We start from the raw sequence: 51,790 nt of genomic DNA on the forward strand, positions 1-51,790 counted from the left end.
TTAGAACGACGCAGGAGCCAAAGTCGAGAGTAAGCGCTGACAATGAACCATAAAACCTGAGCGCAAAGACTATATTCACTTTAATTGATACTGACTGAAGTAATTAACTTCACTTTTATATTAATAGGCTTAAAATAGGTCACTATAAACACTCGCTATTTTTATGGATAAAATATGCCCAATAGTCATCTTCTCGATGCCGATATTTTAATTATAGGCGGCGGCATAGTCGGAGCCGCAACCGCCTTAAAATTAAAACAAACTTATCCTCAGTATTCCGTTATGCTGCTTGAGAAAGAATCACAAGTTGCAAAACATCAAACGGGTCGAAATAGCGGCGTGATCCATGCTGGCGTTTACTACCCCCCTGAAAGCCTAAAAGCACAATTCTGTCGAGCGGGTTTAAAAGCCATAAAAGCGTTTTGCATTGAGCACCATATTAAGTTTGATGAATGTGGGAAATTAATTGTCGCCACGACTGAACTTGAACTAACCCGTTTAGAAGCTCTTGCCACCCGCTGCGCGGAAAACAAGTTACATTACCAGTGGCTGAACACCCAAGAATTACATAAAGCAGAACCCAATATCACCGGCTTAGCGGCCATTTTAATCGAAGAAACGAGCATTGTAGATTATAAAGAAATAACACAATGCATGATGGATGATTTTGTCGATTGGGGGGGAAGCTATTGGCTCGACTGCAAAGTAAATAATATCTATGAAACAAGTCAAGGTGTAGAGCTCGATACCACTCAAGGCCGCTTTAAAACAAAATACCTAATATGTTGCGCGGGTATCATGGCCGATAAGTTAGCCAAACTGGCCGGTATTGAAGTTGATTTTCAGATGTTACCCTTTAGAGGTGAATATTATCGTTTAAATTCACAACATAATAATATAGTTAAACACCTGATTTATCCGGTGCCTGATCCAGAGTTACCCTTCTTAGGGATCCATTTAACAAAAATGATCGATGGCAGTGTTACTGTCGGGCCCAATGCGATTTTAGGTTGGAAACGTGAAGGCTACAATAAATTTAATTTTAGCTGGGCTGACAGTAAAGAAATTATTCAATTCAGTGGGTTTTGGCGAATATTAAAACATAATTATAAACACGCTTTTAATGAATTGATTAATTCATTGAGTAAAAGCCAATATTTACGCCAAGTTAAAAAATATTGTCCAAGCCTAAAAAAATCAGATTTAACCCCCTACCCTGTCGGTATTAGAGCACAAGCTGTCAGCTTTAAAGGTGAATTAATACATGATTTTTTATTTAAAAAAACAACACGTACTTTACATGTTTGTAACGCCCCATCACCAGCGGCTACATCAAGTATGCCAATCGCTGAGCATGTAGTTTCACAACTGGAAGATTTAATTAAAATAAATGAAGAAACTAACATTTAAGGTTTTTTTATATCAAAATTGCATGATAGAATCGCCGAAAATAAAGGGTGGTTTAATATACAAAAAGATAATAAAACACCTATAAAATCACTAACTTTTAACATAGCTAATGTAGTGTTACGAGATACATATAATTAACAAGGAAAAGGAATACAATCATGAAAAAAATAATCAGTGCTTTATTACTACCTTCAGCTTTAATGGCCGGTAGTGCAGTAGCCGCCGATTTAGACTTCAACGACATTAAAAACAAAACATATATCACGGGTGGTGCAGCCAATGTAATGTTTGATAGTGATCGAAATATGGATGATAGTCTTGCACCATTTGGTGGTCTTGGTTTTCAATTCAAACCTAAATGGGCAGCCGAGTTAAATTATTTAATGACCTCTGCTGATGTGCCACATACTAAAGGCTCAACTGAGTTTGATATCGCCTCATTATTAGGTATTTATAACTACAAGCCAGCAGGAACAGATAGTATTCAAGCACGTGCTGGTTTAGCCAAATACAACTTTGGTGGTTGGGATGCGGGTAGCGAAACAGCTTTACGCGTAGGTGTTGGTTACGATAAATACATTAAAGATAACTTAAGTGTAAACGTATTTTTAGACGCATTATACTCATTTGGTGACGGCGAAATTGATGTTATCCCTGGTATTGGTCTTAAATACTACTTTGGTGATGTAACTAAAAAATCAACCCCAGCTAAACCAGCTCCGAAGCCTGTAGCAGCAAAACCGGCTCCGGTTAAGCCAGTTGATACAGACAGAGACGGTATTGAAGATAAATTTGATAACTGTCCTAATACAGCCGCTAACATCAAAGTCGATGCAAAAGGCTGCGAGTTAGATGATGATAAAGATGGTATTGCAAACAGCCAAGATAAGTGTGCTAACACACCAATGGGCGCACAAATTGATGCAATGGGTTGTCGTGTAGTGCTAGAAGCCGCTATTAATGTCAATCTAGATGTTAAATTTGCGAATAACAGCATGGAAGTAGCACCACAGTATCATGAAGATATGGCAACAGTTGCTCAATACATGAAACGCTACCCTGATGCACAAGTAGAAATACAAGGGTATACGGATTCACGTGGTTCTGAAGCTTATAACCAAAAGCTTTCTGAAAAACGTGCTCAAGCCGTTATGCAATATATAATCAACAACTTTAACGTTAAAGGTGAGAACATTTCATCTAAAGGTTACGGCGAATCAAAACCAATTGCAGATAACATGCTTGCAGCCGGTCGTGAACAAAACCGTCGTGTTGTTGCCGTTATTAAATAATAAGTAACGACTCACGTGTAATATCTAAACCGCTCTCATTGAGCGGTTTTTTTTGCCTTATACCAATCCGTAATAATAAGTGCCCACTCAGCGAGCGTTTAAATGCGCTTAAATGAAAGAATAGTGGTGCTCTTTTGAGTTCCAGCAACACAGAGTAAGCGCATTATAACTCGCCTGAAAGGAATGCCCCAGCGGCTTTTGATCTGCGTTATCGGTATTTGAAAGGGAACAACCATTCCTGTACACCGACGCCTTGTTCAAAAACCGCTGGATGCATTCTGAGAGATCACTTATTTATATGAATTGGTATTAAATTTAGCCAAGCGGCCTATTTTTAATTGGCATAAAAAAATCCGAAGATATTCATCTTCGGATTGATTATGGGTGAACGACAAATAAACCGGTATTGGCTATTCGCCTACATCACCTTCAGCTTAAAAAGCCTGATATTAACTTAGCCTAATAACTCGGCAAGTTGTGCACTTACGGCATCTACATTTTGAGTGCCATCAATTTTGAAATATTTAGTTGAATCGTTGCTTGTTGCCATTTTTTGATAAAACTGAACTAATGGCGCTGTTTGCTCGTGATAAACACCTAAACGATGACGAACCGTTTCTTCTTTATCATCTTCACGTACCATTAATGGCTCACCCGTTTCATCATCTTGGCCTTCCACTTTAGGTGGATTATAAACTAAATGATATACACGACCTGAACCGGCGTGAACACGACGTCCTGCCATACGTTCAACAATCACGTCATCAGGCACGTCAAACTCAAGTACAACATCAACATCAATGTTGTTTTCTACCATGGCATCCGCTTGTGGAATAGTCCGTGGAAAGCCATCCAGTAAAAAACCATTTGCACAGTCTTCTTGTGCAATTCGCTCTTTAACAATACCAATAACGATATCGTCAGTGACCAATTGACCTGCATCCATCACTTTTTTAGCGGCTAAGCCCATGCCAGTACCCGCTTTAATAGCGGCTCTTAACATGTCACCTGTTGAAATTTGAGGTATCCCAAATTTCTGCATCAAAAACTGTGCTTGTGTACCTTTACCAGCGCCTGGCGCGCCCAATAAGATAATGCGCATAAAACCCTCTTGTGTAAGATTTGTATTAAAAAATAAACTGCGCACAATTTACACCTTAAGGCCTATTTTTACAAGGTTTCGACGCGATAACCAGCCAAGAGCTTAACCAATTAATTTTGTTTAGATTATAAAACAATCAACCTTAAATTTAAATTTTAAAGGCTCGCAGCCATTATGTTTAATGGCGATGAGTTCATTTTAATAAAAAATGAAAGGGTTGATAATGTTAACAATAATCATAACATTGCAAACGTAAAACATAAAAAACTGACATTAAAAAAGGGAGCATTAAGCTCCCTTTTTTCACATTATATTACGTTCAATTAATAATAAATTTAAGCAATTATTTGCTAAATAGATTTATTGAGAAACACGTAATAATAATTTATTTAGACCGGTTACAAACTGAGATGGATTTTCTAAACTGCCACGCTCAGCTAAAGTCGCTTGTTGTAATAATACATCAACCCATTCTTTGAACGACTCTTCGTCTGCTTCATCCGCAACACGTTTAATTAAAGCATGTTCAGGGTTCACTTCAAAAATGTATTTAGTTTCTGGAGCAGCTTGACCTGCCGCTTCAAGCAATTTAGCCATTTGCGTGTTCATGTCATTTTCATCAGTTGTGATAACAGCAGGCGATTCCGTTAAGCGATGTGAAATTTTCACATCTTTAACTTTGTCACCTAGCGCCGTTTTAGCACGCTCAATAAAGCTAGCAAATTCTTTTTCAGTGGCTTCATGTTCTTTCTTGGTTTCTTCATCATCTAAATCAGATAAATCAATATTAGCTTTAGCAACTGATTGGAATTGCTTACCCGCATATTCACTTAAGTGAGACATCAACCACTCATCAATGCGATCAGACATTAATAAGACTTCGATACCTTTCTTGCGGAATATTTCTAAATGCGGGCTACTTTTAGCCGCATCAAACGTATCAGCCGTAATAAAGAATAGTTTGTCTTGACCTTCTTTCATACGCTCAATGTAAGCGTCTAAACCAACAACTTGCTCATCAGTGTCAGTATTAGTAGAAGCAAAACGTAATAATTTAGCTACTTTTTCTTTATTAGCATCATCTTCAGCTGGACCTTCTTTTAAGACATTACCAAACTCTTTCCAGAAAACTTTATAATCGTCTTCTTTATTTTTAGCCATGCGCTCAAGAAGCTGTAAAACTTTTTTAGTGCTACCAGAACGAATGCTCTGCGTGACTTTATTATCTTGTAAAATCTCACGTGAAACATTTAAAGGTAAATCATTAGAGTCGATTAAGCCTTTAACAAAACGTAAGTAGTTTGGTAAGAATTTTTCAGCATCATCCATAATGAATACACGCTGAACATATAACTTGATACCATTTTTAGTGTCGCGATCCCACATGTTGAACGGAGCACGTTTAGGAATATAAAGTAAGCTAGTGTACTCAGTTTTACCTTCAACTTTACTATGAGTCCACGTTAATGGATCATCAAAGTCATGGGCGATCGTTTTATAGAACTCTTTATAATCTTCTTCTTTAATGTCTGCTTTTTCACAAGTCCAAAGTGCAGTTCCTTTATTGATAGGCTCCCACTTTGCCGGTTCTGCAGCAATTTTTTCACCCTCTGGGCCATCTTGCTCAGGCACTTCATCTTTAAACATTTGAACAGGGATATTAATATGGTCAGAATAACGCGTGATCGTAGAGCGTACTTTCCAATCATCTAAGAATTCAGCTTCATCTTCGCGTAAATGCAAAGTAATTTCAGTACCACGTTGTGGCACATTGATTTCAGCTAAGGTAAAGTCGCCTTCACCTTTTGAAGTCCATTCTACACCTTTGCTAGCATCTACACCGGCCGCGCGTGTTTTAACAACCACTTCTTCAGCAACGATAAAGGCAGAATAAAAACCAACACCAAATTGACCGATTAATTGAGAGTCTTTTGCTTGGTCGCCTGACAACTTATTAAAAAAGTCTGCCGTACCTGATTTAGCGATTGTGCCTAAATTATTAATAACATCGTCTCGAGTCATACCGATGCCGTTATCTGCAATCGTTATTGTTCGAGCTTCTTTGTTGACTGATACACGAACTCTTAAGTCAGCGTCACCTTCAAACAAATCATTATTTTCGAGGGCTTTAAAGCGTAACTTGTCGGCCGCATCAGATGCATTCGAAACTAATTCACGTAAGAATATTTCTTTGTTTGAATATAAAGAATGAATCATTAATTGAAGTAATTGCTTTACTTCAGTTTGAAAACCTAACGTTTCTTTTTGCACAGCTTCTGACATTTAAAACTATCTCCTGGATGCTATGTTGAATTAATTTAGCTTGAAAAAATAAATGGGGATGAAGAATGGGTATTCAAGTGGAAAGTGATAAAAAGTCTGTTTTTTTTTAATTAAACGGTAAATGGTCGAACATTAACCTGTTTATTAATTAAATGTGAGATGCGTTGCTCAGCAATATGAGTATCTCCAGAGCAATAAAATAAAGGGTGCGTAAAGTCAGCTTGCAGAGACAAAATCGATAATGAGTGCAACACGTTTTTAACTTGTTGTGCAACCGCCGCACCAGGTTCAATTATTTGCACAGGGTAATCAAAACACTCAGTAATCAAAGCCGATATAAACGGATAATGTGTGCACGCTAATACTATAATGCTCGGCTTTAATTTGATTAAATCGGTAAGTGTTTCCGATATTTTCTGTTTAATTTGCTCATGAGATATACCAAGCTCAATCATTTCAACCCAGCCTAAACAAGCAATCGGGTACAAGGTGGTTGAAGGGCTTTTATAAGTGTTAATAAGTAATGAGAGACGCTGACTGTTAATTGTATTTTGCGTTGCTAATATAGCCACATTGGCTTTAAATTCACCAAGTAATGCAGGCTTAACAGCCGGTTCGATGCCAATAAAAGGAATGCGGTATTTAACTCTTAATTGCTTTATGACCGCAACCGTTGCGGTATTACAGGCAACAACAATTATTTTAACACCTTGCTCAATCAAAAATTCACTTATTGCGCAGCACCGCTGCCAAAGCATATCCGCCGACTTTTCACCATAGGGTGCATATAATGAATCGGCGATATAAATACAGCTTTCGTTAGGTAACAGGCGGTTAATTTCACTTAAGAGTGATAAACCACCTACACCAGAATCAAATACACCGATAGGATAGGCAGACATTCTATTCTACTGATTATTCATGTTTAGCAAAAAAAGCCAGCATGTCATCTTCAGTCCATATCGTGACCCCTAAGCTTTGCGCTTTAGTTAATTTAGACCCTGCTTTTTCGCCCGCCACTAAACAATCTGTTTTAGCCGATACACTACCCGCGACTTTGGCACCTAAAGATTGCAATTTGGCTTTAGCATCGTTACGCCCTAAATTGTTCAATGTGCCGGTTAATACAAAGGTTTTATCGGCTAATACGAGATCTTCACTCGCGACAGGCTCAATAACGGGCCAGTTAATACCTAATGCCAATAAGTCAGTGATCACCGCTTGATTATGTGCTTCAGCAAAAAACTTGTTCAGGTGCATAGCTACTATATTGCCCACATCGGGTACTTCAAGTAATGATTCTTCTTTTGCTTGCATGATTTTATCGAGCGTTAAAAAATGCAAAGCTAAATTAAGCGCAGTAGCCTCGCCCACTTCGCGAATGCCCAAACCATAAACAAATTTTGCCAATGTTGTGCTTTTCGCTTTTTCTAGCGCTTCAATGAGTTTTGCTGCCGATTTTTGTCCCATTCGATCCATACAGGCCACATCAAAAGCATCTAAACGAAATAAATCAGCTGGTGTTTTCACCATTTTTTTATCAACTAGTGCGTCAATGAGTTTGTCACCTAACCCATCAACGTTAAGTGCCTTGCGTGAAACAAAGTGTTTTAGTGATTCTTTTAATTGAGCTTGGCAAAATAACCCCGCACCACATCGAATAACAGCCTCACCTTCAATTTGTTCTAAATCAGATGAGCAAACCGGACAACACTCAGGAAAACGTATCTCTTTTGCCGTTTCTGGCCGACGATTTAAGACTACAGAAACGATCTGCGGGATAACATCGCCAGCTCGTCGAATAACAACGCTATCGCCGACCTTAACACCTAAACGGTTAATTTCATCGGCATTATGCAAAGTCGCGTTTGAAACAGTAACACCGCCTACAAACACAGGTGCTAAGCGCGCTACAGGCGTTACGGCGCCGGTACGACCCACTTGAAATTCAACCTCTTCTAAAATAGTCATTTCTTCTTGAGCAGGAAATTTATGTGCAATTGCCCATCGCGGTGCTTTGGCGACAAATCCGAGTTTATTTTGCTCGGGCAATGAGTCAATTTTAAAAACAACACCATCGATTTCATAACTTAACGCGTTACGCTTATCGGCTATTCCTTGATAATAAGTTAAACATGCATCAATTCCTTCTACTTTCGCCACTTCGGGATTCATCGGTAAACCAAGCTGCTTTAATTGAACCATGCGACCATAATGTGAATCAGAGAGTAAATTTTCAGCGTCTTCGATATACCCAATTGAATAAGCATAAAAGGCGAGTCCTCTTGCTGCCGTAATTTTTGAATCAAGCTGACGTAAACTACCGGCAGCAGCATTGCGAGGATTGGCGAACATTTTATTACCCGCCGCTTTTTGTGCTTGGTTTAATCGTTCAAAACCATCGGTTGGTAAAAAGACTTCACCTCTTGCTTCTAATACTGATGGGTAATCTTTGTTTAATTCGCCTCTTAATTGCAATGGAATACAGCGAATTGTTTTCACGTTCTCCGTGATATCTTCACCTATTTTGCCATCACCACGCGTTGCAGCTTGTACCAATAAGCCATCTTGATACATTAACGAAACCGCTAAACCATCTAACTTAGGTTCACAACAATAGGTTAGAATTTGCTTATCCATTAACCGTTCAACATTGCGTTTATCAAATGCTTGCATATCACCTGCATTAAATGCGTTATCAAGTGATAACATCGGTAACTTGTGTTCGACTTGCGTAAACGCCTTTAAAGCAACGCCACCGACTTTTTGACTGGGTGAGTTAGGCAATATATACCCAGGGTTAGCAGCTTCTAATTCTTTAAGCGACAGTAAAAGTCTATCGTATTCAGCATCCGGGACGGTGGGTTCATCTAATACATAATATTGATGATTATATTCATTGAGTGTATTAACGAGTTCGGTAATCGATGTTTGAATAGCAAGGGTCATGTATTGTTAAACCAAAAAAAGAAATGACTAAATAATAGACTGATAATTATATTGATAAAAAATGCATGCGAATATCAAGTCTAACGTTTGGGTTATTATAACAATCTGTTAGAATTTATCGCTATAGTTAGCCAGTAAACATGAACTAAATATTTTATGTTTACCTATTTAAATTAATGGGTCAGTTGATCTTCTCGGAGTTTTTATGCCTACTTTTGATATTGTGTCTGAAATAGATGCACCTGAATTACTAAATGCTGTTAACAACAGTAAAAAAGAACTCGCTACACGTTTTGATTTTAAAGGTGTTGAATCAGACATTAAATTAAAAGATTTAGTCGTCACGATTTCAACTGAATCAGAATTTCAAATTGTCCAAATAATGGAAATTCTTGTTAAAAATTTAGTCCGTCGAAATATCGACACACATTCAATGAAACAAGATGAACAAGTTACTCACAGTGGTAAAGTCTTTAGTAAAAATTTCACCTTCGCACAAGGTATTGATCAACCTAACGCAAAAAAAATAATAAAAGTCATTAAAGATAAAAAATTAAAAGTGCAAGCGGCAATCCAAGGTGATCAATTAAGAATTACTGGAAAAAAACGTGATGACTTACAAACCGTGATCGCCACATTAAAAGCAGAATCTCTTGAATTACCACTACAGTTCAATAACTTCCGCGATTAATACTCTTCACGTACACTTAATTTATAACCTAATGAACTTTCGAGTTTAAGTAAGTTCATTATATCCACTTTACCTCCGTTACTATTTACCATTTCATTTATACCAATTCATATAAATAAGTGATCTCTCAGAATGCATCCAGCGGTTTTTGAACAAGGTGTCGGTGTACAGGAATGGTTGTTCCCTTTCAAATACCGATAACGCAGGTCAAAAGCCGCTGGGGCATTCCTTTCAGGCGAGCTTTATTAAATGCGCTTACTCTGTGTTGATCGACCTCAAAAGAGCACCATTATTCTTTCATTTAAGCGCATTTAAACGCTCGCTGAGTGGGCACTTATTATTACGGATTGGTATTATTCAAAGCCCATCATGCGAATGTGATAAAAAGCTTCTATACTTACTATTCAAGATATAGGAGTTTGCAATGGCGTTTTCTTTCCAAAATTCAAGTTTCAAAGATCCTGATACTGGCGTTTATAATCTTAATTATTTTATGGAAATACTTTTTAGAGAATGGCATCGATTAATGCGAGATAACGAGCGCTTGTCATTAGTTTTAATACACCCTTCATATAATTCCAATGAGCATGTAAACGAAGCTAAAGCAGTAGCCAGTATTCTTGACCAATCAACCTATCGTGCCAGTGATTTAGTTTCAAAATTAAATAAAGATGACTTTTTGCTTGGCTTATTTAGCCTAAATAAGCAAGGTACAGATGTTATTGTTGATCGTATTTTACAGCAATCAAATCTATTAAAAGCTAAATACGGTGTAGAAATTTGGGCAAGTGGTATTAATTTATGCCCGAATAGTCAAATTAATTTAGAACGTGTATTTGATGATTTACAAATATTGTTGAATAGCTCAGAAATTAATAATGAACAGCATTATAAAATCCAAGAATATATAGCGCATTAAGTAATTAGGTTAAAGTGAGATGCGTGCGAAGGTGATAAATACAAAAAAGGGCCAATGGCCCTTTTTTTAGATTTTTACGTTTTTGCGTTCTGCAGTATCTTTTATATACCCGAGCCAGCCAGAAGCTGAGCGTCGTGTTGATTTCTCTTTCTTAGCTGCTAATGCAATTTTATATGCATTTTTATAATCGCCGCTATAGAAATGGGCTTCGATTAAAGATAAGCGAATTTTATCAGATTTATCAGAACCTAACTCAACCGCTTTATTATAAGCAACAATTGCTTTCTTATAGTCTTCGTCCATCAACAGTAAATCGCCGATACGCTTATAATAACCAGGATCTTGAGTTTTCTCAGCCGCTAATTGATAGTACTTAGCAGACTTTTTAAACTCTTGAGATTGATGCAAGTAATTAGCTAATGACACTAAATTCTTTTCATCTTTGGCTATTATGCCTTCATTCATGTAGCGTTCTTGAATTAATGCAGCTTGATATGGAATAGCATAAGCAGCATATAATTGGGCAAGTGCAACAAAATGATTAGGCTTCTTCAAATGACCTTGCTTGTGTGCTAAATCAAATGAAGATAACGCTTTTTCGTAATCTTCGTGTAATAAATAAAATTGACCTAACTGTATCCAATAACGACCTTCTTCAGGAAAATGGCTAATGGCTTCAGAAACAACTTCAGCAGCTTCTTTATACATTTTACGTTCGTAATATGAACTCACCTTCATCATATATGGTGCAGGCTTTTGTTTTTTGTATAACGCGATAGCTCTGTCAGCTGGGTCAATAATTTTATCTAATTGCTTTAATTGGTAATACGCTTGAGACATTCTTACGTATATTTCAGGATCTTCTTTACCAGAAAATTCCATCCAATGTTTATAACCAGATAAGGCTTCTTTATGATTACCTTCTTGAAGATTTAGATCCGCAAGTAATTTAATCGCAGCTTCATGCTCATTCGGGTTTAGTACATCTAAGTCAACGGCTTCTTTCAAAAGCTTGATCGCTTTATCAGCTCCACCTTTTTGACCCGCGTACATATTACCTAATAAGCGCTTAACAAAAGCTTGATCAAACTCTTTTTTAGCCTCTATCTCTTCTAACATAGTAATCGCATCATTGATACGCTCTTCAGCGTAGGCATCAAAAGCTGCTTGAACTTTTTTACCAACTGATTGAGACATTACTTGTGTTTTGCGTTTTTCTTTCTTCTCTTCAGCAGCCACACTCGGAAATGATAAACAAATAGCTAAACTCGCTAAACCAATTCCTGTGGTAACAGCTTTAAGTGCACGAGAGAAATTCATAAATACCTCATTAATATCACTTTAAGCGGTTTGGTTTAGTCAAAACTAAACCAAACCTAGGCATAACTAAACGGTTATTAATTTGAACCTTGCATAGTGAAATCAAGCTGAACAGTTAAACCTGTTTGTTTAATGGGTTTACCATCAACAATTTTCGGCTTGTATTTCCATTTGCCTAACGCTTTTTTCGCTTCACGGTCAAAAATACGCTTTGGTTGTGCTTCAATAACGCTAACGTCGATTACATTACCAAGTTCATCTATCGAGAAACTCAGCTTAACCCAACCTTCTTTACCTTCTCTCGCTGCCTGCATAGGGTAGCGAGGTTCGATACGAACGATAGGGGCTGCATCACCGTCTTTCATTAAGTTACCGCCCAAATTACCAAGCCCCGTGTCACCAATACTCGTATCCGGTGTAGAGATATCCATATTTATACCAGTTGCATTTGGATCTGCTACATCTGGCGTAGACTTCTCCGCTTTAGGCGGTTCAGCCGGTGGTGGCGGTGGCGGTGGTGGTGTGCGCTGCCTTTCTTGAAGACCTTCTTTAGGCTGCGACATAACAATGTCGATACGCGCAGTCTTTTCGCTTTCACCTGGACCTTGTTGGTTATTGGCGATTAACTCTGCCATTAACACAAAAAGAGCAAATGTAATCGCGATACCAATGGGTATAGACAGCAACAATCGAACCATATTATTTCTCCGTTGCTACTGTAATTCTTTCAATACCAGCAGCCTTAACTTGGTCCATTACTTTCATAATTAAACCATGTTTAGATTCTTTATCGCCTTGAACAATAACAACATCAGTATTCTGTTCAGCAAGCATTTTTTCAACATTAGCGCGTACACGCTCAATATCGACTTGACGCTTATCCATCCAGATTTCACCTTTGTCATTAATAGCAATAAAGATATTAGCTTTTGGCTCTGCTTTTGAATTATTAGCCTTAGGCTTATCTACTTCAATACCTGCCTCTTTTACAAAAGACGTAGTAACAATGAAGAAAATAAGCATGATAAACACGATATCAAGCATCGGTGTCATATCAATTGCGGCATCTTCTTCTTCGTGATGACGTTTACGTGCCATAACTAAATTCTCTCTCAGTGATGTGGCAAACTATCCACTAATTTTTCAATTTCCACTTTTGCGCGAGCTTCAATTCTCGAGCTAAAGAACACCCCAGAAAGGGCCGCAACCATACCTGCCATTGTAGGTATTGTTGCCATGGAAATACCGGCTGCCATCAAACGTGGGTTACCTGTTCCCGATGTTGCCATCGAGTCGAATACGCTAATCATACCCGTAACAGTCCCAAACAGTCCGATGAGTGGACACAAAGCTACCAAGGTTTTAATCAACAAAATACGTGCTTTTAAGAGTTCAGATGCTTCTGCTATCCAAAAATCACGAATTTTATGTGCATACCATGATGTGGTGTCTTGTCTTGCATCCCAACGTGAAATCAAGTCTTGACGATATTTCGGAAATTCCAATATCAAGAACCAATAACGTTCAATCATCAAGAACCACATAATTGCGAGCACAATGAAGACGATATATAAAACATCGCCCCCAGTTGATATAAATCCCCTGACAGTTTCCCAAATGTCTATGAGGAATAACATCTTATGCTTGCTCCTTCTCCGCATGTGCAGCAACGATACCTGCACTCTGCTCTTCTAAGGTGTGAACAATTGATTTACTACGTGATGCAACGATACTATGAATAAAGATTAATGGTAATGCAGCAATTAGACCCTGAGCCGTTGTTACCAACGCCATCGAGATATTACCAGCCATAATCTTAGGGTCACCCGTACCGAATAATGTGATTGATTGGAAAGTACCAATCATACCGATTACCGTACCAAGTAGACCAAGTAAAGGTGCTATAGCAGCCAAGATTTTAATTATGTTAACACCACGTTCTATACTTGGTGTTTCACGCAAGATAGCTTCGTCTAACTTAAGTTCTAAGTTTTCAACATCAGCATCTTTATTGTCATGATAAACTTTTAAAATACGACCTAATGGGTTGTTAGTTTTAGGCGATGATGTATTTTTAAGCTGAGCTTTCATCTTAGACCCAATAATAAATAGGGTTAAGAAACGCTCTAAAGCAATTAACAAACCAAACGCTAATACACCGGTGATAACGTAACCAGGTACGCCACCTTGATGATAACGCTCTTCTAAAGTCGCTTTTTGCTTAAAGATAGTTAAAATTGCACCACGAGCCGGATCTAAATACATTGGCGTATAGCCAGATGTTAATTTAGTAAACGAACTTGCATCAGCTAATACATGAGCTTCAGGTTGACGAGCTAATGGTTGGATTTTAGGCTGACTAGCATTTTCAGTGTTATATATTAAATATTCACCGTTAGCTAATAAGTTAAACACACCAATACGAGTCACTGTTTCAGTTGTTTCTGTACCATCTAATGCGTAAACTGGCGCATCATATGTTACTACTTTACCTGATTCAGTCATTTCAGTTTGCAATGCAAACCATAACTCTTCTAACTCAACAATATTCGGTAACTCTTTTGCTTCAGCTAAAGTTGCTAAAAGCTTTGTGCGATCCGAAAATTTTGGTTGTGAGCTAACAATTGAAGTTGAAATACGGCCTAATGCTTCACCAGAAGCTTGACGAACAACACCAAACATTTCGCCTAACGTGCCTTTAGCAGACTCTAATTCAGCTTCTTTGTCGGTGATACGTTTTTCATTATCTTGGAAAGTTTGTTGTAAACGCTTTTGGCGCGCTTTCTCAGATTTAAGGTCGGCTTTTGCTTTATTTAGTAATGCTTGCTTTTGATCACGAGCAGCTTTAAATTCAGCTTCACGCTTTGCATTTATTTTAACTTCAGAAACACGATCAGATTTAACCTGATCTAAAAGTTTATCTAATGCCCCATTTGCGCTAGCAGTGAATGACATAGAAGTAAGTGCTAAAGCTGATACAGTTAATAATGTGTTAAACTTTTTCATTATTGTGCACTCTCCGCTGCGAAGATAGGTAACTTGATCAAGTCAGGAGCAACTTGTTTACGAGCCATACGAATTACTTCGCGAATTGGCTTGATATACTCATCACCTAATTTTGACCATACACGTTGGCTATTATCCCAAACCCATACATTTTTAAAATCAAGAGATTGTGCAACAAGTGCTGTACGACCTATATGTGCGATATCGACAGTTTTACCTTCAACATCACCTTGATAAGCAGCGATTAATGTACCGTAATCATTTTCGATTTGATACGCTTCAAGAACCTGACGGTAGCGTTCTGAAGTTGTGATATTAGGATTGGCCATTGCATCACGTATACGCTCTATACGTGCTAAACGGTCTTCAATCTTAAGTGGTACGTCTAGTTCAATGAATTTTTCTAACGAATCAACCATTTTGTACATTAATGGAACAAGACCTTTTTTAGTGTCTTCAATGCCATCAATCTGCTTTTGTTTTGACGCGATATGTAATTCTTGACCATCTACCAATCTTTGAACATGATTATTGTATACACGTAAGTTGTCAGTCTCATCGACGACAGTACGGTATTCAGCTAATAATTCTAAAGATTGTTCGTAAAGACGATCTACTTTTTCTTGTGATTTAACTGCAGCTTTGTGAATCTTATTTTCTTCTTTATGTAGATTCTCAAGCGGGTCAGCTGCTACAGCTGCCGTAAACGACAGCGATAAAGCGCAAGCTACTGCAGATGCAAGTTTTTTACTCTTCATCATCTTAGACACGATTCCCAATGTATAATGATTTTATTTGTAGACTATGTAAACGGCTCGTAAAACATAATCCGGAAACTTTCACAGTTTTATAACTAAAACTATATTGGATGTTCTCCGATTTAGTTTGTTATGTCAACCTAAACTCGGTCACAACCTGCAACTTGCCTGACTTTTAACCAATTTTGGTACACTAAATCAAAATTGAATCAAACATTAGAAGCAACTATAAGATTATGACAATATGCGTCACTCTGCAAAGAAATTTTCGATTAATTTTTACTAAAATAGTCTTTGTTATTAACGAATCACACACATTTTGCTCATATTTAGTGCAAAAAAAAGCGATCGCTTAAAAAACGATCGCTTTTAGTTTTTAAAAACAGGGGTTTTAAAAACTATTTTGGTATGATTTGATTGATTGAGCAGGCAGGTTTACATTTTTGCCATCGTTTCAATACCTAAAATAGTTAAACCTAACTTTAAAGCTTGTTGAGTATTATAGGCAATCATTAAACGTGAAAGCTTACTTTCTTCTGTAACATCGTCTTTTAATATCGGACAAGCTTCATAAAAACTCATAAATCCACTGGCTAATTCATATAAATATTGACATAAAATATGTGGGTAAGCTTCTTTGGTTACCATATCGAGAGTGTCTTCAAACTGTGCAAGTTTAGTTAATAATGCTTTTTCTTGTGGCTCACCGATAATAATTTGCGCCGAGACTGCATTGATATCAATCCCAGATTTATCTAAAATTGATTGCACACGCGTATAAGCATATTGAAGATAAGGCGCGGTTGCCCCTTCAAAGCTCAACATTGTTTTCCAACTAAAAATATAATCACTGGTTCGGTGTTTAGAAAGGTCAGCGAACTTAACCGCCCCTATTCCCACTTTACGGGCAATTTCTTCTCTCTCTTGCTCATCAAGATCAGTATCACGCTGAGCCAGTAAATCAGCAGCACGAACAACGGCTTCATCTAGTAGCTCAACAAGTTTAACGGTTCCGCCCGCTCTTGTTTTAAACGGTTTACCGTCTTCACCCATCATCGTACCAAATGGATGATGTTCTAATGATATCTCTGGCGTCGCAAGACTCGATTTTTTACCTATCGTAAAGACTTGTTGCATGTGCAACGATTGGCGTGCATCAATGAAATATAAACAGCGATCGGCGGCTAATTCATGACTACGATATTCAATGGCTGCTAAATCAGTTGTTGCGTATAAATAGCCACCACCTGATTTTTGCACGATAACAGGCATTGGGTTGCCTTCTTTATCAGCCATCTCATCTAAAAATACAACTTGTGCACCCTGTGATTCAACGGCTAAACCTAATTTTTGCAGTTTTTCAATAACAATAGGTAATGCATCATTATATGCACTCTCTGGCTTAATATCATCGCGGGTCAATGTTACATTTAATTTGTTATAAACATCTTCGCTGTGTTGTACTGAGATTTCGATAAACTGTTGCCATAATTCAGTACAACGCGCATCTCCGCCTTGTAATTTAACAACATAGTCACGTGCTCGTTCAGCAAAATCGGCTTCATCATCAAATCGTTTTTTGGCGTCGCGATAAAAACCTTCTAAATCAGCTAGAGCGGTACCATCAATATTACCACCAGACATGATGTCTTCTAGATGAGCGATTAACATGCCAAACTGCGTTCCCCAATCACCCATGTGATTCTGACGAATCACTTTGTGACCTTGGAACTCGAGCGCACGAGCGATTGCATCGCCAATAATTGATGAACGTAAATGACCTACATGCATTTCTTTCGCTAAGTTAGGCGATGAATAATCCACTACACAGGTTTCTGGTTTTTCAGCCATTGAAATACCCACACGTGGATCATTAACGCTAGCTTGAGACAGGGTTTCTAACCATTTTGTGCTTAAGAAAATATTAATGAAACCAGGGCCGGCTATTTCTGTTTTATCTGCAATGTCTTGCATATCAAGCTCGGCTAACACTTTAGTCGCTAATTCTCTTGGATTTGTTTTTAACGCTTTAGCCGCGCCTAATACGCCATTAGCTTGATAATCGCCAAATTGCGGTTTGTTACTTAACGCAACGTGTGGGGCATGTTCAGAAGGAATACCCGCTGCAATCATAGCCGCTTGTACTTTTTCAGATAAATATTGTTTAATTTTCATTTAATAAGCCTGCAATTAATGTTCGCGTGTTTTTAAGAACGTGATTTCGGGGTAACGTTCTATCGCCAAGTTCAAGTTAACCATGGTTGGTGCAATATAAGTTAAACTGTCACTGCCATCTAAAGCTAAGTTCACTTCTGCTTTACGTCTAAAGTCTTCGAGTTTACGTGCATCGTCACATTCAACCCAACGGGCAGTTGAAACACTAATCGCTTCATAAAGTGCATCTACGTTGTATTCACTCTTCAAACGGTGAACAACCACATCAAATTGCAGCACACCAACAGCCCCAACAATCAGGTCATTATTAGTTAAAGGTCTAAATACTTGTACTGCGCCTTCTTCTGAAAGTTGAACTAAGCCTTTTAATAGCTGTTTCTGTTTAAGTGGATCTCTCAATCGAATGCGGCGGAATAATTCAGGAGCGAAATTAGGGATGCCACTAAAGCTCATCTTTTCACCCGATGTAAAACTATCACCAATACGTATCGAACCATGATTATGCAAACCAATAATATCGCCAGGGTAAGCTTCTTCTACGGCCTCACGATCACCGGCTAGAAAAGTCAATGCGTCAGATATGCGAATATCTTTACCGGTTCGCACTTGATTCATTTTCATGCCTTTTTCATATTTGCCAGAACAAATACGTAAAAAAGCGATCCTATCGCGATGTTTTGGATCCATATTCGCTTGTATTTTAAAAACAAACCCAGAGAATTTATCTTCATTCGAATTAACAATTCGTGTATCGGTCGCTCTGGGTTGTGGGGTTGGTGCCCAATCTACAAGACCATCAAGCATATGATCGACACCAAAGTTACCAAGTGCTGTACCAAAGAATACCGGAGTCAGTTGACCAGATAAAAATAGCTCTAAATCAAACTCATGAGATGCGCCTTGCACAAGCTCCATAATTTCGCGCAACTCGGTTGCATAATCCCCTAAAACCTCATCGGCTTCTGGGTTATTAATGCCTTTAATAATCTGTTTATCCGCGATGGTATGGCCCATACTCGGTTGAAAAATAATATACTCATCTCGAAGTAAATGATAAACACCTTTAAATTCTTTACCCATACCAATCGGCCATGTAATAGGTGAGCAAGCAATGTTTAATACACTTTCAACCTCATCCATTAATTCAATGGGATCTCTGGTCTCCCGATCGAGTTTATTCATGAAGGTTACAATTGGCGTATCACGTAAGCGAGTAACTTCCATGAGTTTAATGGTTCTATCTTCTACACCTTTAGCAGAATCAATAACCATTAAACACGAATCTACCGCAGTTAATGTACGATATGTATCTTCTGAGAAATCTTCATGACCCGGCGTATCCAGTAAATTAACAAGGCAATCAGCGTAAGGAAATTGCATGACTGACGTGGTTACAGAAATACCACGTTCTTTTTCCATTTCCATCCAATCAGACTTAGCATGTTGACCTGATTTTTTACCTTTAACCGTACCCGCTTTTTGTATAGCTTGCCCGAACAATAATACCTTTTCGGTTATGGTCGTTTTACCCGCATCAGGGTGAGAAATAATCGCGAATGTTCTTCGCTTGTTCACTTCATGAACAAAAGGGCTAGTTGACATATATATAATCTATTTTGTGCCCTTGATTAATTAGAAAATATAATCAAAAGCCGATTAACAAAAAATTGTCGCGATTATACAGATAATCGACGGCTAAACCAATGAGAGTATATATAAGTTACTGCAATATCACGTGCAGCCCTGTTACCCCAAATAAACAAAAACAATTGCATCACACTTTTGATTCAAAATTCATTAAAAAATATTTAAAACAACGAAAAAAGATAAAAACAAAAGTAATAGTCAATTTGACTTTAAATTTAATTAAGGTAAATTGTTTGTTAAAGATATATAACAACCTAGGTTAATTTGTATTTAACTTATAAAGCATCAGGCTGTTATTTAAATTATCATCAATTAATGGAAGTTAAATTATGTCCGTCAATGATTCAAAGTTAACCGTTAAAGAAAAAATTGGTTATGGTTTAGGCGATACAGCAAGTAATATTGTTTTTCAAGTTGTGGCCAACTTTATGCTAATTTTTTATACCGACGTGTTCGGTATATCAGCCGCTGCCGCAGGCACACTGATGCTAGTCGTGCGTTTATTTGATGGTTTTACCGACCCCGTAATGGGAGGGGTAGCCGATAGAACACGCAGTAAATGGGGTTCGTATCGCCCATATCTTTTATTTATGGCTATTCCATACGGGGTTTTAGCCGTCGTCGCTTTTACGGTACCGGACTTCACAGACAACGGTAAATTAATATACGCTTATATAACCTATGCGTTACTCATGCTGCTTTATACTTCAATTAATATTCCGTACTCTGCATTAGGTGGAGTCATGACCAATAATCCAAAAGAACGAGCGTCTTTACAATCGTTTAGATTTGCCATGGCGATGGCAGGCATGGTCATCGTCGTTGCTATATTACCCCAATTGGTTACGTGGTTTGGCCAAGGCGATCAAGCTAAAGGCTATCAATATGCGATGAGCGTATTAGCGGTACTCGCCGTCGTGTGTTTTCTATTATGTTTTAAACTAACCAAAGAAAAGCCATCAACTGAGCCATTGCAAAATAGTTCAAGTATGTTGTCTGATTTCGGCTCATTATTTAAAAATGATCAATGGGTTTTAATAACGGCCATTAGTGTTGCCCTGCTCGCTTTAATCGCTTTACGCGGTGCAATAACACCTCACTATGTTAAATACTTCTTAGGTGACGAGTCATTAACCGCCAGCTTTATGACTTTAGGTGGAATAGCCTCTGCTGCGGGAGCCGTTGCAACCATATTTTTATCTAAGCGATTTGGCAAAAAACCGCTATTCATTGCAGGTTTAACCTTGGGTATTATCAGTCATGCATTATTATATGTGTTACCTGCTACAGAAATAATCGCTATTTATATCATTTTCATAGTTGCTAACTTTGTCCACATGATAGTAACCCCTTTACTCTTTAGCATGGTCGCTGACACAGTTGATTATGGAACCAAGTTAAATGGTCGTCGATTAATGGCAATGACTTTTTCTGGTCATCTACTCGGCATCAAACTCGGTTTTGCCATCGGCGGCGCATCAGCAGGTTGGATATTAGCGTATACAAGTTATGTTCCTAATCAAGCTCAAACAGAAGAAGCATTAAATGGGTTGCTTTTCGCTTTTGCTGGAGCCCCTGTTATTTTCCTCATCATCAGCCTTATTTTAATAAAGCGTTATAAATTAACCGAAAGCGTATTGAGCGATATTCAAGCCGAATTAAAACAATCAGAAACAACCCCAAAGCCAGGTGAAATATCAACAGCACCTAAAGAAAACTTAGCGGCAACGTGATCCCGACATATTTAAGAAAATGAAACACACGTTAAATTCACCAACAAAAGTTATTGTATAGTTGACTATAAATTACTAAAATTAAATTTATAAGCAGCTTGCTATTCAACCTATATATTAGAGTATTTATTATGACTACAACGACGATTTCTTCACCTAGTGATATAACAGAACTTGCCGAAAATGATAGCCATGCAGCAGAAGTAACAAAGCGCGACATGGAACGCGCGAGCCAATTAAAAGCTATATCAGCGCCACTCGTTACTCACCTGTATACAGCGGACCCATCTGCGCATGTTTTTAATAACAAGATTTATATTTACCCTTCGCATGATATAGAAACAAATGAACCAATGAATGATGATGGTGATCATTTCGCGATGCGCGACTATCATGTATTTTCTATGGATGCTCCACAGGGCGAAGTAACCGACCACGGTGTGGCTCTTGATGTAAGTGACGTAAAATGGGCCAGCAAGCAAATGTGGGCCCCCGATGCAGCAGAAAAAAACGGTACTTTTTATTTATACTTCCCTGCACGTGATCACAACAACGTTTTCAAAATCGGTGTAGCATCGTCAGCTAACCCAGAAGGCCCTTTTAAAGCAGAACCTGAAGCGATAATTGGTACTTATAGTATTGATCCGGCAGTATATGATGATAATGGTCAACATTACCTTTATTTTGGTGGTTTGTGGGGTGGGCAATTACAGAATTGGTCTACCGGTGAATTTGGTGATGAGGCATACCCTGCAGCTGATGAACCCGCAATAAAGCCTCGTGTCGCAAAATTATCCGACGATATGATTACGCTTGCTGAAACCGCACAAGAAATCGATATATTAGATGAAAATGGCGAACTATTAAAAGCGGGTGATACTGATCGACGTTTTTTTGAAGGCCCATGGGTTCATCAATTTAATGAACAATATTATTTATCTTACTCAACCGGTGACACACACAAAATAGCCTATGCAACGAGTCAATCACCCTATGGCCCTTTTACTTACCAAGGCACCCTATTAGAGCCCGTATTAGGTTGGACAACTCATCATTCAATTGCAGAGTTTAAAGGTAAATGGTATTTATTTTACCACGACTGTTCTTTATCGGGTGGGCAAACACATTTACGCTGTATGAAAATGACTGAACTCACTCATAATCCAGATGGAACGATCCAAACAATTCAGCCTTACGAATAACAAACGTATTAAATTAGCCTGATGTTTATAGTCTTCTCGCTCAGGTTTTATGGTTCATTGTCAGCGCTTACTCTCGACTTTGGCTCCTGCGTCGTTCTAACACCTAAATCCATTTAGGCGGCCCCAATCACATAGTAGAGCATATGCTCATGGGGTCTCGAAGCTTGACGGCTTTGCTTACATGGATGTCAGTACTTCGGTTTCGTCTGGAACTAGAAACCTGCCCCTAAAACCCGATCGCTTTGACTATAGATACAAAAAAAACGACTTAAAAAGTCGTTTTTTTGTATTTAAATTAACCAAATTAGTATTCGAAAGAAAAACCAAACTCAGTTAGTTTTTGATAAACATTGATATCAAACCGATATAAATTGGCGGCGCGATGTGCAACACCTTTTTGCTTTTCTTTACAATCAATAAGTAAATTCATCTTTTGAATTTTTCGGCGGAAATTAGGCTTATCTAATTTTTTATCTAATACCGTTTCATAAAGCTCTTGCAGCTCTAATAAAGTAAACTTCTCAGGTAACAGGTTAAAGCCGATCGGCTCATGCCGAACTTTATACCGTAAAAAAGATAAACAATGCTCAACGATTTCAAGATGATCAAATATAAGCGAAGGTAACTTACGTGCATCAAACCAAGCTAAATCTGTCGCAGTAAAACCAGGCATTAAATTAATTTCATCTAAACGAACAAGTGAATAAAACGCAATAGTAACCACTCGCTTAGCAGGAAATCGATTAACTCGGCCAAAAGCACAAAGTTGTTCTAAATAGAGGTTTTGCACACCGGTTGTTTGTTTGACAACACGAGCAGCGGCCGTTTCAAGGTCTTCATCTATTTTAACCCAATGACCAACCAAGCCCCATTTACCTTTAGCTTCACCTTCGTCATATTTAGCTAAAAGAATTTTAAGCTGGCCGTTGTCCATTGCAAAGATAAGATTATCAACAGAAATGTTTTCAAGAATATCGGTACTATTCATAATAATAAAGGTCTTTAAATTCAATAATTTAATGGCAAGATCTACATATAAGATCTACATATAAGCCCCATAAACGCATAATAACATGGATTGAGACAATTATATGCTAGGGGTTAAGTGGTTGGAGTAGATTAAGCTAATTATAGTCTTTGTAACAATAAAAACCAAACACCAAATCAATACAACCTTTGTTAAGGTTACTAGCAGATAAAATTAAACTGAAATTTTAACCAATAAATTGGCCAGAGCAAGAACAAGTCAAAAGTTATATAACAATTTCACCAGAGTGAACCCAATCGTGTAGATATATAATATAAACAAAACGTAAAAAAATTGTTATTGTCTTATTGACCATCTAAAAATAATAGATTATTGTTATTCTTACTAAGGATAGATACTAATTCACCTGAATATCACTAATAACTAAACAACCACTACGGCCAAATAAGAAATAGTCAAAAAGACAAGATCTTATTTATCCTGGGAGATAACCATGTTGAAACATAATAAAATACACTCAACTCATTTTAAAAAATCACTGCTTGCACTTGCTATTATAAGTAGTTCTACCACACCACTTTATGCAGCCGAAGAAGAAAACGCTGAGTCTGAAGTAGAAGTTATCGAAGTACGCGGCATGAAGCGTAGTTTAATGAATGCCGCTGACATTAAGCGTAGTGCGGATACATTTGTCGATGCCATTTCAGCAGATGATATTGGTGCATTACCTGATAGAAGTGTACTTGAAGCCATGCAGCGTATTCCAGGTATCTCTATTGAACGTTTTGCTGCAGCTGATGACCCAGATCACTTTGGCGTAGAAGGTTCGGGCGCGGTTATTCGTGGTATGTCACAAACCCGTAGTGAATTTAACGGTCGTGATTCATTTTCAGCTAACTCAGGCCGTGGTTTAAGCTTTCAAGATGTACCGCCTGAATTAATGAGTTCAGTACGCGTTTATAAAAACCAATCAGCCGACATGATCGAAGGTGGTATTGGTGGAACAGTTAGTTTACATACCCGCACACCTTTTGAATCAGATGATGAACTTATTTCAATCTCAGGTGATATCACCTACAACGATTTGTCGGAAACAACAGAACCATCATTATCAGCGCTTTATAGCAACAACTGGATGACAGATATTGGTAAAGTCGGCTTTTTAGCTAACATTGCTAACTCTCATGTGCAAAGTCGTTCAGATTCATTGCAATCTGAAGTTTTTTTACACCGTGATGATTTAGTCGAAGGCGAAACGGTCATAACACCAAACGGTGGCAACATAGGCACAAAAGTAGATGAGCGTGAACGCTTTGGTTTAGCACTTGCCGGTCAATGGGAAAGTCTTGATAAAACAACGTTAGTTACCGCTCAATTTATGCGTTCAGATGCTAGCCTAGCCTGGACAGAAAACACAATAAGTTATCAAACCAACATGTATGCTGATGATGGTTCTCTACGTCGTGATTCAGCCCCTTTAGAAGGAATAGAAGGAGCAGAAGGTTATACTTATGATAGCAGCGGTATGTTTACGAGTGGTTATATCACTGATACAGCCGGTGGCGGTTGGCGCTCAAATGGTAACGACTCTGCACGCGTACCCAATGCAGCCGATTGGGCCGCGCCTAACAACATGCCACAGTTTGGTAATATCCATCAAACAACAACCCGTATAAAACAACAAAAAACGGTTGTTGATGATATGTCGCTTAATATTAAATTTCGTCCGGATGATACTTGGTCACACGAAGTCGACTTTCAGTTTATTCAAGCCGAAACAAAAGATGATGATGTCACATTATACTTAGCATTTTATGCCAATCAGTATTTAGATTTAACGGCTGATGTGCCTTTTGTTGGATATTTAAACCCATGGAATGGCGCTGAGCTCGGCGGCGATAAAGCCAATGATGACGCCTTTATGCAAGATAAATCAAATTATCATTGGCGTTCAGCGATGGATCACGCTGAATTATCAGAAGGTGAATCCGTAGCCGCCAAATACGATGTCAAATATATGTTTGATGATGGCTTTTTTAAGTCAGTTAAAGCCGGTGTGCGTTTTGCTGAACGTGAGCAAACCGTTCGTTATTCAAAATGGAACTGGGATCCAATCGGTGCAATACATTCTACCGATGTTGATGACGATGGTTTTGCGGGCGCATGGGTCGATCTCCCCGCAAATGAAAGCATTGCCAATGAAACGATGAGTGTAGATTGGAGTGATCATCACCGAGGTGGCACAACTTTTATCGGTGGCGATGGGACCTCTTTACATCCTTCATTAGCTTTAGTTGAAAATTATCAACGTATGGCAGAATATTCGGCGGCATGGGTACCATTAGACCAACGTCAAATACAATCAAGTGTGGATGCCAATGGCAACCCAGTATATGAAGAACTTGATGGGCAATTCCGTCCTGCAGAAATCAATACGTTTGTTGAAACCAATACGGCTGCATACGTACGTTTAGATTTTGAAACCGAAATCGGTGATATTCCAATCGACGGTAACTTTGGTTTACGCTATGTGCAATTCGAACGCGAAGGTCAAGGCGCTATATCATTCCCTAATTTATTTCCAGAAGATCCGACTGATGAAGGTGATCGCTTAAATGCCTTACCACAAGCACAAAAAGACTTTGGTAATTACGCCTATCAACCGATTGCAACAACCCATAGTTTTGATGATGTTTTACCGAGTCTTAACTTAAAAGCAGAACTAAATGATGATTTAGTGGCTCGTTTTGCAGTATCTAAAGCGTTAGCGTATCCCGATACAGGCGTGCTTAAAAGTTATGTGTCAATTAGTGACGGTGCTTGGGCCGTAGAGCGTGAACAAGCAGAAGATGAAGGTGTTGATCCAGATAATTTAAAAGTTATTAGTGCTGAAATAAAAGATTGGCAAGGTAATTCAGGGAATCCTTATTTGAATCCGATGGAATCAATTCAAATGGACCTATCGTTAGAATGGTATTTTGACGAAACAGACAGCATGACGATTTCACTCTTTAATAAAGATTTAACTAACTTCTGGGTGACAACATCTTCATCAGAAGAATATACCAATAATGGCACGAGTGCGTTTGTTAATGTGCAAAAACCATTAAATATGGGTGAAGGGAAAATGACAGGGGTTGAATTTTCATATCAACAATTCTTTGATTCATTACCCGCGCCTTTTGACGGTTTAGGTATGCAGTTTAATTACTCAAATATTCAAGCTAAAGGTATCCCGACCAGTAATTTATTTAATACATCACCTGACGGTGCGCCATCAACGGGTGGTGAAGCAGCATTAGAATTTGATGATTTGCCTATGAAAGGTCAATCTGAACATACTGCAAACTTAATCGCAATGTATGAGAAAGATGCATTCTCAGCACGATTAGCTTATAACTGGCGCTCAGATTATTTAATTACAGTGCGTGATGTTATCGCACCTTACCGTCCGGTTTATAGTGAAGCGGCAGGTTACCTTGACGGTAATATGTTCTACAATATAAGTGACAGTATTAAAGTTGGGATCCAAGGTGTTAATTTATTAGACACCGTTTCTAAAACAACAATGCAAATTGATAACGAAGGTAATACAGCAGGCCGCTCATGGTTTGTTAACGACCGTCGTATCTCGTTTGTTGTTAGAGCCAACTTCTAGTAAAGACCTAGCATGTAACATGTTCAAAGCTTTGTTTTATAAAGGCTAAAACACGTTGGGAATAATAAGCGCAAGTGCTAAACTTGCGCTTTTTCCATTTTAGGAAGGTTTATTATATGGCAGCAGCAATTAAAAAAGTGGTGATTTTAGGTGGTGGTACAGCCGGTTGGATGACAGCGGCAGCGTTGTCTCATCACCTAAACGCATCCAAAACCCAAATAACCTTAATTGAATCAGAAGAAATTGGCACCATAGGGGTCGGTGAAGCAACGATCCCGCATCTTAAATTGTTTAATCAAAGTATTGGCATTGATGAACAAGAGTTTATGCGCGAAACCCAAGCCACGTTTAAATTAGGCATTCGATTTGATGATTGGGGTCAAAAAAATCAACAATACATGCATCCTTTTGGTGGCCATGGCTATGCTAGCAACAAAATAGATTTTTACCATTATTGGTTACAAAGCCGTGCAGCCAGCTTAGATAACAAACAGCGTCCACTCACCCATTACTCTTTTGCTAATGTAGCCGCCGAACAAAATAAATTTTGCTTACCTCACTCAGATCATAATCATATCGCGTCTACTTTTGGTTATGCATATCATATTGATGCAAGTTTATATGCTAAGTTTTTACGTAAACGTGCAGAGAAACAAGGCCTCAAACGGATTGAAGGTAAAGTGAGCCGTGTACAGCAACATGTAAACCAACATATTAAATCAATCACACTAGAAAACGGACAAACGATTGATGGGGATTTATTTATTGATTGTAGTGGGTTTAGAGGCTTGTTAATTGAAAAAACACTTAACACTGGCTACGACAATTGGCGTAAATGGTTACCCTGCGATAGTGCGGTTGCCGTTGCATGCGAAAAGCAAACAACAACGCGGCCCTATTCTATTGCAAAAGCGCAAGAGGCAGGCTGGCAATGGCGTATTCCTTTGCAATCTAGAACCGGCAATGGCTATGTTTTTTCTAGCCAGTATTGTGATACCGAAACAGCTAAAAAAACCTTACTCAGCAATTTAGATAATCCATCATTGCACGAGCCTATTCAGTTGCGTTTTACCACCGGTAAACGCAAAAAAGTTTGGCATAAAAACTGTGTTGCGATCGGTTTATCCAGTGGTTTTTTAGAGCCGTTAGAATCAACAGGGTTACATTTAATTCAAGAAGCAATCATGACATTGTTAACCCATTTTCCGAATATGGAATTTGATAGTCATTTAGCCACAGAGTTTAACCAACACTTAAATAATGAATACCAAGCCATTAGAGACTTTTTAGTTTTACATTATCACGCAACACAGCGAAGTGATTCTGCGTTTTGGCGTCATTGCAAAAACATGACGATCCCCGATACATTAGCCGAACGCATTGAATTATTTAAAACAACAGGGGTTATTGCTAAACATCGGGCAAATGTATTCGCTCAACCCAGTTGGGAAGCAGTTTATTTTGGCCAAAATATACTGCCTCAACAATCACACGCATTAGTACGACACTATAATTCACTCGAACTAAAACGACACCTCAACGAATTACAAACGCAAATCAAAGCAAATGTTGATTTAATGCCAACTCATGATGAATTTTTAGATCAATATTTAGCGGTAAATCCCGCACCAGAAACTAATTTAGAGCAATAATAAATGACATCACCCAAGACACATACGCCTATAAAAAACATCAGTATTATCAGCTCAAATTCAGTGGGTTGGTTAGCTATTGCTTTATTACAAAAACAGTTAGCGCCATTAAAATTAAACTTCACTTTGATACAGCCGCCAGCGTTAGATCCCAAAGCAGAAAAGCAGCAAGACAACACAAAGCAAGTAGATAAAAGCACAGATCAAAATCAGCTCAATATTCAAGATCAATCTATTATTTCACTCACTCCGGCCGCTTATGCCATTTTTCAAGCATTAAAAATTGATGAAAAAACGTTACTTAAAATGGGTCAAGGTACGTTTCATTTAGGTCATGTTTATCACACCCCACACAAAAAATTCACGCATGTATTTGGCGATTATGGGGTTAGATTGGGTTTGCAAGATTTTCATCACTATGCGTTTAATTCCCTATTAAATGCAGCAAAGTTAGCGCCCAAGACACCTGAAAAAAGCCAACAGGCCGACAACAATAACGCATTAATAGCATCACTTGACGATTGCTCATTGTCGGCACAACTCGCGTTGCAAAATAAATTTAGGCATCCTGAAAGTAATAAAAAATCGATATTATCGACTTTAGATTATGGTTGGAATTTACAAGCTGAAGCACTCTATGCTTTAAGTAAAAAAGTGGTCTGTTCAACTGATTACCCGCAACAATTGAAGGTAGTCAACTCAGCGATTAAAGCCGTTAACTTAAATGCTCATAACTTAATTGAATCCATTAAATTAGATGATGGTACGACAATCACCACCGATTTATTAATTAATTTAGATTCAATAAATTATGCTGAACACAAAAATAAAGCCGCGGTGCAGCCAGAGGAAGAAATAACCGATATCGAATTCGATCGACAACTCGCCTTTACCTTATCCACACCCGAAACTAACGTTGAACTGACGAGCGCAAATCAAGTGTATGCGCTTAACTGTGGTTTTTTAATTGTGAAGCAAACACGCCAATCAACCCAATATCAGTTAGATTTTAAACAACAATCACTCAATTTAAGCAGTATAAAATCAACGTTACTCGTCTGGGCTGAAAAGCAACCTAATTCAATTAATTTGATCCCCGTTATTAAGCAATTATCAATTAAAGATAACATAAAACCAACCACGTCCAAATTAGCTAGCTGGCAGTTAAATTCAATCCAACTCGATATGCAATCGCCTTGTGAATATACTTTTTATCAAGATCAAATTGAGCGTTTAAACCAAGCGTTGCAACTTTTAGTAACGCTGTGGCCGCAAAAACTCGACCCTAAAATACTCCACCAATGCGCGACCTATTTTAACAGCGAGACTAAACTAGCCTTTGCAGCCTTAGATGACTTTTGCACGATGCATTACTTGTTATATCAACGTTTATTTTCATCAAATAATTTAAAACCAACACACGAACAAACGTTATATGAAGATGTACACATCAGTGCGTCAAATAAACAACGTTATAATTTATTTAAACAAACAGGCCATGTCGCCAATTTTCCTCATGACACGTTACCGCACCAAGCTTGGCCTTGTTTATTCTATGGTTTTGGTTTAATACCCGAAAATATCACACCGTTAGCTGAGCAAACCAATACCAATAAAATAAAATTAGAGCAAATGACAACGACAATTAAACAAGCCTGCGCACAACAATTTTCGCACGCAGAATATCTAAAACATTATTGCCCATAAGTTAAAAACATCATCAGCACTATTAATTTATCAATAAAAGGTTGAAATACAATATGCCCGAAAATAACAATATTCAAAAAGTTGTGATCGTTGGCGGCGGTACCTCAGGGTGGATGACCGCAGCCGCATTAAGCAAACTCTTTAAAAACCGATTATGTGAAATTGAATTAATTGAATCGGCTGAAATTCCTAATGTGGGTGTGGGTGAAGCGACTATTCCGCAAATTCAACTTTTTAACCAATTGTTAGGAATAGACGAAAACGAGTTTATTCGTAAAACCCAAGCGACGTTTAAACACGGTATTGAATTCGTCAACTGGCAAAAAATCAACCATAGTTACATGCACCCTTTTGGCACAATCGGTTTAAATTTTGAAGGTGTGGAGTTTCATCATTTTTGGATAAAAATGGCACAGTTGGGCAAAGTCGGCAGTATTCAAGATTACGCATTTAATAGCGTGGCAGGTAAAGCCGGCAAAATGATGCGTTCGGTTAATGTACCCAACTCCCCTTTAGCCAGTATTTCATATGCTTATCACTTTGATGCGGGTTTGTATGTCAAACTATTGCGTGAGGTCGCTGAAAAAAACAATACCACCCGGATCGAATCTACGGTTAAGCAGGTTAATTTAAACCCCGAAAATGGTTTTATCTCTTCACTGAGTTTAGCCAATGGCCAAGAAGTAACAGGTGACTTATTTATCGACTGTACCGGCTTTCGCGGTTTATTAATCGAAGGCGCTTTGCATACCGGCTATCAAGACTGGAGCCACTGGTTACCTTGCGATAGCGCTGTCGTCGCCCCCAGCAAATTAGTTAACGATCCAGAACCTTATACTCGTTCAACGGCACAGCCAGCAGGTTGGCAGTGGCGTATTCCTTTACAACATCGTATGGGCAACGGATATGTATTCTCAAGTAAGTTTACGACCGACGACGAAGCTAAAAAGATATTAGTTGATGGCATCGAAGGCGAATTACTGGCAGAACCTCGCTTTTTGCGTTTCAAAGGCGGTATGCGCAATAAATACTGGAATAAAAACTGTGTCGCGATTGGTTTATCAAGTGGTTTTATTGAGCCTCTTGAATCAACTGCAATTCATTTAGTGCAATCATCTATCTCGCGTTTAATGAGTTTATTTCCCACCAAAGATTTTGTGCAAAATGATATCGATACATATAATCAGCAAGCACAAGTTGAAATGGAACGTATTCGTGATTTTATTATTTGCCATTATAAATTAACGGAACGTGACGACACGCCATTTTGGCGCTTTTGCCAACATATGGATATACCCGAATCTTTGCATAAAAAAATAGCGTTATTCAAATCAACCGGTCGTGTATTTAGAGAAGATGAAGAACTATTCAATCAATCCAGTTGGGTCAGTGTGATGTTGGGGCAAGGCCTAATGCCAGAACGTTATCACCCGATGGTGGATGTATTACCTATTGATGAAATAGAAAAGCGTATGCAAAACATCCAGCACGTCATTAAAACGTCTGTTGAAAAAATGCCAACTCAAGCCGAGTTTATAGCCAGTAATTGTTAGCTATTAAGGTTTGCGTTCATTATTCGCGCGAGAGCTTATTTCAAATAATTTATAACTCGCTTTTAATTCGCCATGTAAAAAACTAAAAAGCCCATATTTGTTAAGGGCTTTTGTTATCTGCTTTTATATTCACAATCACTTAGGTATATAAGTCACTCAAGTAGATCAACTGAGTTGCTTTAAACGTGTTCTTTAGTTAATGCTAAATCTGTTTCTACATCAGATTGTTCGGTTAAAGTAACTGGCTTTTTTCGTTTTAACTTAGCTTTTATATCTTCTAATACCACATATAAACAAGGTATTAAAATAAGCGTAATAACCGTCGCAAATAACACACCAAACGCGAGTGAAACAGCCATTGGAATAACAATTTTAGCTTGTAAGCTGGTTTCAGATATTATTGGGATCAAACCAATAAATGTCGTCAATGAGGTCAGTAAAATAGCTCTAAAACGTTTAGCTCCTGATTCTATTACAGCTTGTTTAAGAGCAATGCCTCGTGCTCTGGCTTTATTAACAAAATCGACCATCACCAGCGAGTCATTAATCACCACACCTGAGGCGGCAATAATACCGAAGATAGACTGACTGCTCATATCCATGCCTAAAATTAAATGCCCTAACATCGCACCAATAACACCAAAAGGGATCACAGTCATAATTAACACGGGTTGACTATAAGAGCGCAACGGGATTGCCAGTAATGCGTAAATGACCAACATCGATAACAAGAAGTTTCTAAACTGCTCATTAACACTTTGCATCTCTTCTTTAATACTACCCGATAGCTCACTGCTTACATTTGAATATTCAGTTAACATACTCGGTAAGTATTCTTGGCTAATGTTATTAGCCACTTTAAATGATTCAACCACTTTGCTATCAACACTTGCCCAAACAGACAATGTTTGTTTACCATCTTCACGACGAATCCGATTTACGCCATCTTTTATCGATACATCAGCAAGATCAGACAACGGCATTTCTGACGCATCTTTGGTTCTGATCATAACATTGTTAACTTGGTTTATCGCTTTACGATCAGCATACGGGTAACGCACCATCACGCGAATTTCATCACCGTCTCGCAAAATGCGTTGTGCCTCAATACCATATAAAGCAAAACTAACCTGGCTGGCGATATCTGACAACGTAAAGCCTAAACGATAAGCCTGTGGTTTTAACGATAATTCGATTTCATCGGTTATCACTTCCCAGCTATCATTAATATCACTAACACCTGCGATAGTGCCTAGCTTGCTCCTTAATTCATCACCCGCCGCTTTTAATTGCACCGGATCATTACTGATCAATCTAAAACTAACGTCACCATCTTCATTACCACCGCCAAACAATCGATCTTGTACAACAAAGTTTTTAGCTCCGGCGATCACGGGTAAGTTTTCTCGCCACATGGCCGACATAATAAAAGGATCAACAGGGCGTATTTCGGGATCAACTAACTTAACTTGTATATTAGCGGTTGTGCGATTGCGTAAACTCACTTGCATGTTACCTATCATACCTTGGCCATCATGCTCAGATTTAATGATCTCATCCACTTTGTATAAGGCTTTTTCAATCGCGATAGCCGCCGCTAACGTATCTTTTTCTGAAGTAGTTGAATTCATTTCAAGTGTGATAGACGGAAAATCATGTGGTATTTTTGGGGTGCCAATAAAACGGACAACACCACCGGAATACAAACCAATACTGATTAATAACACACCAATAAACAGCGCAATGACGGTATAGCGGTGAAATATGGCACGTGTAATGAAAGGCGTGTATTTGTTTTTAACAAAAAACTTAAGCGCTTTGTCAATCCGAGAGCGAAGATAATCAAATGGGTTGTATTTATTGTTAGATTTAGGTGACATGTGCGCTAAATGCGCCGGTAAAATAAGTTTAGATTCAACTAAAGAAAACAATAAGCAAAAAATAACGACAAAACCGATTGCTTGAGAGAAAGCAGCACTTGGGCCATCATCCATCACCATAGGAACAAAGGCGGCAACCGTGGTTAAAACCCCAAAAGTAGCCGGCACAGCGACTCGCTGAGCCCCTTTAATCACACTGGATATTGATTGCCCTTTTTGATCGGTTTCTTCTTGAACACTCTCACCAATGACAATGGCATCATCTACGACGATCCCTAATACCAAAATAAAGCCGAATAGACTCACCACGTTTATCGAAACACCAATCGACTCCATGGGTAAAAACAGCAAAGCACCTAAAAAACTAATCGGTAAACCTAACATAACCCAAAATGCGAGCTTGAGTCTTAACGTTAATGCCAAGATTAAAAAAACTAAAATCCCCCCCATTAACATATTATCAAGCATCATATTTAATCGACCTTCAAGGTAGTAAGTAAAGTCTACCCAGGGTTCTATCTGTATACCTTGCGGCAACGTTTTGCGTTTTTCAGTTAAATAATTTTGCACGGTTTTAGCAATGTCAGTGATACTTTGATCAGGTGATGCACCAATGAATAAAGTAACCGAATTTTGCCCATTAAATTTAGAGTATTGGATCCCTTCTTCAAAGCCATCATTAACGTTAGCCACATCTTTTAATAAAATTTGCGTGCCGTCACTCAGGTTAATAATAGGCAAGCGCTCAAACTCATGACCTCGGTAAGCTTGGTTTTCTACCCGAACCGATATGTACCCATTATCTGTTTTTATTTGTCCTGCTGATTGATTCGCCGAAAAATTACGCACGGCATTGGTTATATCAGCAAACGATAAGCCATACTCACGCATTTTTTCTTTACTGACTTCAATCGCTATTTCATAATTTAAACCGCTGTAGTATTCAGTCACATTGATATTAGGTAATGACTGAATTTCATCATGAATACCACGGCCCATTTCTTTAAGTTGTTGGTTAGATAAATCACCATACAAACTAATATAAAAAACTTCTTGTTTTGGTTTGACGCGCTTGATAATTGGCTTTTCCATGCCATCAGGGAAACTTGAAATTGAATCTAATTGTAATTTAACTTCATCCATGACTTTATCTGGATCAAATTTATCATCAACTTCGATATTTAAATGAGAATAACCCCGACCTGAATACGAGATAACGCGCTTCAAACCTTGGATCGGTTCTAATGATTCTTCAATTTTAATCGTGATACCTTCACTCACTTCTTGCGGTGCAGCGCCACGATAGGTGGTATCAATAACAATGTGATTAATTTCAAATTGCGGGAACATCTGTTTACTGATGGTAAGCGCAGTTAACGCGCCGCCCATAATAATAAAAATCATCAGCAAGTTAGCGGCAACGCTGTTTTTAACAAACCAAGCGATAATGCCTTTGTTTGACTCACTCATGCTTACTCTCCTTGTAATGCAATGGCTGATTCAGGGTTAGATTCTTTAATAGCAGGTTGGTTCTCATTTAAAATAACAAGTTGCATCCCCGGTACGGGATACTGCAATGAAGACGTTATAACGTTGTCTCCCTCTGCTAACCCTGATTTCACAATACTATTACCTGCAGCATCATGTACGGTGACTAACGATTTAAAAACTAATTGGTTATTTGCATCAACAACCGCCACTTGATTATTACTGACCCAATTACTGTCAATAACGGCGGCATCAATTAATGTTAACCCCGTCACGTCAGCTTCAACATAACTGCCAAATTCGAGGGGCGTTAAATCCGATTTTAACGCATAGGGGTCGGCAACTTCAGCAATCAGATAGTGCATACGGCTACTTTGATCTTTAATGCCTTCTGAACGAACAACTGTTGCTGTCCATTCTATTTGTTCATCACCAATGTTAGCGGTTAGCTTCACCTGAGCATTTATGCCTCTGTTTGGTAAATACGATAATTGATTGTTAGCAATTGGTAGGCGAACTTCTCCTTCGGCAATCGAGTTAACTTGACCAATTTCACTGCCTTTACTTGCAAAAGTGCCCAAGCTAATTTTACGACTCGCAATAATGGCATCATAAGGCGCTTTGATTTCGGTTCGCTCTAAATTACGTTTTGCACGTTTAACAATCGCTTGAGCGGCTTTAACTTGCGCAGCAGATCGGGCTAATTGAGGTTTGCGTAAGGCAAGTTCTGATGGGGTTAAATCTTCGATTTGCAACCATTCGGCTTCTGCGACTTTACCTTGCGCTTTTTCTTCTTCTAATGAAGCTTCTGCACTGGCAAGGTTAGCTTCGGCTTCCAATAAATTAGTTTGATAATCACTTGGGTCAATTAAGGCTAATACCTCGCCTGCTTTTACAAAGCCGCCCTTGTTGAATACCGGCGATAGCGAAATCACAATACCTTCAACTTGTGCAATCAAATTGGTTTGATATTTGGGTGTAAGTTCACCATAAGAGGGGATTTGCAGTGCGTGGTCATGAAGTTCAATAGCGTGTACTTTCACTTTAGGAGTTAAATCAATGACAGGTTTGACTTCAGGCGGTTTCTTTAAACTCTTCAAGCCTTCCATTGCCACAATAGCGATTAAAATAATTACAATCGGTAATACATACCGCTTATTCATTTTTTTCAACATATCCCTAACCTGTCCGTTTAAAGTGATTATTTTAGCTTACATTTATGTAGCTAAGTTTAAGCAAAATAGTGCTTGTAAAATAAGTTTACAAACCACAACAATGAAAGACAAATAATAGCGGAATTGATATTTGATAGCTTGTGTTAAAAGATAAATAGACGACTTCTAGCGATAATCGGTTAAATAGGCAGGTATGTAGAAGATTTACGATATATTGAATGTATCTCCCACTAATTTAATTCCCACTAATCTAATATGCAATCGAGCATAATTAAAAAGCTCTGAATAACTCAGAGCTCATCAGGCATAATATAATTTCAAAATAATAGGGAAATTATTTTAATAAGGGATGATTTTCAGGCAGTTTTTTAGAAATCCATACCGCCAGCTTATGTTTCATGCTCAGTAAGTCTTCTTGATTCTCTGGTAAAGGCGTAATCATTTTATCATTAACGAGTAAACGGTAGATACATTCAATTTTTTGCTTAGCAGAGTCTGTTGGACCAAATGATTGATAGCCACGATTTTTTGCATAGGCTTGGCCTATTTCAAGTGCTTTTTTTAACAACCCTGATTCATTCTTCATTTTTTTCATAATGCGTCATTTCCTTTTATTTGAAATTTACGACCAAGCATATCTAATACAATCTGTTTTATACCCCAATAAATGGGGTATCGTCACCTTCAATTTTTTGCCTTAAAACCGATTGACTAATCTTTAGTCGCAGGCCACTTAAAGCTATTAGTCGAAAGTGATTTTCTTGATACTTTTTTAGTCGGTTTACCGTGCTCTTTTTTAACCATTTTTTTAACCGACACTTTATCATTGTTATAATTACCATAGGTAATAGGAGCATCAGCGGTCGCTTTTTGGGTAACGGTCGTTGTACGATTCTTAGGCTTTAATATATTAACCTTTTCATCCGTATCTTCACCATTAGGCGCTTTAGTGAAGGTACGAGAACGATTCGCTCCCGATGGTTTTTTCTCTATATCGTCACGATACTTAATTTGCATGCCCGTTAAAAATTTGCGTAATAGCTGATCTTTACATTCACGATAATGCTGATGATCAGCTTTACGAAACAGCGCGCTTAATTCATGTTTGCTAATGCTAAACTCAGCTAAATCCATGATATCAAGCACATCTTCTGATTTTAAATCTAAAGCAATTTTTAACTTTTTAAAAATTAAATTATTGTTTAAATGATTTTCAGGTAAAGCCTGTTCTTCACGCTTGCCGCGTTTTTCATTAATAAAACCATTTAAAAAAGTCGAAAATTCGCGATCACTACAACGAACATACTCTTCGTCTTCTTCTTTCTTCAACCATTGCGTAATTAAAGACTGTTCCATTACGTGCCCAGTAGAGGCAACAATTTCAGCCATTTTTGCATCGTTATAGTTAAATGTATAACGAATACGACGTAAAATATCATTGTTAGTCATGTGACTTACCTTATCAATAAATAGGCCGTCTAACGACGACCACGCCCGCGTTGCTTCGCACGACGAGCTTGTGCAGTTTTAGTATTTTTGCGAGAAGTTGTGCGTGCTTTCGTTAAGTCTGGTTCATATCCCGGTAACCATTGTTGCGGAATGCGACTATCGAGCAAAACCTCGATTTCTTCTAACAACCAATTTTCTTCTTCACTCATTAACGAGAGTGCCATGCCTTGATTACCGGCACGGCCCGTTCGACCGATTCGGTGTATGTAATCTTCTGCAATATGAGGTAATTCGTAATTAATCACATACTGTAAATCTTGAATATCTAACCCACGTGCAGCCACATCAGTCGCGACGAGCGCCCGTACTTTACCCACTTTAAAATCAGCCAATGTAGACTCGCGTCGACCTTGAGACTTATCACCGTGTATCGCCTTGGCGTTCACACCGTCTTTACACATCTCTTTAGCAAGCTCATCAGCACCTTGCTTAGTGCGCACAAAAATAAGCACTTGTTGCCAATTTTTAGCGCCAATTAAGTGAGAAACTAATTCTCGTTTTCGATCCGCGTCAACATTGTAGATAACTTGTTCAACGGTTTGAGCCGCGGTGTTACGCGCATCAACTTCAATTAATTCAGGCTCAACTAATAACTGTTTACTGAGTTTAAAAATAGCATCATCAAACGTCGCCGAAAACATCATCGTTTGGCGTGTTGTCGGTAACTGTTTTAAAATACGTTTAATATCATCAATAAAGCCCATATCAAGCATACGATCGGCTTCGTCGAAAACTAAGTGAGTTAAATGCCCGAGATGAATCACTTTTTTATACATTAAATCGATTAGACGACCCGGTGTCGCAATCAAAATGTCGGCGCCTTTTCGAAGCTTGGCGATCTGTGGCGTTAAACTCACACCGCCATAAGCAATCTGTATATTTAATGAAGTCTCATTTGCGTATTGCTCAATATTACGATGAACTTGTTGAGCAAGCTCACGAGTTGGCGTTAAAATTAAAGCACGAACGGTATTTGAATGCGTTTTGGCGTTATCACTTAACGGCGTTTGCAGGCAAAACTGAATGATAGGTAAACCAAATGCAGCCGTTTTTCCGGTCCCTGTTTGTGCACCGGCCATGATATCTTTACCCGATAAAATAACGGGAATAGCCGCGAGTTGGATAGGCGTTGCTTGCTCATAGCCCAAGTTATTAACTTGCGTGACAAGCTGAGGCAGCAAACCTACATTTGAAAAATCACTCATCACAACCTCCGCTTAATTTTAATCGCCATTTTAAAAATGTAGCCATAAAAAAGACCTATTTTTACATCAGTCTTTGAATTTTCGCGCAGTTTAACAGGTTTTAAAGTCGCTTATACAATAAAGATAAGTTTAAAATAACGTGAAGCGCTATTTATACCAATAGTAGCTAGAGGTTATTCTAGGGCTCATGTGTATCCAAAACACAAGTTAATTAAGTCCCCTTACTTTTATCTAAACAAGGCGTGTGTATTAGTATTCATACACTCCTGCTTTTAACTACCAAATAAAACGCTGGTAAGCCGCACGTTCATTGAGTTTTTGCGCTAAATAGAGCCCCATTTCTTGAACTTGAGCATTACCTTTAAAACGCTCTACATGCGTTAATAATATTTGTAGCGCTTTGTTGGTTTGCCCAATATTGTCGAGCGCTAACGTAAATGTATACAAATATTGCGCGTTGCTTGAATCTAATTCAAACGCTTTTTTAAATAAGTTAATAGACTTGTGAACTTGTTTTTGGCGTATCAAATGCAAACCATACGAATAGTTCAAAATTGCCGACAAGGGGTTATTTTTAATGCCTAACGTTAAAATATCCGCTACGGCCTTAACCTTGTTTTGGCCGCGATATAGATCCGCTAAATTAATGTACGATACATCAAAATAAGGGTCGATTTTAATCGCCTGTAAATAGGTTTCAATTGCACTCGCGACATTACCCTGTTGCAATGCAATATTACCTTGATTTAATCGCCCTTCACCCCGCCAGCTATTAACGGCTTGGGCGGTTGATAATTCATCAAAAACGCGTTTAAACAAATCACTATCGGCTATATAAAGTTGAGCATCGGCCAATGCATATGCAGCACCGGTGCGTATTGCCCGGCGCTTATCACTTAATAATGGTTTTAATAACGCCGTTCGCGCTTTTACATTAATAACCGTAGCGGCTTGACTCACCGCCAAGCGTAATAGATCGTCTTTTGCTTTCACATAAGGTACTAACATAGACGCTTGTAATGCATTTTGATGATAACTCAGCATGGCTAAAGCAGAAGCGCGTGTTATTTCATCTAATTTTTCATCATCAACTATTTTAATATGTTCACCCAGGCTAATAGATTGGCCTTGCATTAACCGCATAAAATTAAGTTTATTTGGGTTTACCGCTGTGGGTTTACCATGCCATTTTTCAAGGTTTTTACTCGCCCATACCGCATTTTTCTCGGTATGACATTGCGTACACGCGTTAGGTGTATCAAATTCAGTTGCTAAATCAGGGCGTGGAATTTTAAAACTATGATCACGGCGATCATCAACACCCATATATCTATTTTCTGGCATATGGCAATTAACACATTGTGCGCCACTACTGTCGATTTCATGTTGATGATGAGATTTTGCGTTATATTCTTCTGGGCTATGACACTGCAAACATAAACCATTATCTTGGCTTTTAACTTTCATCGTGTGTTTATCATGGCAATCTAAACAATTAACCCCAGCAGCATGCATTTTACTTTGTAAAAAAGAACCATAAACATAGACCTCTTCTTTAATTTGGCCATCAGCATGATACAAAGGCGGTTGAATGAGTTGTGGTGTGAATAAGTCTAAGAAGTGACTGCCCGCTTTTAAACCATCAACAAGCGGAGAACGTAAAGAGTGACATGCAAAGCACGTATCCATAAATTGGTTATCACGTGGCTCACCCTGCCATTGTGCTATTTTTTCACCTGACTGACGTAACCACATACCTGCAGCCTGTTTAAGTTCTGGTGTTATGTTATTTCGATGACTCGCTTTTTTTGTCTTTTCATTTTCTTCTGCATGAAGAGTCATATCACCATGGCACGATAAACACCCCACATTAATGTTGTCCCATTGGCTATCAAATTTGTTTAGCTCAGCATCATAATTTCGTACTAAGCCATCAGAATGACAATCAGCACACATGCCATTCCAATTCTGTAAAGGTTGTAACCAATGTAAACGGTCCGTCGGCAAGATGGTCTCATCATATAAGTTATACCAACGTTGTCCGCCTTCGCTTTTATCTCGACTGTCCCATACAAACGGTAAAACATGCATTTTCCCATCAGGCAACTTTGTTAAATATTGCTGTAAAGGCGCATGACCAAATACATAACTAATTTCATATTTTGTTTGTTTTCCAGCCTGTATAAGGCTCATAAAAAATTTATTATCTTGGCGATAAAAGCGCCCTTCGTGACCAAAATGCATTAGGCTTTTATTGTTAAAGTCTCCTAACACCGTTTGCTCATTTGCCAAATCCATTGCTTTAGCATGATCAGATAATGACCATTTTTTATGTTCACTTTGATGGCAGTTTATGCAGGTTTGATTTGAAATAGCGTTGTCTTTGGGTTGTGCAAATACAAAGGAAGAAAATAAAAAAAGAAGAATAAAAACAACAGAAAAACGCAAAGGTGAATGATAATTAGCCATGAGATACAACATTAAAGAATAATACCGGCATAATAGCAGGCTCATTTTTAAATATCAGTAGATTTAACAGGCTAATGTATAGTCAAAGCGATCGAGGTTTAGGGGCAGCCGTCAAAGCTACCGCGTCCTGCTTTCGCCTCTTACCTGCATCCATGCAGGCAAGCTTCGAGACGCCATGAGCATATGCTCTACTATATGCTTGGAGCCGCCTAAATGGATTTAGGTGTTAGAACGACGCAGGAGCCACAGGTTTTAAGTTCCAGACGAAACCTAAGTTCTTACATCCATGTAAGCAAAGTCAAGAGTAAGCGCTGACAATGAACCATAAAATCTGAGCGAGAAGACTATAGCACAGTAAAAAAACATGAAGGAACAACGCCAAGTTTATGGGTTGTCAGTTGACTCGCCACACCGAGCTAAACGATATTTGATAAATGTTTTTTCTTTATTAGAGCTGGTTAAATTGTATTTTGCTTTAACTCGTAACCATTGCCTTAGGTAAGTACAATGATATTCATTAAATGTAGGCAACCAATCTTGCGGGGCTTTATCATTTTTATTGCGGCGACTATTTGGGTGAACAGGGACAAGGTTAATCACGTCATTTTTAAATTCATTACGTTGGCGTAAATTCCACGATTCTGCGCCGTTTAAAAAAGCATGCTCTAACCCAACTATCGGATCTAAAACTAACGCACTGGCGCTGCGGTAAGTATTATTGCTGTAGGGGTCAACCCACAACCCCCGGCTGACTTGGCAGTTATTAGCTGGATCTTGATAGGTCACAGGATCTTTAGAAAAGAAAATAAGCACTTCGGCAAAAGTATCTTGGCAATCATGATCGGAATCACTCCAATGACCCCAATCGTCTTTATCAAAACGTTGATAACTACGCGCGCGTGCTTTACGTTTTAATTTTTGTTGAGCAATAAACGCTTTGAATTGCGCTTCACTTTGCTGCTTCTGGTTTAAATTAACATTGCCACCTTTTATGCCTTTATGACAATGATAAAGATCTTGATTTGAATGACAACCATAGGGATCGAGAGAACCAGAATGCGCAAAAGCATGGTTTATAAAAAAGAAGCACAATAGAAAAAGAATAATACCGAGAATTAGATTTAGTTTATGCAAAGCCATCTGCTATTTACCAACTCAAAATTAAAAAAGATTCCGTACAAACTTCCTGATCACACGATTGAATCTGACCTATATAGACTAGCACATGTCTATTGATTTACATTATAGGTTATCGTCCTAAAACACGTTATTTTTAGATTAAGACGTTAATAAATTTGAAATTACCGTTATTAAACAAAGTCCCCTTTTAGTCATTGTTTATAAACTTGTATGCTGATCCGTCCTATGTCATTCTTTGCGCTCTATACATGATCTAAATTGAATTTATAAGCATGAAATTAAGCAATCACCGCCCAAGTTTAAAAGCATTACAATATTTACTCGCCTTACATCAAGAGCAAAGTTTTATTCGGGCGGCAAAAAATTGTTTTGTTAGTCAATCAACTCTCAGTACGGCAATTCAAAACCTTGAAGAACAATTAGATTGCCAAATTTTAGAACGTGATAATAAGCGGTTTCATTTTACCCAAGCGGGGCTAGAAATTGTAAAACGAGCCTCTAGTATCATTTTACAAGTAGACGATCTTGTCGCCTTTAGCGCTAATCAATCAGGAGATATGACAGGTGAAATAACCTTGGGGTGTATTCCAACTATCGCGCCTTTTCTTTTGCCTAAATTGATCAAAAAAGTAAGACAAGATTACCCAGATTTGAAATTCATGATGCGAGAAGACACCACTGAAAACCTGCTCAATTTAATGCAACAAAATAGAATCGATATGCTCATTCTCGCTTTACCGGTTGATACGGGTGATTTAATGGTTAAAAAACTATTTAATGATGAGTTTTTCTTAACGGCCTTGCCCGATCTGCTTGAAAAATTTCCGGCCAGTGGCTTATCCGATGACGTGCCCGATAACAGTATATTTTTATTAGAAAAAGAACATTGCATGAGCGATCACGCCATCAGCGCTTGCCAGTTGCACAACAGCAATAAAATACATCCCTTTTCTGCCACCAGCGTGCACACCTTAATACAAATGATGCAACAAGGAATAGGTGCAAGTTATTTACCCAAAATGGCGATTGATAATGATATTTTAAAAAATACAGATTTGGTTTGTCGGCCTTTAGCGGGCAGTGCGTACCGTGAAATAGGTATTGTCTGGCGCCCCACAACAGCGAGATTAAAAACGTTCATGGAGATTGGCGAGTTAATTAAACAACTTGCTAGTTAACTAGGGCGTGTTGATCTTTGTTTATAATTTGAGCTGAGAGAAAAAATGGTCTTAGGCAAGGCAGAAATAATGAAGTTTAGTCATCTAAATAAGTTATTTCTAACGCTGCATAAGACCATTTTGGCCTCAGCCCGAAGGGCAATGGCTATTTTAACCCTTAACGGCATTAGAATTCGTTTATTTAGAATGACTAAACCCCACTCATTCTGCTTTGTTAATGATTAAAATAGCCTATTGCTCAAAAATAATACAAAGATAAACACGCCCTAGGGCTATCATATTACTGGTAAAAAACGATTTAAGCTTTAAAACCATTATGATGGACTAATGATTGTGTCGGTTTGCGTTCAGCCCATTTAAGTGTTTCTAATTCGGGTTTATCTAAAAATTGTTCAACATAACCAATGCATAAATAAGCAACTAATTTGTGCTCACTCGGTGCATTTAAAATATTTTTGACGGTATCAGGGTTTAAAATACTCACCCAGCCTAAACCAATATTTAAGGTTCTCGACATTAACCACATATTTTGTACTGCACATACGACACTATATTCACCCATTTCTATCATAGAGTTTTGCCCTAAAACAGGCTCATCTGATGGCTTATAAAAAACAGCAATATTAACAGGCGCCTCTTTAATGCCTTCTAATTTAAGAGCCGCATACTGCTTTTGTTTTTCATTACTAAATAATGTTTGCGCCTTAGCATTTTCATCTGCAAAACAATCAGCCACTTGCTGTTTAGTTTTATCATCACGAATAACCACAAATTCCCATGGCTGAGAAAACCCCACGGATGGCGCTAATGCGGCGACTTGAATCAGTTGATCAATCACGCTGTCGGCCACGGCTTGTTGAGTAAAGTTATTACCGCGTACATCACGTCGGTGTTGCATAATATCTTGCAGCATTAGTTGGTCTTCAAGAGTGAACTGTTTATTTGGCATGATTGTTAACTTATTTATTAATTGAATAGCAGAGCAGAAATAGACGCGTGGCAGGTGATGCAGAGAGATATTAATACAAAATATCGACTTTTGATAGCAAGTTGCCCTGCTATCAAAGTAAACATAACTAAGTTAAAACGACAAATCAAAAACGACAAAGCACCAAATATTCACCTTCATGATAAACATAGTTCGAATCATGCGTAATGAAATGCTTTTTAAGTTCAGGCGTATCCGCTAATGCTAAAAACTTACAGTTTTTGTCAGCTAAATATTTATTCATATATTGACTTTCAAGCTCCCACTTGATGGGCTCACCAATCATATTTAAATAAGAAAAGAGTAATGAACGAACATTATTTTTAGGACTGTGCTGAGGCTCTAAACAAGTGAATAAAAGTAATGAGTCAGCCCCCGTCAATTTATCAATTGCACTAAAAATAGCATTAACTTCATCCACCTCTAAATACATCATCACACCTTCACAGATATATAAGGTTTTGCGTGTGGCATCAAACGCCGAAAATTCATCTAAAGCACTGTATAGGTCTTGTTGGGTAAAATCGACACTTAAAAAGTGCATATTGTCTTTTTTGTTGCTCGAATCACTTAATAAAGCTTCGCTTTTAACTTTGTGTGTATCAGGGTGATCTATTTCAATAAAGTTAACCTGACTATGCACATGATGTAAACGCCAAGCTAACGTATCAAACCCGGCACCTAAATTAACAACTTGTGTTACACCTTCACTGATTGCCTTAAGCGCTTGCTCCTCAATATAGCTTTTTCTTAAGACATAATGCACGGTAATGCCCGGTAGTAATAAATACTCGCGTAGCTTTGTTGATAACTTAGATAACGGGCTCGTAATTTGTTTTAAGCGTTTACGCCCCTCTTCAGAGCCTTTTAAAATCAATTCGCCCGTTTCAACAATGTCTTTATCAACCAAATATTGATGAGGTGTAGAATAAGCAACGTGTAAAATTCCTTGTAATACCGTAAATGCGGTCGAACTTGCTTCATTTTCTTTCATATTTCACCTTGGCCTATAAATTTAATATGTTTATCCATGAAAATTAAAATATTGCGTGTTTGTAAACGGTTTAGATATTCGATAGTTGTGGATACACTGACTTTAGCCATACTGGCGATTTCATCGATATTAACCTTAATAGTACATTCATTTGAGTCACCACTGCAGGCTTTTGCGTTATCTCTTAATTTATTAATGAAAAAATTCAATCTCACATCCTCGGTACCATGAGATAAAACAAATGCTAAATCGTCAACCTGCCTTAGCCTTGAACACAGCATATTTAACAAACCTCTTAAATAACGTGGTTCATCTGTGACTTTCTGCCAAAATATATCGTGGTTTAAAACAATAAATTCACAATTAGTCAATGTGACCGCACTTGCTGAACGCGGCTCATGATCAATTAACGATAACTCCCCCAATAAAGCCCCTCTATTTAAAGTCGCTAAGCTTAATGTATTTTCATTATTGTTAATTGACTTAGTGATCTCGACCCGGCCTTTATTAATTAAAAAGGCTTCATCACCTTGATCATTTTCATTAAAAATAACATTTCCACGATCAATTAATAAATATTCAAAACAATCTGCAAAACAGTCTAATAATTCATGTGAGTCGCCAAAGGCACCTGATACCCACTGATAAACAGGGGCAAAATCATGACCAATAGGCAACACAGACTCCCCAATATCAGGGACATATATTTCATCACTAAAAATATTAAACCCTAAGCGTTTGTATATACTAATTGTTTTGGCATTTACTGTTGCTATAACGTGTGTAGCACCCCATGAATGAGCCACATTGCAGCCCATTTTAAATAGCGCAAAAAAAACATCTCTTCTATTTCGCCAAGGCTTGGCAATAGCTAACATTCCAACACCAATAAAAGCAGGAGGAGGAAGCTCTTCTAATTGACGTTGTTTTTGAATTTGTTCACGGTAGGCGTTAAAATCAAATAAATCATCACTTAACAAACCAATTTCAGAATCCAAATTAATACGGACTGTTCCAATGGCTGTTTGAGATCCCTCATCATAAGCAATTATATTGGCGACTTTAGGCAGAGAATCGTATTGATCAACAATACATTCATTTTTCAGCTCTTTAAATAAACCTTCACCATCAACATAAACAGACTTACGTAATCGATACACATCATTTAACTCTTTAGCGGTAGTCGCTACTTTTATCCGTATACTCACTGTTCATTTTCTATTCATGATTTTGTAAATCAAGCATATGCAAAGTTACCGAGACTCACAAGCTAAAGATTCATTTAATATATTTTAAATTAAAGGTCGCTTGTGGCGACGTTAATCAAGTCACAATATGCCAAATATTAATCACATCGGCGACGACCCACCGCAGCCAAAAACGTTTTTGATTAAGGCTTATAGTGTCCTTTTTCACTGTTTCATGTAATCTACTTACCGTCATAATAAAGGATTAACCTAACAAACCCGATTACCAAGCAACTCACTTAATTGACAGCCACTTGTTGCAAAGTTTGTTTATTGCCTTACGGTAAAGGTGACAAAATGGTTAAGCTGGTTATCAATACACATTATTACACATTGCCAATTATAAAAATCATTGCAAAAATAGGATCTCGCATTGCCTACGATAGAAAACCCAAAAGCCGAAATACTGCCTTTATCCATTAGCCAGTATCAAGTTTGGCTTGATCAAAAACTATACCCAAACAGTTCACATCTAACCACTGGCGGCATGGGGTTTATCAATGGCCCACTCGACATCTCGTTGTTTCATGAAACAGTAGCCGAACTCGTTAAAGAAAACGATGCATTACGCTTATTACCCTTACCAGATGGTACACAGCAAGTTATCAATGATTGGCAAGAAACATTGTTAGAATTTCATGATTTTAGTCAATGTGATGATAGTGAAAAAACGATAGAAGCGTGGTGGAAAAAAACATACGCCGAAAATATACCGTTAGATGGCAAGCAACGCCCATGGCGAATATATTTATTACGCTCAACTCATGAGCGATATGGCATTGTCATGAAATACCATCACATCATGATTGATGGTTACAGTACCGCATTAGCCATGAACGGCATGAGCTACATTTATAGTCGGTTAGATAAACAACGCCAAGCGAAAATATCAGATAATAGTAAAAGTGAAGCATCTCCGCCTGAGGCCCCCGTACAATTCCGCCAATTTATTGAAGAGTCCATTGCTTACCAATCATCAAAAGCGATTAAACTTGACCAAGCCTATTGGCATAAAATATTTCCAACGCTACCAGAACACCTTTTTGAACCGCGGCACAGTGATGAAAACAAAGCCGTCAATCAATTGCCCAAAGCACATCATCATCATCAATTTATGCCTATTGAAGAATACTGCTACCTTCAACAATTTTGCAAAGAACACGCCGCAACGACTTATCATTTATATCTAGCCGCAACCGTTATCTACTTTGCGCGAGTTCATCATAAAAATGAAATGGTGATAGGGGTGCCAGTCCTTAATCGTTCAGGTAAGCGCTACAAATCTACACTGGGTATGTTTACGGTTATCATGCCACTTAAAATCACCTTAGATACAACGGATACCTGCCTTTCAATTATTAAAAAAATAGTCACTGCGTTAAGGCAGTCGTACCGTCACGCTCGCTACCCTGCGAGTGTTTTAGGCCAAGATCTACAAATGATCCAACAAGGTCGAGATAGAATTTTTGATATCACCCTATCATTTGAAAGCACAAACTACAGTGTGACTTATTCGGGCGCACCCACCAGTGAGCCAAGACAAACAATCGATCCCAGTGCGCGTTATCCACTTTCTATTATTTTATGTGAATTTCATGATTCAGAACCAACTGAATTTATATTATCAGCCAGCGATGATTTTTTTACAGCGCGAGAAACCAGCTTGCTCGCCACTCGGTTACAATCGTTAATCAATAACTTAATAGCACAGCCCAATTGCCAATACGAGCAATTGCCTTTGCTGAGTCATGAGGCGCAAAACCAGCAAATTAAACATAAACACCAAAACGTAATAGATCATCAAAATGTCACCGCTTTCATCGATTTATTCCAGCAGAACGTTAGCCTAAACCCCAAACAGAATGCGCTCATGTGGGCAGAAGAAAATGATGACGGCCATCAATATCTTACTCTGAATTACGAGCAACTCAATAAACAAGCAAATCGTTTAGCTCGACATTTATGCACATTAAACATCAAAAAAGGCGATATTGTTGCTGTCATATTACAACGGCAACCAGAAACCATTGCCGCTTTTCTGGCAATAGCTAAAGTGGGGGCGGCATTTTTACCACTCGACCCAACCCAGCCTATAAACCGCATAGAACAACAGATGGCATTAAGTCAGAGCGTTATTGCGATCGAAAGCCAAGCTTATTTGCACACCTTAAACCAACCAGAAATAACAACCGTGGTGATTGATGATGAAAATGCGCCACTGCATAACTTAACAATAGCGGATCATGATCTCAATATACCCATTTCAGAAAATGATCTAGCCTATGTGTTATTCACATCAGGCTCTACAGGTGTGCCTAAAGGTGTATTAATTGAGCATGGCGCATTAAGTAAAAGGTTAGCGTGGTTAGCAAAAACTTTTGAGTTCACGCCTAATGATATTGCGCTGCAATCAATTCAGTTAAACTTCGATCCCGCTATTATCGAAATATGTTTACCACTCACCCAAGGTGCGCAAATAGCACTACCCGGTAAAGGCAAAATAGCACCAACCGATTTAGCTTTTTTAGCCGCTAAGTTTGGCGCGACGCATATTATTTTTGTGCCCACTACCCTTAGGTATTTCAACCAAACCGCTAATCATTACCCTAACCTTAAACTAAGAATAGCCATTAGCGGTGGCGAAAAATTACCAACCGCGATGGCCAAAGCGTTCACCGATAAAACAAAAGCCTTACTTTATAATTTTTATGGTCCGACTGAAGCCTGTATTTTTGCAACAACCCATCAATATACCGGTCAGAATACCGATAAATTTGTCCCGATAGGAATGCCGGTTGATGACACGCGAATATACATTTTGGACAAAAATTTAGGTTTATTGCCCGAAGGTGAAAAGGGCGAGATTTATATTGGAGGTACCGCGCTCGCACGTGGTTATTTAAATGATGCCGATTTAACCCAAAGCCAATTTATCAATAACCCTTTTATTCAAAACCAACATCTCTACAAAACAGGCGATTTAGGCTTCTGGGATCAAAATGGTAACTTACAATACGTGAGTCGGATTGATAACCAAATGAAGCTCAATGGTCAGCGTATTGCATCAGAAGAGATTGAAGCCGCTTTGCAAGGGGTTCCTAAAATAAAAGCGGCGGCGGTTAAATTAGTTAATAACGCACTGCAGGCCTGGATAGTACTAGCATCCGAAAATACGTTAGATGAAGCCTTTCAACAAAAAACGATTCAGCATATAAGCCAAATACTGCCAGCTTACATGGTGCCGAAAATCTTTAACCAAATTAATCAAATACCTCAACAGAGCAGCGGTAAAACCGACTATAAAGCGCTCGTTCCACAAGCTCTTGATAAAAAAAGCCCAAAACTTAAAAAGCCGATAAATCAACTTGAAGCTACATTACTGACATTTTTTAAAAGTACTTTACAAAAAGATGAAATAGGCACTCGTTGTCATTTTTATCAACTGGGGGCTGATTCTATAACCAGTTTGAATTTGATAGCTAAAATTCAGCAAGCTTTCGGAGAAACAATCCCCCTATCCATATTATTAGCCAATCCGACCGTCGAAACATTAGCACTTAGGCTCGCTAATACCGCCACTAAAAATGAATTAGCGATCAGTATTGACTTAACCCGCAAAACTGGCCCATCCTCAAAAAAGCAATCGTTGTGGATTGCAGCCTCTGGCCATGGCGACCTCATACGTTTCAAATCACTTGCTCAATTACTATCGGCACAATTTAAGGTGCAAATGCTACAACCGGTCAGTAACAACAAAACAGCTAAATCAACCACACAAACGATAGAAGCATTAGCGCATCGCTATGCCAATGACATTATTCATCATCATCGGCATGATGAATCTTTTTGTCCAATCATTGCCGGTTTTTCAGTGGGCGGGTTAACCGCATTAGAAACCGCAAGAATCTTAATAAGTGAAGGTATCAAAATAAAAGGTATTGTGTTAATTGATACGACTTATCCGCGTTTTTTCCTGTGTTTATCTTGGTTATGGCGCGTATCCGCGTGGTTAGTTAACACTCTCGGCTTACAAGAACTCAGTATAAATCAACGTCAATTAGGCACATTATTCAGCGACCAAGGGTTACAAACCCAAATAACCGCACTCAGTCAATATTCACCTAAGGCACTCGATACACCAACAACCTTGATTATTTCATCTGGGTTTAAACCTTGGTATCGCTATTTATTTAAGCCATGGCAAAAATTACAAAACAAAAATTTAATTGAAAAACATTTATCCGGCTTTCATGGCACTTTATTTGATACTGAGCACGTAGATGCGCTGGCGGATATATTCAAAAATATAACCGAGCAAAATACAGAGTAGCGTAACTTAAGCCCAGTCAACACCAACAGGTAAAGTATAACTACTATACTCTAGGTGAATCACTCTGGGTTGTGTTCGGGTGTTCGGGTGTTGGAGTAATGGCTTTACGCGATGAGCGTAACAAATGTGGGCGCATCACTAA

General features: G+C 38.3%; 34 protein-coding genes and 1 pseudogene. 12 read left to right on the plus strand and 23 right to left on the minus strand.

The window, feature by feature from the left end:
* The first annotated feature begins 174 nt into the window (after positions 1-174).
* Both lhgD and DPX34_RS18570 read left to right on the plus strand, forming a co-directional pair.
* A complete protein-coding gene (gene lhgD, locus DPX34_RS18565) occupies positions 175-1,410 on the plus strand; it encodes an L-2-hydroxyglutarate dehydrogenase (protein WP_111979937.1) in 1,236 nt (411 codons plus the stop codon).
* A 158-nt stretch (positions 1,411-1,568) separates the two neighbouring features.
* Positions 1,569-2,702: an OmpA family protein gene (locus DPX34_RS18570; protein ID WP_111979938.1), complete on the plus strand. Its 1,134-nt coding sequence runs from the start codon at positions 1,569-1,571 to the stop codon at positions 2,700-2,702.
* A gap of 454 nt (positions 2,703-3,156) precedes the next feature.
* On the opposite strand, the gene adk is transcribed toward DPX34_RS18570, so the two are convergent.
* From adk to ligA, 4 genes are all read right to left on the minus strand, one after another.
* Positions 3,157-3,804, minus strand: coding sequence for an adenylate kinase (adk, locus tag DPX34_RS18575; RefSeq protein WP_111979971.1), 648 nt, complete (start codon positions 3,802-3,804; stop codon positions 3,157-3,159).
* Positions 3,805-4,164: 360 nt separating this feature from the next.
* Positions 4,165-6,087, minus strand: a complete 1,923-nt coding sequence (gene htpG, locus DPX34_RS18580) for a molecular chaperone HtpG (RefSeq protein WP_111979939.1) — start codon at positions 6,085-6,087, stop codon at positions 4,165-4,167.
* Positions 6,088-6,197: 110 nt separating this feature from the next.
* Positions 6,198-6,989, minus strand: coding sequence for a glutamate racemase (murI, locus tag DPX34_RS18585; protein ID WP_111979940.1), 792 nt, complete (start codon positions 6,987-6,989; stop codon positions 6,198-6,200).
* A gap of 13 nt (positions 6,990-7,002) precedes the next feature.
* Entirely contained in the window at positions 7,003-9,036 is a 2,034-nt protein-coding gene (gene ligA, locus DPX34_RS18590; protein ID WP_111979941.1) for an NAD-dependent DNA ligase LigA, read from the minus strand.
* A 205-nt stretch (positions 9,037-9,241) separates the two neighbouring features.
* On the opposite strand from ligA, the gene DPX34_RS18595 reads away from it, so the two are divergent.
* A complete protein-coding gene (locus DPX34_RS18595; protein WP_111979942.1) occupies positions 9,242-9,727 on the plus strand; it encodes a YajQ family cyclic di-GMP-binding protein in 486 nt (161 codons plus the stop codon).
* Positions 9,728-10,151: 424 nt separating this feature from the next.
* Complete coding sequence (locus tag DPX34_RS18605; protein WP_111979943.1) at positions 10,152-10,646, plus strand: nucleotidyl cyclase domain-containing protein; 495 nt, start codon at positions 10,152-10,154, stop codon at positions 10,644-10,646.
* Positions 10,647-10,712: 66 nt separating this feature from the next.
* On the opposite strand, the gene DPX34_RS18610 is transcribed toward DPX34_RS18605, so the two are convergent.
* From DPX34_RS18610 to prfC, 8 genes are all read right to left on the minus strand, one after another.
* Positions 10,713-11,966: a tetratricopeptide repeat protein gene (locus DPX34_RS18610; protein ID WP_111979944.1), complete on the minus strand. Its 1,254-nt coding sequence runs from the start codon at positions 11,964-11,966 to the stop codon at positions 10,713-10,715.
* Between the two features lie 77 nt (positions 11,967-12,043).
* Positions 12,044-12,664: an energy transducer TonB gene (locus tag DPX34_RS18615; protein WP_111979945.1), complete on the minus strand. Its 621-nt coding sequence runs from the start codon at positions 12,662-12,664 to the stop codon at positions 12,044-12,046.
* Position 12,665: 1 nt separating this feature from the next.
* A complete protein-coding gene (locus tag DPX34_RS18620; RefSeq protein WP_111979946.1) occupies positions 12,666-13,064 on the minus strand; it encodes an ExbD/TolR family protein in 399 nt (132 codons plus the stop codon).
* Positions 13,065-13,078: 14 nt separating this feature from the next.
* Positions 13,079-13,603, minus strand: a complete 525-nt coding sequence (locus DPX34_RS18625; RefSeq protein WP_111979947.1) for a MotA/TolQ/ExbB proton channel family protein — start codon at positions 13,601-13,603, stop codon at positions 13,079-13,081.
* A gap of 1 nt (position 13,604) precedes the next feature.
* The gene (locus tag DPX34_RS18630; RefSeq protein ID WP_111979948.1) at positions 13,605-14,972 is read right to left on the minus strand and encodes a MotA/TolQ/ExbB proton channel family protein; all 1,368 of its coding nucleotides are present in this window, start codon (positions 14,970-14,972) and stop codon (positions 13,605-13,607) included.
* Entirely contained in the window at positions 14,972-15,733 is a 762-nt protein-coding gene (locus DPX34_RS18635) for a DUF3450 domain-containing protein (RefSeq protein ID WP_111979949.1), read from the minus strand. Before DPX34_RS18635 ends, DPX34_RS18630 begins: the two co-directional genes overlap by 1 nt.
* A 432-nt stretch (positions 15,734-16,165) precedes the next feature.
* Positions 16,166-17,905, minus strand: coding sequence for an arginine--tRNA ligase (argS, locus tag DPX34_RS18640; protein ID WP_111979950.1), 1,740 nt, complete (start codon positions 17,903-17,905; stop codon positions 16,166-16,168).
* A gap of 15 nt (positions 17,906-17,920) precedes the next feature.
* Entirely contained in the window at positions 17,921-19,507 is a 1,587-nt protein-coding gene (gene prfC / locus DPX34_RS18645) for a peptide chain release factor 3 (RefSeq protein ID WP_111979951.1), read from the minus strand.
* Positions 19,508-19,881: 374 nt separating this feature from the next.
* Between prfC and DPX34_RS18650 the strand changes: the two genes are divergently transcribed.
* Both DPX34_RS18650 and DPX34_RS18655 read left to right on the plus strand, forming a co-directional pair.
* Positions 19,882-21,285, plus strand: coding sequence for a glycoside-pentoside-hexuronide (GPH):cation symporter (locus tag DPX34_RS18650; RefSeq protein WP_111979952.1), 1,404 nt, complete (start codon positions 19,882-19,884; stop codon positions 21,283-21,285).
* A 218-nt stretch (positions 21,286-21,503) separates the two neighbouring features.
* A complete protein-coding gene (locus tag DPX34_RS18655; protein ID WP_232824800.1) occupies positions 21,504-22,487 on the plus strand; it encodes a glycoside hydrolase family 43 protein in 984 nt (327 codons plus the stop codon).
* A 304-nt stretch (positions 22,488-22,791) separates the two neighbouring features.
* Here the strand turns inward: DPX34_RS18655 and DPX34_RS18660 are convergent, their stop codons facing one another.
* A complete protein-coding gene (locus DPX34_RS18660; protein WP_111979954.1) occupies positions 22,792-23,475 on the minus strand; it encodes an NUDIX hydrolase in 684 nt (227 codons plus the stop codon).
* Positions 23,476-23,968: 493 nt separating this feature from the next.
* Between DPX34_RS18660 and DPX34_RS18665 the strand changes: the two genes are divergently transcribed.
* From DPX34_RS18665 to DPX34_RS18680, 4 genes are all read left to right on the plus strand, one after another.
* Positions 23,969-27,133, plus strand: coding sequence for a TonB-dependent receptor (locus tag DPX34_RS18665; RefSeq protein WP_111979955.1), 3,165 nt, complete (start codon positions 23,969-23,971; stop codon positions 27,131-27,133).
* A gap of 116 nt (positions 27,134-27,249) precedes the next feature.
* Positions 27,250-28,785 carry a tryptophan halogenase family protein gene (locus DPX34_RS18670; RefSeq protein ID WP_111979956.1) on the plus strand — a complete coding sequence of 512 codons (1,536 nt, stop codon included), beginning with the start codon at positions 27,250-27,252 and terminating at the stop codon, positions 28,783-28,785.
* A 3-nt stretch (positions 28,786-28,788) separates the two neighbouring features.
* Positions 28,789-30,492: a tryptophan 7-halogenase gene (locus DPX34_RS18675; protein ID WP_111979957.1), complete on the plus strand. Its 1,704-nt coding sequence runs from the start codon at positions 28,789-28,791 to the stop codon at positions 30,490-30,492.
* Positions 30,493-30,545: 53 nt separating this feature from the next.
* Positions 30,546-32,045, plus strand: coding sequence for a tryptophan halogenase family protein (locus tag DPX34_RS18680; RefSeq protein ID WP_111979958.1), 1,500 nt, complete (start codon positions 30,546-30,548; stop codon positions 32,043-32,045).
* 179 nt (positions 32,046-32,224) lie between these two features.
* On the opposite strand, the gene DPX34_RS18685 is transcribed toward DPX34_RS18680, so the two are convergent.
* From DPX34_RS18685 to DPX34_RS18715, 7 genes and pseudogenes are all read right to left on the minus strand, one after another.
* Complete coding sequence (locus DPX34_RS18685; RefSeq protein ID WP_111979959.1) at positions 32,225-35,395, minus strand: efflux RND transporter permease subunit; 3,171 nt, start codon at positions 35,393-35,395, stop codon at positions 32,225-32,227.
* A 2-nt stretch (positions 35,396-35,397) separates the two neighbouring features.
* On the minus strand, positions 35,398-36,588 hold the full coding sequence (locus DPX34_RS18690) for an efflux RND transporter periplasmic adaptor subunit (protein WP_111979960.1): 1,191 nt from the start codon (positions 36,586-36,588) through the stop codon (positions 35,398-35,400).
* A gap of 334 nt (positions 36,589-36,922) precedes the next feature.
* Entirely contained in the window at positions 36,923-37,183 is a 261-nt protein-coding gene (locus tag DPX34_RS18695; RefSeq protein WP_111979961.1) for a DUF5062 family protein, read from the minus strand.
* 398 nt (positions 37,184-37,581) lie between these two features.
* Positions 37,582-38,037, minus strand: a pseudogene (locus DPX34_RS22110) (YehS family protein); the annotation flags it as partial.
* Positions 38,038-38,066: 29 nt separating this feature from the next.
* Entirely contained in the window at positions 38,067-39,302 is a 1,236-nt protein-coding gene (locus DPX34_RS18705; protein ID WP_111979963.1) for a DEAD/DEAH box helicase, read from the minus strand.
* A gap of 276 nt (positions 39,303-39,578) precedes the next feature.
* The gene (locus DPX34_RS18710) at positions 39,579-41,771 is read right to left on the minus strand and encodes a multiheme c-type cytochrome (RefSeq protein ID WP_111979964.1); all 2,193 of its coding nucleotides are present in this window, start codon (positions 41,769-41,771) and stop codon (positions 39,579-39,581) included.
* 384 nt (positions 41,772-42,155) lie between these two features.
* Positions 42,156-42,911: a GmrSD restriction endonuclease domain-containing protein gene (locus tag DPX34_RS18715; RefSeq protein ID WP_111979965.1), complete on the minus strand. Its 756-nt coding sequence runs from the start codon at positions 42,909-42,911 to the stop codon at positions 42,156-42,158.
* A 272-nt stretch (positions 42,912-43,183) separates the two neighbouring features.
* Here DPX34_RS18715 and DPX34_RS18720 point away from each other — a divergent pair, with 272 nt between their 5' ends.
* Positions 43,184-44,089, plus strand: a complete 906-nt coding sequence (locus DPX34_RS18720) for a hydrogen peroxide-inducible genes activator (protein WP_111979966.1) — start codon at positions 43,184-43,186, stop codon at positions 44,087-44,089.
* A 298-nt stretch (positions 44,090-44,387) separates the two neighbouring features.
* On the opposite strand, the gene bluB is transcribed toward DPX34_RS18720, so the two are convergent.
* The 3 genes from bluB to DPX34_RS18735 all read right to left on the minus strand — a co-directional run bounded on the left by bluB (position 44,388) and on the right by DPX34_RS18735 (position 47,279).
* Entirely contained in the window at positions 44,388-45,038 is a 651-nt protein-coding gene (bluB, locus tag DPX34_RS18725) for a 5,6-dimethylbenzimidazole synthase (RefSeq protein ID WP_111979967.1), read from the minus strand.
* Positions 45,039-45,183: 145 nt separating this feature from the next.
* On the minus strand, positions 45,184-46,071 hold the full coding sequence (locus DPX34_RS18730) for a class I SAM-dependent methyltransferase (protein WP_111979968.1): 888 nt from the start codon (positions 46,069-46,071) through the stop codon (positions 45,184-45,186).
* Positions 46,068-47,279 (minus strand): N-acyl amino acid synthase FeeM domain-containing protein, encoded by a 1,212-nt coding sequence (locus DPX34_RS18735; RefSeq protein ID WP_111979969.1) that lies wholly within the window; start codon positions 47,277-47,279, stop codon positions 46,068-46,070. Before DPX34_RS18735 ends, DPX34_RS18730 begins: the two co-directional genes overlap by 4 nt.
* Positions 47,280-47,691: 412 nt before the next feature.
* On the opposite strand from DPX34_RS18735, the gene DPX34_RS18740 reads away from it, so the two are divergent.
* Positions 47,692-51,648, plus strand: a complete 3,957-nt coding sequence (locus DPX34_RS18740; RefSeq protein ID WP_111979970.1) for a non-ribosomal peptide synthetase — start codon at positions 47,692-47,694, stop codon at positions 51,646-51,648.
* Positions 51,649-51,790 lie beyond the last annotated feature (142 nt).

The organism is Algibacillus agarilyticus (genome assembly GCF_003286125.1).
GTDB lineage: Bacteria > Pseudomonadota > Gammaproteobacteria > Enterobacterales > Alteromonadaceae > Algibacillus > Algibacillus agarilyticus.

Coding starts and splice junctions, on each gene's coding strand:
- DPX34_RS18670 (WP_111979956.1), top strand. CDS start 27,250: ATGGCAGCAGCAATTAAAAAAGTGGTGATTTTAGGTGGTGGTACAGCC.
- adk (WP_111979971.1), bottom strand. CDS start 3,804: ATGCGCATTATCTTATTGGGCGCGCCAGGCGCTGGTAAAGGTACACAA.
- prfC (WP_111979951.1), bottom strand. CDS start 19,507: ATGTCAACTAGCCCTTTTGTTCATGAAGTGAACAAGCGAAGAACATTC.
- DPX34_RS18705 (WP_111979963.1), bottom strand. CDS start 39,302: ATGAGTGATTTTTCAAATGTAGGTTTGCTGCCTCAGCTTGTCACGCAA.
- htpG (WP_111979939.1), bottom strand. CDS start 6,087: ATGTCAGAAGCTGTGCAAAAAGAAACGTTAGGTTTTCAAACTGAAGTA.
- DPX34_RS18675 (WP_111979957.1), top strand. CDS start 28,789: ATGACATCACCCAAGACACATACGCCTATAAAAAACATCAGTATTATC.
- DPX34_RS18650 (WP_111979952.1), top strand. CDS start 19,882: ATGTCCGTCAATGATTCAAAGTTAACCGTTAAAGAAAAAATTGGTTAT.
- DPX34_RS18605 (WP_111979943.1), top strand. CDS start 10,152: ATGGCGTTTTCTTTCCAAAATTCAAGTTTCAAAGATCCTGATACTGGC.
- DPX34_RS18665 (WP_111979955.1), top strand. CDS start 23,969: ATGTTGAAACATAATAAAATACACTCAACTCATTTTAAAAAATCACTG.
- DPX34_RS18610 (WP_111979944.1), bottom strand. CDS start 11,966: ATGAATTTCTCTCGTGCACTTAAAGCTGTTACCACAGGAATTGGTTTA.
- ligA (WP_111979941.1), bottom strand. CDS start 9,036: ATGACCCTTGCTATTCAAACATCGATTACCGAACTCGTTAATACACTC.
- DPX34_RS18680 (WP_111979958.1), top strand. CDS start 30,546: ATGCCCGAAAATAACAATATTCAAAAAGTTGTGATCGTTGGCGGCGGT.
- argS (WP_111979950.1), bottom strand. CDS start 17,905: ATGAAAATTAAACAATATTTATCTGAAAAAGTACAAGCGGCTATGATT.
- DPX34_RS18695 (WP_111979961.1), bottom strand. CDS start 37,183: ATGAAAAAAATGAAGAATGAATCAGGGTTGTTAAAAAAAGCACTTGAA.
- DPX34_RS18655 (WP_232824800.1), top strand. CDS start 21,504: ATGGAACGCGCGAGCCAATTAAAAGCTATATCAGCGCCACTCGTTACT.
- DPX34_RS18730 (WP_111979968.1), bottom strand. CDS start 46,071: ATGAAAGAAAATGAAGCAAGTTCGACCGCATTTACGGTATTACAAGGA.
- DPX34_RS18630 (WP_111979948.1), bottom strand. CDS start 14,972: ATGAAAAAGTTTAACACATTATTAACTGTATCAGCTTTAGCACTTACT.
- DPX34_RS18615 (WP_111979945.1), bottom strand. CDS start 12,664: ATGGTTCGATTGTTGCTGTCTATACCCATTGGTATCGCGATTACATTT.
- DPX34_RS18570 (WP_111979938.1), top strand. CDS start 1,569: ATGAAAAAAATAATCAGTGCTTTATTACTACCTTCAGCTTTAATGGCC.
- DPX34_RS18625 (WP_111979947.1), bottom strand. CDS start 13,603: ATGTTATTCCTCATAGACATTTGGGAAACTGTCAGGGGATTTATATCA.
- lhgD (WP_111979937.1), top strand. CDS start 175: ATGCCCAATAGTCATCTTCTCGATGCCGATATTTTAATTATAGGCGGC.
- DPX34_RS18635 (WP_111979949.1), bottom strand. CDS start 15,733: ATGATGAAGAGTAAAAAACTTGCATCTGCAGTAGCTTGCGCTTTATCG.
- murI (WP_111979940.1), bottom strand. CDS start 6,989: ATGTCTGCCTATCCTATCGGTGTATTTGATTCTGGTGTAGGTGGTTTA.
- DPX34_RS18660 (WP_111979954.1), bottom strand. CDS start 23,475: ATGAATAGTACCGATATTCTTGAAAACATTTCTGTTGATAATCTTATC.
- DPX34_RS18710 (WP_111979964.1), bottom strand. CDS start 41,771: ATGGCTAATTATCATTCACCTTTGCGTTTTTCTGTTGTTTTTATTCTT.
- bluB (WP_111979967.1), bottom strand. CDS start 45,038: ATGCCAAATAAACAGTTCACTCTTGAAGACCAACTAATGCTGCAAGAT.
- DPX34_RS18720 (WP_111979966.1), top strand. CDS start 43,184: ATGAAATTAAGCAATCACCGCCCAAGTTTAAAAGCATTACAATATTTA.
- DPX34_RS18595 (WP_111979942.1), top strand. CDS start 9,242: ATGCCTACTTTTGATATTGTGTCTGAAATAGATGCACCTGAATTACTA.
- DPX34_RS18685 (WP_111979959.1), bottom strand. CDS start 35,395: ATGAGTGAGTCAAACAAAGGCATTATCGCTTGGTTTGTTAAAAACAGC.
- DPX34_RS18690 (WP_111979960.1), bottom strand. CDS start 36,588: ATGTTGAAAAAAATGAATAAGCGGTATGTATTACCGATTGTAATTATT.
- DPX34_RS18715 (WP_111979965.1), bottom strand. CDS start 42,911: ATGGCTTTGCATAAACTAAATCTAATTCTCGGTATTATTCTTTTTCTA.
- DPX34_RS18620 (WP_111979946.1), bottom strand. CDS start 13,064: ATGGCACGTAAACGTCATCACGAAGAAGAAGATGCCGCAATTGATATG.